The following is a 57,671-nucleotide window of genomic DNA, read 5'->3' on the forward strand; positions in this document are numbered from 1 at the left end:
TCTTCCGGTCGGTCTTGTCCATTTATTTTGACTACACTGGGTTCTACGGTTGCAATTTCGGCCTTGTCTAAAAGCTGCATACCCGCAAAATGGGGCTTAAAGGTTTCGTAGCGCTGCCGTAGGAACTCACACTCCTGAGCACCAACACCCAGCACCATTTTGGGAAAGCGGTAGATAATCTGGTCTCGCTGAGTTGGGGACAACTGTTCAGCATAGCGTACTAACATCTGAGCCGAGCGACGCACCTTCAGCGCCTTCTCGAGGCTGTAGTTGGTTTCAATGTCACCACAGTGAATCGTTTGGCTATTGTTCGTGGCTTTAGAATTAACTGACGCAACTTGGGAATACTTTTCTACTAGCGCCACTCGCTTCAAATCGGTGAAGGTTGCTAGCGCATAAAGCAACGCCGCACCGGCTACCCCACCACCGATAATCACTACGTCATACATGCGATCTGTCATGCGGTCAGTTGTCGTATTAGTCATGCTAAAGCCCTTATGTTTTCCCTGAGCGGAACTAATCCAGTAATAGTATAAGGGTGTCCATGCTTACTGGTCCCCCTCCATTCGGGTTAGTCCCAACGGGAATTGGAGGGCGCTAGCGACCTAAGGCAGGAATTGTGACCGTAAATACCGTTCCCTTTGTCGCTTCACTGCTAACGGCAATTTCTCCTTGGTGTAGCGCTAAACAGGTTTTGACAACCGCCAACCCAAGTCCAGTTCCAACAATATGGTTGACATTTTGGCCGCGATAAAACGGTGCAAATATCTTTTGCTGCTCTTCTAAGGGAATGCCGATTCCTTCATCTTTGACTTGAAAAATCGTTGCGTCTGGTTTGCAGATCAAGCTCAGGTAAATACTACTTCCCTGAGGAGAATACTTCACGGCATTCAAAAGTAAATTACTCAGAATTGAATAGATCAGCTTTTCATCTAAATTGACGCGCGTACAGCGCCCTTGACTGACAAATTGCAGCGAATGCGACATTGCCTGACTCGCCTGAATATCTTCCAGCAAATTCAGACAGAAGGCTTCAATATCCAGAGGAGCAGGTTTAAATTCTAGTTCTCCGGCCTCGGCCCTAGAAAGCGTCAAAATATCGGTCAGCAACTGGTTCATCAGCCGGGCTGAAACCTGGATGCGCTGCAAATTCTTGAGTTTACTTTCATCTACTAGCTCCTGAAGAATCTCCTCTAGGAGTTGAGAAGAGGCAAGAATCACACTCAGCGGCGTGCGAAACTCGTGAGATACCATCGAGAAGAAGCGCAACTTTAACTGATTCAGTTCTTTTTCTTGAGCCAGCGTGCCCTCCAGTAGCTCAACTTTTTGCCGCTGCATCTGCTGATGATAAAGCGCGAAACAGGCCCCAGCAATGGCGGCAATGCTAAGCAGAATGCCGATTAGCTCTAGTAAGGTTTTGCGCCGAATCGTAGCTTCAGATTGGTCAATAGATGCTGCCAACTCTTGTTTTTCTTGAGCTGTGATTTCGGTCAATCTGGTTTGAATTTGGTCGCGCAGGCGAATGCTGTTTTCAGTAATCAAATTTTGGGCTGCAATCGCAGTTGGCTCGGTTTGATGCAGAACAATTGATTGCTGCAGTAGCTCCAGTCGTTGATTAATTAACGCAACTAGGTGCTGATACTGCTTTTGTCGAATACTAGTGTGATGAATTTCTGATTGAACTACCTGCAATTGCTTGTGAATTTTGGCTACCGCCAGTTGATAACGCTCCAGCTCTTGTTGATTGTTGAGAAAAACATAACCCCTTCGGCCTGACTCAGCAATCAATAGCTCTGCGTAAAGGGTAGCAAGCTGATTAAGAACGTCGTAGGTTTGCTGCACGTGATTTGCATTTTCAGTAATGGCAATCGTATTGCGGTAGGAAGCAAAGCTGACGCCCGTCATCAGGAACAAAGCCAGACCAAATCCTCCAGCAATCCATTTTCGTTCCAGCGATCCCTTCATCTAAAGCGAGTCCACCTAGCTACACCTTCACTCTCACCCATCTACCGTTCGGCTGAGCCGCTCACGGCGAAGCCCATCCACCGCGCTAGTAACATGGTAGAGTCAAATGGCATAGCTCTCTTCCTACGACTCAAGCCAAATTCAGGTAATGCGAATTTTAGTGGTTGAAGACGATATCCAGTTAGCAGAGGTGATCAGCGAAGCCTTGAGCCGCCGGCATTATGCAGTAGATGTTGCCAAGGATGGCAATGCAGCCTGGAAATGGGTGGAATTAGTCAAATATAGTCTGATTGTGCTGGATTTAACGCTGCCCAAGCTGGATGGTATTCGCCTTTGCCAACAGCTCCGCCAGGTAGCACCCAATCAACCCGCTCATCAAAATAAAACCAGCCCTGTGCTGATGCTGACGGCCCGCGATACTGTCACCGACAAGATTACCGGACTAGATGCGGGAGCTGATGACTATGTAACCAAGCCCTTTGATTTAGAAGAGCTAATGGCTCGGGTGCGAGCAGCGCTGCGACGCGGTAGTTCAACTACAACGGCGGATTTATGCTGGGGCGCGCTTCACCTCAACCCGGAAACCCATGAAGCTCGATATGACAATCAGCCGCTCCTGTTGACTCCAAAGGAATACGCGCTGCTAGAACTGCTGGTTACTAACGGTAGACGAGTCCTGAGTCGATCGGGGATTATCGAGCGAGTCTGGTCCCACGATGATGCTCCGGTAGAGGAAACGGTGAACTCTCACATGCGGGGGTTACGGCAGAAGCTGCGAGCGCTAGGCGCACCCGACAACTTTATTGAAACCGTACATGGTTTGGGATATCGCTTAAAATAAGCCTTCTGCCTCCAAGTTCTGCACCAAATCTACCCAAAATCTGCACGAAATCTGCACTTCTTCTGCATCCACGGGTGATATTCTGGCAAAGTGATTGTTTGGATGTAAGCCCCAACCAAGCAGCGAGAAGCGGACTATCTCTGGCATTGGTGAATTACTGATTGTGCATGGGGAATAGGGTTCTGATGAAGGTGAAAGAGCAATATCACGGCTGGGTGATTGAACTAGTCTCACACCCAAATGGCTATTCATTTCATTGTTGGACGGCGCAGGAACGGATTGGCATCACCGATCGCCAGCTGTATTCCAGCCTTGATCAAGCATTAACAATTGCCAAAAAGCGAGCCGATCTGGAAACAATGCGGTGGGCCTTGACCCGGTTCCTCGATGACGCCTGCCTGCATTACAAGCTTAATTTGGACGAAATGATTGCCTTGGAGGCTTCGATTTTGGAATTTGTTGCAGCCGCTTTTAGGGAGGATTCAGCTATGCCCAGTTCTACTGAAGTTCACATGCTACAAGCTACCTGCGAGCTTTTTTGCGCCTATAAAAATACCACCTCCAAGCTTCAAGTCGTTCGTATTACTAATATTTCTGGCTGGTATTTTGAAAAAGTGGTTTTTCCGCAGGAGCAGCTCTTGTTTGAAGCGCTACCAGAAGCAGAGCTAGAGATCTATACCGGCACAGCCTGGGGCGCTACGCTGGTTGAAAAAATTCGCTGTTCTCAGTTGAAAGCCTGTATCTTTGAGTAACGTGGACGTTCTCAAAGCCATACAGTTAGTCATAGTTCTGTTTGTTGCGACCTGTCTATTTTGCTGGGTGTTCACCTCCCATTGGATTTTCGGTCCTATAGTCACAGTAGCTGCATTTCTGGGTGGGCTGCTTTTGCTTGGGTTGCTAGGAGTTGTGCTATTAAAGCAGCAGTAACCGACGTTACTTTGCGCCCACCAGTTGCCGAGCCGTATCCTGTTGCCTCTGCCAAACCGAGCGGCCCGTGATTAGTTCCACCACATCCATACCGTTGCCGATCACACCGGGCACACTGGGGTAGCCGGCACTGGCTCCAACCAAGAAAAGATTGGGGATTTCGGTGGTATAGCCGAGGCGATTCAGCCCTACCTGTTGCGGAATTAGCTTGGCACCGTAGATATTGCCTTGGGGTTGCCCCAGATAGTATTCGCTCGTGGTTGGTGTCCCGTAGACCTTCATACGGGCATAGGCATCTACGTCAGGAATCAAATCGCGTACACTGGTCATGATTTGTTTGTAGACTTCCCGTTTCTTCGCCTTATAGGCTTTCGGGTCAGTTTTTTGGAGTTGAGCAAACGGCTCATAGGGGCAGACCGTAGCAATTTCCAAAACGTGGTGGCCCGGAGGAGCCATACCCGGCTCTCGAGATTTTAATGTGGGGCAGGATAAAAAGATCCAGGGATGGCTGAGGTCGCCTTGCAGTTGTTTCTGGTATTCCTGGTTCAGATTACCCGTGGGATAGTACCAGATGTTCCAGTTGCCAATCCCATAGCGTTCAGGCTGGAAGCGGTTATCTAAGCCAAGATAGACATTGAATGCACTGGCTGAATATTGATATCCAGTCAAACGCTGATGCTCACGCGAACTCAATCCGTCGGTCTGATGCATGAGCGCTACCGTGAGTTTGGGATCCAGGTCGCTGATGTAGGCATGTTTTGCATGATAGACAGTGCCGTCGGCGGTCGTGACATGCTGCACCTGACGGCCACAGACTTCGATATGCTCGACTGGAGTTGACAATCGCACCGTTCCTCCTCTAGCGGTAATGGCATCCACAATCGTGTTCACCAAATGGTGAAAGTGATGTTTAGGATAGTAGGCCCCTTCAGAATAGTCCCAAACCAACGATGTGTGGGTCAGGAGGGCAATTTCATTCGGCGGTAGCGCGTAGTCACCGCTTTGCCCTGCCAATAGATTTTGCAGCTTAGGTGAGAGTCCAACATGATCGTACAGATCTTGCAGCGTCCAATTCCGCTTAGCGAACAGGTTCCAGTATTTGGGCAGCTTCAGCCAATCTGACCACTTCTGGTCATACCAGCGCACGTCTCGCACCAAGTTGTGAATGTCTTGATGCAGGTGGCGAATCTCATCGCAGTAGCGGTTGATCGCCGCTCTTTCATCTGGAAATGTTGTCAAAAGGCGCGCCCGTAAGGTTTCCCATCCCAGCGGAATTTTGAAATCCACCTCCGGCGTAATCACCCGATCAATACAGTCCGGATCTAGCGAGTTGAAGGGGATTGGCCGTTCCAGATAGTTGAGGAATTGATCGATGGTTTGTCCGGGGCCGCATTGAGAAATGTAATGCACGTCAGCGCAAAAGCGATACTCACCGTAATCAAAGGTATGGCAGCAGCCACCGGGCAAATAGTGTTTTTCTAAAACCACCACTTCATGACCCTGGCGAGCTAGACACGCCGCTGCAGAAAGCCCACCCAGTCCAGCACCTAGAATCACATAGTCAAAGCTTCTCATCGTCGCCTCCTTAAATTCTGGCGTTGTTTGAGCTTAGATCGCTAATTTAGATCGACAAAAAACAGCTTGACAAGAAACGCTGTTCAATGAGTTCAAGTTCAATAGCTTAAAGCTTATAGCTTATAGCCAATTTTTCGTAACAACTCCTGCCGTGCGCTGACATCTTCTGTACTCTCGACACCCTTGGGCGAAAAGCCATCAACCACCCCCAGAATGCCCCTACCTTGAGCCGTCTCGGCGACAATCACTTCAACCGGATTAGCCGTGGCGCAATAGATCGTACATACTTCCGGACATTGCTTGATCGCGTTGAGGAAATTAATTGGATACGCTTCTTTTAGGACGATAATAAAGCTATGTCCCGCCGCAATCGCTTTCGCATTCTGAATAGCGGCCTCTTGCAGGCTCGGCTCGTTGCCCACGACTCGAATCAAACAGGGGCCGGATGCTTCACAAAACGCAATGCCAAATTTGACATAAGCCGACGCGCCGACCATGATTTCGTAAAGGTCTTCAATGGTTTTAATAAAGTGGGTTTGACCTAAAATCAGGTTACACTCAGCAGGAAGCGTGAGGGCCACTGACTGGAGTTCCATAGCTTTCCCCTCTTGTCGTAGAATTCAGTGCAGAACTCAGGGCAGAACTCAATCCAAGACAACGCTTGTGAGTCTATTGTCGTTGATCTGCCTGCTTCATCTCTAATCTCTACACATTTTTTGACGATTGGCCGCTTGAGCTGTCGCAACCAACGCAGCTTCTAGCCCTTAGCTCAATCGAGGATGAGACGATCGATCAGGCACCTGCTTCTATGCAGGGCTTTGTGATCAAAAAAGACCCTCCTTCAGGATTGAGGGCCTAAATTGAGTTCTATGTATAGATAGGATTATTAGCCGATTAACGAGAGCCTAACGGATCACGTTCATATGCCTTTTGAGTTTCCCGTTCGGGATCGTACCCTTCGGTGAGTTCATCTAGGTTGAGCTTCTCGTTCACTGCTTCACCCAAAGATTGCGGTTTGTCGTTCTGCTCATGTATAGATGAAGCTTTGCTCTGCCATTCACGCCGTTGTGCCTTTAGCTCCTCGATGTTCTGGCCTGCAACTGGCTCTGTAATTCCTGGTACCGCAACGGGGCTTTCAGAACGCTCAGGTATGGCCGAGACGGCAGTGGGAGCTAAACTCAAGAGCATGACTACGCTCAGGCACAGCAGGGTCAACAGTTTAGCAGCCGATTTGAACCAACGAGATAGATTAATTGCCATAATCTTTACCTTCAAATGGATTGCAGTGAATGAATCGCATCCTGATTATTCAAAAGATGCCAAGTAAGTTAATTTCTGTATTGCATGTGTGAATTGGGTTTGAACCGATTGAACTAGGCCCTTCCGCTGAGGCTCTTCCGCCGACAACGCAAGCAACCCTAGCCCATAGAATTTGATTTCACCAACCCTACAATTTCAGTAGCCTAAACCAAAGCCACCAATCCCACGTCTTCCGCAGGATAGAAAGAGTTGGGCAACCTGCCGAGCGATTTGCTGCATTACAGCGTTTTTCACTCATGTGAGGGATAGGGGGTGTGGACTTCGCCCCCACGCAGGGGCAATGCCCCTGCACCTCGTTTTTCGTACTTCACTAGCCTGAAACAGGCTGTAACTCAAATTCATGGTAAATGAGGCTTTCTGGCTTGAAGCCGACCGATCTCAAAATTAGATAAAGGCACAAATTCGTCTCGTGAAACTACGGAGATTTTACATTTTCAAGTTCAACCTAGTTCTGAAATAACACGGTTTCTATAAATGGCAGTTGATTTACAACCAATTCTTTTTAACGAAGCTGTTATTTTTTATGCCTGAATTTGGAAACCTAGATCAGTAGGCAATCAGAAGCTTTTCTGGCAAGGAATATCCGTTGGGGTGACTTGTAGCCTTGGCGTTTTGCGGCTGTGGTTGCTTGCACTGGCAATTGCGCTGTCTTTGTTTGGGTGTGTCTACGATGATCCCATTTTTCGAATCAGGTGATATAACCATGTCTTATTTCAAAGCTTCTACCTTAGTTTTTATTGATCCAACGGTTCAGGATTACCAGCATTTAATCAGCGGTCTGGAACATGATGCCGTCGCAATTGTATTAGACCGCAACCAGGATGGCATCGAGCAAATCACGAATGCTATTCGCCAACGAGGGCAGATCGAAAGTATTCATCTTGTTTCGCATGGGGAAGCAGGAACTGTATATCTAGGTTCAGCCTGTTTGAATGGAGAGACGCTCCGTCGCTATGCCCAACGTTTGCAAACCTGGAGCAATCACCTGACTGCCGATGCAGAGATTCTGCTCTATGGCTGTAGGGTGGCCGCTAAGGCCGCCGGGAAAGCCTTGGTGCGGCAATTGAGTCAGCTCACCGGGGCCGCCGTGGCCGCTTCTACGCAACTGACGGGCAGTGCAGCTCTGGGCGGCAACTGGGAGTTTGAGGTCCAAATCGGTAACGTGAAGTCCGGGGCAATCTTCAGCAATGCAGCAAGGGCAAACTACGCCTATACGCTGGCTCCCGATGCCATTCCTAACCTGCTTTACACGATCAACAATGGCAAAATTTTCTTCACGAGTATCGAAACGGGCGGCACCGTAACGCCTACAAGCCTAACCACAGGGAATATTATTCCTAACACATTGGCGTTTAATACTTTTGCCATTGCTAGAGATCCGCTTTCCCCCAACCAGTTAATCTACTACGTATCCAGCAGTTCTAACCGCTTAGGAAGTTGGGATCCGATCACTGGGGATGCTGTTGATCTGGGAGCCATCACAGGCGCAACGCTGCAAGGGACAGCACGGATGGCGTTTCGAAACAATGGGCAACTTTACGTCTTAAGGGGCAATCAGCTTTACACGATTAGCACCGGCACGAATCTAGGCGCGGGTAATTCCGCTTCGGTAGGAACGGCCAGCTTGGTTGCGACGATCAGCGGTCTGCCGGCTGGCAATAGTGGAGACATGGCTTTTGATCCAGCCAACCCAGATATTCTGTATATTACCGGCTCCGAAACATCGGGTCTCTACAAAGTCACCTTTACGGGAGCCACCCCTTCAGCCGCCACGCTAGTTGGCACAATGGTAAGCTCTTCGCCGGGTTTAGCGTTTGGACCCGATGGCAATCTCTATGGCAGCAGCAGCAAAAATCTAATTCGGATCAACACCAGCGATGCCAGTACAACTCTAGTCGCCGCCGTAGGCACTGACATTAGTGATTTTGCCACACTGCCGATCCTATCGCCCGATGTCGATCTGAGTGTCAGCATCACCGACTCGCGAACCACCGCCACAACGGGAGATGCCATTACCTACAGCATTACCGTCACCAACACTAGCGGCTACAACGTCAGGGGCGTCTCGGTCCGCAGCAGCTTTACAAACTCGAATCTCAGCGGTACGCCCAACTGGTCAGCCGCCAATGCGTCAGGTGTTTCGTTCCCAACTGCGGCAGATCAAACGGGTAGCGGGAATCTGAATGCAAAGGTGAATTTAGCAGCAGGTGCGAGTGTTACCTATACGGTGACAGGCCTAACCGTCTCTGGCTCACCGGGCAACATCATTTTGACTACGGTGACTGTGTCTCCGCCCGAAGGTTTGACCGATATCGCCACCAATCCCGGCCCGAATACGGCTACTGACACCACATCCATCCCCGGTGCAGACACAACTCCACCGATTGTAACGGTCAATTCCCGCATCACAGCCGACAATACGCCGGATTTAACGGGAACGGTGGACGATCCCGCCGCCAGGGTATTTGTCACTGTCAACGGCACGACCTATGAAGCGACTAATCAAGGAGACGGCACCTGGTTCCTAGCTGGCTCGAACATTACTTCGCCCCTGCCCAATGCGGTCTATGATGTCACAGCCGAGGCGATCGATGCTGCCGGGAACAAGGGAATCGACAGCACCAATCGGGAACTGACAATCGATACTCAAGCGCCGGTGGTGACGGTCGATGGGCCAAAAGTTACCAGTGACACGACGCCTGATCTGACAGGAAACGTCAATGACCCGACTGCTAAGGTGTTTGTCAGCGTCAATGGCGTTACCTACGAAGCTACCAACAAAGGAGACGGAACTTGGTTTCTGGCTGGCACTGAGCTAACTCCGTTGCCCAACGGGATTTATGACATCAAAGCCGAGGCAGTTGATCCGGCTGGGAATCAGGGGTTTGACGCAACCGCGAATGAACTGATAATCGATACGAAAGCGCCGGTAGTTACCGTCAATCCCAGAATCACTAATGATACGACACCCGAATTAACCGGTACAGTTGATGATCCGACTGCTAGGGTTGAAGTAACGGTGAATAGAAAAACCTATCTGGCTAGAAATAATGGCAATGGCACCTGGACACTAGCTGATAACGAGATCAAAGAGGCATTGGCAGACGGACTTTATGATGTTTCAGTTAGCGCTACGGATCAGGCTAATAATATTGGTCGAGACAGCTCTAAGGATGAGTTGACAATCAAGACGCAAGCGCCGGCAGTGCTATTGACCACCGTTGACCTAACTACAGGTGAGGACGGCAGTACGGGCGAGTTTCAAGTTGTGCTGAGCAGTCAGCCAACGGCTAACGTCATCCTCAGCTTCACGAGTAGCGATACCAGCGAAGGAATTCCGACGATCACGACGATCACCTTTACTCCAGGCAACTGGAATTTGCCGCAAACGGTGACGATCAAAGGTCAAGACGACACCTCGGTGGATGGCAATGTTCCTTACACTATTCAGACTAGCGTTAGCAGCGCTGATAGTAGTTACAATGGAGTGTCTGTGCCTGCGGTCACGCTAACTAATTTTGATAACGATGCACCGGGAATTACGATCACGCCTACCGCTGGCTTGATTACTTCGGAAGCTGGTCAAACGGCTACCTTCACAGCGGTACTCAACAGTCGGCCCACTTCAGATGTGATCATTAACCTGACCAGTTCTGACCCAACCGAAGGAACAGTCCCAACCTCGATCCGCTTCACTCCTGAGAATTGGAACCTGCCGCAGACCGTCACTATTACCGGTGTTGATGATAATTTACTGGACGGTAACATCTCCTATACAATTCTCACCAGCGTACTCAGTGATGATCCAAACTATAGCCAAATTGATCCAGCCGATCTGCTTGTGACCAATCTGGACAACGAGATTCCAAAGAGTGTCACCCCAGACAATCCAATTCCGAATCCGGGAGGTACACCGCTGCCGCCCTCCAGCCTGCCGCCGGTTGCTCGCGATGTCGCCATTCCGCTCGTGCCAGGTAGTAGCACTAACATTTCTGGACTGTTTGCCACCGATCCAGACGGGGAGATTTTCGCCTATGTGATTTCGTCTCTGCCGCCTGCTGACCAAGGCATTCTGTTTCTGGGCGATCCTGCCAACGGCGGTGTGCCAATTACAATCGGGCAGAAACTCACACCGGACCAAATCAATCGGCTGGTGTTTCAGTCTAGCGGCAGTTTTTCAGGAGCTAGCTTCACCTACACGGCAATCGACAGTAGCGGGACCTTGGCACTCATACCGGCTACAGTAGCTTTGTCGGTGAATTTGGCGCAGCTCGTCTGCCAACCGGGCACTAGCCTCAAAGGCACCCGGCGCAAAGATGGTCTGCAAGGCACGGTGGGTAGCGATTGGATGCGGGGGCTGCGTGGCAATGATGTGCTGAATGGCCGGGGTTGCAATGATGTGATTCAGGGCGGACGGGGTCGAGATCGATTATTTGGCGAGGATGGCCATGATTGGCTCAAAGGAGGCGTGCATCAAGACCGGCTGCGAGGCTGGAAAGGCAATGATCGGCTTGATGGCGGACGCGGCAAAGATGGGTTGTTTGGTGGTCCAGACCAGGATAGACTCCGAGGTCGGCAGCATCGCGATCGGCTCAACGGCAACGAAGGCGATGACCAACTCGATGGCGGTTTGGGCTGGGACCGGCTCCGAGGTGGGGTAGGCAATGACATCGCGAGAGGCAAACGAGGCAACGATCGACTGCGGGGCGGCAGTGGCGATGATTCGCTGCTCGGAAATCGAGGCCGGGATCGGCTCTGGGGTGGCCGGGGCGAGGATCGGCTGCATGGAGGACTGCAATCAGACCAGCTCAGCGGTAATCAAGGCAATGACACGCTACGGGGTGGTCGGGGTCAGGATTGGCTACGTGGACGGCAGGGCAATGACCGGCTCTATGGCGGACAACATCGCGATACGCTCAAAGGCCATCAAGGACGCGATATTCTGCATGGCGGGCGAGGTCGCGATCGGTTGCTCGGTGGAGCGAATGACGATGTGCTGGTGGGCGGCGGTGGCCCGGATACCCTGCTCGGTGGATCGGGCCGCGATCGTTTTGTTTACCACTCCCTTGGCCATCGAGGCGATCGAATTGTAGATTTTGACCCAAGCGAGGATGGGATTGACATCAGCCGTCTGGTAGCCAAACAGCCCGATGGCAGTTTGCGCTGGCAGGATATGATTGCACTGACACAAATCGGTCCTCATACCGCAGTCAGGCTGAACTTGCAGGCCAACGGCTCTCAACCACTGCTGGCAATGCTAGAGAATGTCAACGCCAATACGCTAGGAAGGCAAAATTTTCTTTGGTAGTGCATCAGATTAATGTTGGGAAGGTGAGGATGTTCTGCCAACTCCACGGATGGTCAGTCAGCCCTGCTCGTTGAGCCGCCATCGTCTTGAAGCGACTGTGCTGCCAAATCCAACCGTGTCAGAGCACCGATTCTGTTTGCACTGTCTCTGATGCGTCGTGATCCATCTACACGTTTTTATGAGTTTGTAGCATTTACTCCCGAAGAAGCTGCAGGTCTTAACTAGGGATTGCGGCAAACTATACCATCTGATGTAGCTCTTAGGTTATGGGGTGGTCTTGGTGGTGGCGTATGGTTACATCTTGCCAAACATTCAATTAAAACCAAATTTTCAATCTTAAGCCCTAGGAGTCATCCCTATGGAACTGCATAGACACGACCTAACCCTCAATATGCAAAGTGTCTGTATCAGGATTTTCAGGATTGGAGAATTTTCAGGATTGAGGGATTAGGGAATTACCGAAATTTGAGGAGTGGCAGGACTAGAAACATGAGCGGTAAAAGAATTAAAAGATTGATGACCCAAAAGACATGTCAGTAAGCTCCGAAATTCTGGGAATTCTAAAATCCCGTAAATTCTGATACTGACAGTGATAAAAAACGACCTCACCTACAAGATCATCGGATGCGCTATGAAAGTACACAACAAAATGGGACCCGGCTTTCAAGAAGTCATCTATCAACGATGCCTTGCGATCGAACTTGAACGGGCAGACCTCTCATTTGTTCGAGAACAGGAGCAACCCGTATTTTATGACGGCATTCAAGTAGGAATTCGACGAGCTGATTTTGTCGTAGAAAATCAAGTCATAGTTGAACTAAAAGCCGTAGTGAAACTAGAGGATGCCCATATTGCACAAGCCAAAAACTATACCGTCGCTTATCGTTTCCCCCTGGGGCTACTCATTAATTTTGGAGGTAAGAGCTTAGAATATAAACTAATGTTCAATCCCCACCAGGGGTAGGATTCACGGGATTAGAAGATGAGCCGGCTCAGGAGCAAGCCCTGCAAACCGTATCTACTATTGCTAAGCCTAAAGGAGCGCCCATGATTGCCCATCCCCAACCTCAATTCATGACTCCTCAGGAGTATCTTGATTGGGAGGAACAACAGCCCCTCAAGTACGAATACATCAATGGTGAAGTCCTTGCCATGACCGGAGGGACGATTCCCCACAACGATATTGCCCTTAATCTTGCCTCAGCCCTCAAAAATCATCTGCGAGGCAAAGGCTGCAAAGTCCAAATGGCAGATGTCAAAGTTGGCGTCTCACAAAACGGTCCTTTTTACTATCCAGATGTAATGGTCAGTTGTGATCCGCGTGATCAGAGAGCACAACGGGTCATGTATCACCCCTGCCTGATTGTAGAAGTGCTTTCACCCAGTACAGAAGCCTTCGATCGCGGTAAAAAATTCAGACATTATCGTCAAATTGAAACCTTGAAGGAGTATGTTTTGATTGATGCGGATCGAATGAACGTAGAGTGTTATCGCATCAATGAAAAAGGTAAATGGGAACTTACGGCTTATTCACCAGAAGCATCAGAAGTTGAACTCACCAGTATTGACTTTGCCTGCCCGATTACTTTGCTCTATGAAGACGTTGTTTTTCCGGAAGATAATTCAGACGAAATTTCTGACAATTAATCAAGTGTTTGCTTAAGCATTAACCAATTTCTTGTAACGATGGGTGTGATCAGATTATCTGCAACTCATATCCCAAAGAAATCCTCATCCAGAATCTGTTCGATCGAAAATGGGCAAGTCACAGGATACTCCTCTTCCTCCGGCACCCGCACCCCAAACTGAGCCAGCCTCCCTTCTTTTATTGCCAGCTTTCGTCCATCCATATACGCTTTGTCTACTGCCTCTACCAAATAGCCCTTAAGCAAAGGAGTATCTGCCAAATTATTCAGCACCCGCTGACGATGTTCTAACACCGAGCTATACCAGCTTCTCTTCATATTATCGGGGGCATCATGCTGAACCTTTAATTTGAGCAAATGCGCTAACAAAATCATTAAATTTCCCTTTAGCACATTCTTTTCTGCCCTGCCCAAATCAACCAGTTCCTCTACCAAATGCTCAATGTCCAATGACTCAAACTCATGATTCTGTAACTGACGAATCGTCTTTTCAATCCACAAATTAAAGTCCTGCTCATATAAGGCATCAGACATAGCTCAACCCCTCCAAACCCAGATTTGCCTTTCTCTATTTTAAGCCAGCGGCGGTAGATACCCGACCCGGTAGCGATCGATCCAGTCCCTAACCTTCAAATTTGAGAAGTCACCTCTTCAAACCTAACCCCTTAGGAGAACCCCAATGAAACGGAAAACGCCATCTCACCAGACATGGCGATCGCCTCCATCCAGCAACAAACCCACAACACCGCCGACGAACTGAAGGCAAACCTTGAATATCTTAGGAGTTGCTCGTCAACTCCCCCTATTTGAACCACCGATTGATCCAGCACTTCTAGTGAAAGCCACCGCAGCAGGCATTGATATTAGTAGCGCTTTGAACGATATCAACGCGGCTCTACCCCACTACCGCTTCAATGTCATGGTGCAGAAAGCCAGTGAGCTTTGTGCTGAACTCAAGTCTTTAGGAGCAGCTTTGTTGTCCGCCCTGGAAAAACGTGACGCAGAGGCATTGGCATTAATGCGATCGAGTCATGAAATCGAGATGCTGAACCTGATGCGGCAGATATTCGCAAGCAAATCGTTGAGAAAGAGTTGAGAAATCATGGTTTGGGGCAAACGCTAATGCTCAGTTGACTCATCAGTCGGCGACTCGATGACGACCAACCTGGAATCCTCTGGCCCTGAGTGCTGCATGAATTCTAGGAGCACCATAGGGTGGTCGGCTAACTTGCATACTCACAGACTGCATATCTGCTCAAGCTAAAAAGCTAAACTACAGCAAAGCATCGGTAAAGCATCAATGAGGGTGAAATGCTATGCGCCCTGTGGTTTTGCTCAGCCGATGCCTGATGTTTGAGCTTAGACAATCAGTTCTGAATTAATTTAAAGACTATGCAGGACGATTCATTCAGCAATTTTTATTGGCAAGAAGTGCAACGCTACACCCAGCTAGCCGAGCAGTTGAATCAAGCTGGATTCCAGCAATTTCAAGCCAATCAGCTAGAAGCAGCCGTGCAAAGCTGGCAGCAGGTGTTAGAAATCTGTCAGGCAATTGCTGACCAGGCTGGGGAAGGAGCCACCCTCGTCAATCTGGGTTTTGCCTATCAGCATCTAGAACAGTATCCGCAGGCGTTGGTGCATTACCAGCAGGCGTTACCCGTGCTGCAAGCTGTGGGTGATCGGCTGAAGGAAAGTGTGGTACGGCAAAATACGGGGTTGATTTACACTCGGTTGAACCAGTACCTGGAAGCCTTAGCCCAATTTGAGGCGGCCTTGTCCATTGCCCAGGAGACGGGGGACCAGCTGGGAGCAGAACGACTCCTGACCGCCATGAGTCAAATTCGTCAGGTTTTGGGTCGTTCGGTTAGCGGACTGGATGCGGCCTCATTGTTAGCTAGATCTGAATCAGCCGGATCTGAATCAGCCGGATCTGAAGCGGCTAATCGTCGGGCAATGGTGAATCGGCTCAACCACATCGGGCTGGCCTACCAGAGCAACCGGCAGTATTCCCAGGCTTTGGAGCAGTTTCAGCAGGCGCTGGTGATGGCCCAACAGGATGGCAATCAGCCGGGAGAAGCGGCGTCATTACACAATATCGGCCTGGTGTATGACACACTCAACCACTGTTCAACGGCCTTACAGTACTATCAACAGGCGCTGAGTGTGGCCCGTGCCGCGGGTGATGCCATCGGAGAAATTGCAACGCTGAACCACATGGGGCAGGTCTATGTCAAGTTAGGCCAGTATTCCCAAGCGCTAGAGCCGCTACAGCAGGCATTAGCCACCGTTGAGGCAACTGGCGAGCAGGGCAGAGCCGCAGAAGTTCACCTGTCTCTTGGTATTGTTTGCGCCAACCTAAATCGATTCGCGGATGCGATCCCGCACTATCAGCAAGCGTTGAATTGGTACCAACAGTTAGGCGAGCGGCTTCTGCCGGGTCATTTATTCAGCCTGCTTGGGGTAGCTTATCAGAATCTGCAGCAGTATGCGCAGGCAGTGGCGGCCTATGAACAAGCACTCCCCTTGGTGCGAGAGCAGGGAGATCGGGCCAGCGAAGCACAAACGCTCATTCGTCTGGGAGCGGTTTACACAAGTTTGGAGCAGCCTTCAGCGGCACTTGACGCCTACACGCAGGCACTGGGGATGATGCGGGAACTCGGTGCTACTGTTCCAGAATCAGAAAAATCAGCCCAAGAGAGCATCCTGCTTAATAATATTGGCAACCTGCTGAGCAAGTTAGGTCAATACTCCCAGGCGCTAGAGCCGTTCCAGCAGGCCCTGACGCTAACTCACAGCACGGGCGATCGCGCTCAAGCCGGTCTCATCCTTAATAACATGAGCGCTGTGTTCAGCTACTTAGGCCAGTACGCGCAGGCCCTACAGTACGCGCAGCAAGCTTTGGCGATTGCTCAAGCACTGAAGGATGAGGCTCAAACAGCCGTTGTCTTGAATAGTATCGGCAGCATCTATCGAAATTTGGGGCAATATTCCCTAGCCTTGGATCACTTTCAGCAGGCCCTAACCCTACTGCGGCAAATTGGCGACCGCACTCAGGAGGGAACCATCCTCAATAATATGGGTGCCATTTACATCAACTTGAAACAATACCCACAAGCCCTAGCTGCATTGCAAGATGCCTTAGCGGTGCATCGAGAAATAGGAAATCGGGTATTTGCTGGCGTGACGCTCAATAATATTGGAGCTATCTATCTAGATTTGCGAAACCCGGAACAGGCGTTGGAATTTCATCAGCAGGCGGTGGTGGTGGCGCGTGAGGTAGGTGACCGTTCTGGAGAGTGGTTTGCACTCAATAATATCGGCACTGCCTATATGTATTTGGAACAATACCCGCAGGCATTATCTGCTCTTCAAGCAAGCTTGGCAATCGCCCAAACCATTGGTGATCGAGCCGGTCAAGGGGCAACGTTGGTAAATATAGGGAACGTATTGTTCGAGGAAGGGCAAGTTGCCGCCGCTGAAGAGACATTCTATAACGCTTTAGGAATTCTGGAAACGCTGCGGCAATCGGAATTATCGGATACTCAAAAAGTATCTTTGTTTGACACCCAGCTTCAAGTCTATCAGTTCCTGCAACAAGTGTTGGTGAGTCAGGCGCATCCAGAGAAGCAGCTTAAAGCGCTAGAAGTGGCAGAACGAGGCCGAGCCAGAGCCTTTGTCGAACTGCTAGCCAATCAGCTCTCGGACCAACAAGCGAAAGAATTGATTGCCTCAGCTCCCACGCTGCCCTTGGTTCAGCAAATCGCCCAACAGCAGAACGCTGTACTGGTGCAATATTCATTGATCAATGTCGGCGTGTCTCATCCGCAGCTCTATATCTGGGTCGTGCAACCCACCGGGCATATTAGCTTTCACCAAGTTGAACTGGTAAATCTGGAGCAATCGCTGAGCGAACTGGTTCACCTGGGTCGGCAGGCCATTGGTGCAAGGGGACGCAGGATCAGTAGCCCGCCACCCCAACCTGATAAACCAAACGTAGAGGCAGCATATCCACAACCGCTGATTGATCCATTACAGCAGCTTTATGACCTGTTGATTCGACCAATTCGAGATCAATTTCCGTCTGATTCTGCAACGCGGATTATTTTTATTCCCCAAGCTGAGCTGTTTCTCGTTCCGTTTGCTACTCTCCAAGATGAACAGGGCACCTATCTGATCCAGCAGCATACGGTCTTGATTGCCCCTTCGATTCAAGTTCTGGCGATGACCCACCAGCGACGGCAGGAACTGGGTCTGCTGTACAGTCAATCGGCTCTTGATCCAGACACCGTGCTAATTGTGGGCAATCCCGCCATGCCTGCTTCACCAACAATTCCATCCCTACCGCCATTACCAGAAGCTCAGCGTGAAGCTGAATTGATTGCCGCTCTTTTTAATGCCAAAGTATACACTGGAGTAAACGCTACCAAGAAAACAATCGTGCAACAAATGCCCCAGGCTCGATTGATTCATTTGGCTACTCATGGGCTGTTAGAGTATGGCATCACCAATTCTGCTGGAGTACATACCATCCCCGGTGCGCTTGCGCTTGCACCAGAACCCGATTCTAATAACCCAGCAGACGCGGCAACGCTTGAGCAAAATGGCCTACTGACCGCGGCTGAAATTGCCGAATTGTCCTTAAACGCAGAGTTGGTGGTTCTCAGCGCCTGTGATACGGGTCGAGGTACAATTACCGGCGATGGTGTAATTGGCCTATCGCGCTCGTTTGTTGCGGCAGGAGTACCGAGTGTGATTGTTTCGCTTTGGAAAGTGCCAGATGAGAGTACGGCCTATCTGATGACGCAGTTTTATCAGCATCTGCTACACCAGTCCGATAAGGCTCAAGCCCTACGGCAAGCCATGCTCTCAACCCAGCAGCAATACCCCCATCCCCGATGCTGGGCAGCGTTTACCCTGGTGGGGCAGGCGGATTAAATTTAGACCTATCCCAACCGGACTTGATCGAGCACCGGCACCAGGATTTGGTCGATCTGAGCCAACACCGCTTCCGACAGCGTCACGCCCGATGCGCCAGCATTCTCCTCCACCTGCTCTGGGCGGCTGGCCCCAATAATCGCCGAGGAAACCCGCTGATCTCGCAGCACCCAAGCTAGCGCCAACTGGGACATGGTTAAACCTAAATCGGCTGCAATTGGTTGCAACTCTTGGACAGCAGAGAGCACCCGATCATTGGCGATGTCGTCCTTCAAGAAGGCGTTCATCTTGTCGTTGGCAGCCCGCGAATCGGATGGAGGCGGTTGACCGGGCTGATACTTGCCGGTGAGAATGCCTTGGGCTAAAGGCGACCAGACGATTTGGCCGATGCCATTGGCAGCACAGAGGGGAAACACCTCCGCTTCGGGTTTGCGCCACAGCATCGAGTATTGGGGTTGGCTGGAGACAAACCGCTCTACGCCTGTCATCGATAGCGCGGCTTTGATTTGGTCAGGCTTCCATTCGCTGAAGCCAATGTAGCGCGCCTTGCCCTGCCGCACCACTTCTGTCAAGGCGGTCATGGTTTCTTCTAGGGGCGTATTCACGTCGTAGCGATGGCATTGGTAGAGATCGACATAGTCGGTTTGCAGCCGTTGCAGCGAAGCGTCCATTTGCTTGCGAATCTGGGCTGCCGACAGCCCCCGATCCGTATCGGACATGGGAAAGAACACCTTCGTTGCCAGAACATAGGACGAGCGGTCAATCCCACGCAGCACCTCTCCCAATAATTGCTCCGCCGCACCTCGTCCGTAGACATTGGCCGTATCAATGAAGTTAATCCCGACTTCAAAGGCTTTGTGGATGCAGGATTCGGCCTTCTGCCGCTCTACCCCACCCGAATAGGTCAACCACGAGCCAAGGCTGATCTCAGACACGGTTAATTCGCTATTGCCCAACTGTCGATATTTCATCTTGCTTGCCTCAGCAGTAGGATTCTTTCAGTTTTCTTTCAGTTTAAAGGGTGCTTGATAAAGCATCAGATCGTCCAACTTGCCGCTTCTAGGTCTTCGACCCATAGCCCTACGAACCTCTAGAAAACAAGACTTCCAAGCAAAGTTCCCCCCAGAATTGGCTACGGTGTATACCGATGGCGATCGCGACTCAAGGCAAGGGTTTGCTCCCCTTTTCTGAGATGCCCGCAGGGCTATATTGGGGGCTAGGGGGTAATTTAGACAACCTATTTAGAGACTGTTTGTAAATGAATTTTAAGAGGCTAGAATCGGCTTCCCATCTGATCCTCCCCCTCCTACCCTAACGGGAAGGCAACGCCTATAAATCAGGAGGGAACCGTAGGCGAAGCCTGTGCGTAGCACCTACCAAATCTCTGAAATCCCCCTTTTTTTTTTAAGGGGGATTTAGAGGGATCTCAATCTTGGTTTACAAACAAGCTCTTAACCATTGACGACTTCACCACCATTGGGATGCAGAATCTGACCCGACATGTAGGAGGAATCGTCAGAGGCTAAAAACACATAGCTGGGCGCAATTTCTTCTGGCTGACCGGCTCGCTGCATCGGCACCTGCGCGCCAAAGCTTTCGACTTTCTCTTCGGGGAAGGTAGACGGAATCAGCGGCGTCCAAATCGGGCCAGGTGCCACGCCATTGACGCGAATTCCCTTGCCGACCAACGCCTGCGACAGCGAACGAGTAAAGGCCACAATCGCGCCTTTGGTGGTGGAATAATCCAGGAGCTGCGGATTGCCTTTGTAGGCTGTCACCGATGTCGAATTAATGATGGCACTACCTTCCTTCAGGTGAGGCAGCGCTGCTTTGGTCAGGTAAAACATCGAGAAGATATTGGTGCGGAAGGTCCGCTCTAGCTGTTCAGCGCTAATGTTTTCAATGCTTTCCTGGGGATGCTGTTCAGCCGCGTTATTGACCAGAATATCCAGCTTGCCTAATTCCTGCACCGTCTTTTGCACAGCCTGTTGGCAGAAAGATTCAACGCCAATGTCACCGGCAATCGCTACACATTTGCGGCCTTCCTGTTCCACCAACCGCTGAGTTTCTTTCGCATCTTCGTGTTCGTTCAAGTAAACAATCGCAACATCAGCGCCTTCTTTGGCATAGGCAATCGCCACGGCTCGCCCAATTCCACTATCGCCGCCGGTAATCAGCGCAACCTTGTTCCGCAGTTTATCACTGCCTTTGTACTGCTTGTCCTGCGATTTAGGCCGGGGCGTCATTTCGGCTTCAACCCCAGGCCGTTGTTCCTGGTGTTGCTTGGGCTGTAGTTGTTGTGTTGACTGGGACATAGGAACCTCCTTTTTTATGAGAGTTGGGGTTTATCTAGATAAGATCAGGAGACAAGAGCCAGAATGCAGCAGTCAATGGGAGTGGAGCGTGCAGTCAAGGAATGAATTTGTTGTGATTACTGAACTTGAGTTTGTTTACGCAGCATGTGCATGGCATAATCCTCCTTTTCTGGGATGCCCGAAGGGCTATAATTCCTCTAAACCCCTGCAGGGATGCGCCTTCAGCGTAGATGAAGGGGGAATTCAATCCCTGATTAGTAGGTGCTGCGCACAGGCTTCGCCTACGGTTCCCCCTTTCACAAGGGGGCTAGGGGGATCCCAACATGAGTTGCGATCTACTGATTCTGGTTTCTGACTTAACTCCTATCTCCTACCCTCACCTACTAACCGATCAAAATTGCTCAAAATTGCTCAAATAGAGCCTGCTCAACAGTGGCACTGCCGCGCAGCAAGACTTTGCCGGTTTGGAGATCAAAATCCTTCAGCTGCATGGCAAACCCATCCATATCAAAATTGCGCAAATCGAGTAGCTCGACGATTTTTTCTAGCAATGCGGTAACGACCTCAACCGAAAGTCCAGGCACTTCTGCCGAAATAATTTCTAGCCCAATCCGCTGTCCCTCATCGGCTAAAAAAGGCTTCACTACTGCCGACAGGTGCTTAGCTTGATCAAAACTTGGCGAATTCAGAGCTGTGTCAATCACCATTTTGCCATCCCCAGGCAATTGCAGCTTTGTATCTTCAAGGGTAATCACTAAAGGTTCTCCCTCAACATTCACCTCTAGTGACTGCATTTTTTGCTGTAAATAATCAGAGTTGAGGGCACGGTTTAGATCGGCTTCAGTCAAAAGCACTTGGACTTGGGCATTTGTTGACTCCGTTAGCTCAATTTGACCTACCATCGCCTTAAGGGGATTAACGGCCACCGAGTCAGTACTAACACCCATGGCCTCCACTCGCAGGTCCTGCTTCATCGTCAGTCCTTCACCGCTGATGGCTACCGAATCTAGCTTACCCTGCACTAGTTTGAGGGGATCGGTTTGAATGTCTACATCAATTTGGTCTACTTGATCAAGTTGGCTGGTAATGGCAACCTCAGCGACCTTATCGAGTGCTTGCTCTCCTAAATTCTGCTCACCGCTCATTCAGTTCTATCCTTCAGTATCAAATAGATGGGCACTTCTTAGACCAGTGTGGCGGACCCCGCCACGGTCGCCATCGTTCCAAAAGGATAGAAGTAGCCATGTATTGATCAAGACAGCTCATTCTGGAGACAGAATAGTGGGCATTAAAACACCATCAATCACATGAATTACACCGTTATCAGCCAAAATATCGGTTTGTACAACTGGAATATCATTGACTTTGATGCCATTCTGCTGTTCTACAATCACCACCGAGCCTTCTACGGTCGGGGCTTCATGAATCTCGGCTAGATCATCAGAACGGACATCGCCGTAAAGGACATGGTAGAACAATACCTGCTTTAGCTTAGATGGATCTTGTTTTAGATCGTCCAGGGTGCTGTCTGCAAGTTGGGCAAATGCCTCGTCCGAGGGAGCGAGTACCGTAAATGGACCTGGGCTTTTGAGGATGTCAGCTAGTTCAGCAGTTTCAATTGCACTGAGCAAGGTTTTGAACGAACCGGCTTGGGCAGCAGTTTCTAAAAGATCAGGCATAGTAGATCTGACAAAGTTGAAAAGGTGCTTTTTCAAGAATTACGGTGTTTTGGGCTGTGACACATCCCTCATAAGACAGGCTCTTTGTTAAGATTACTAAGAGATTAGATGATTAAGAAATAATAGAAGCACAGTGGAAGAACTACAGAGGCACAGAGAACACCGCAGAGAACACCGCAATAGTTTTCACGAACCTGCTTTTGGTTTGAGATAATGCAGGCCGACCTGTGCATCTATTAAAAAATCAGGTAAGAGAGCTTAGGAACTCTTCCTTTCGAGGGATTTAGGTTTTACTGTATTCTGATATAGCTGGCAATTAGAATATAGAAGTTAAGTTTAAGTGCACCATTTAAATACACCATTTAATTAATAAGACGGTTTAACAATTTTTAATTATTTTTAATCATTTATCGAATCGTTAACGAACACGATGATGCGGAGCTGAAAACATTAAGCTGAAATCTATAGGCTCCGCTTCTTCTATTATGTTGACGTTATCTAAAGAAAATATAAGGTTGCAGGCATCAGCACAGAACAAGGAAGATGCTATTCAACAGGTAGGGACACTGCTGGTGCAATCGGGCCATATGCAGGCTGATTATGTTGCTAGCATGCTCAGACGGGAACAGGTTGCTAATACCTATCTCGGTAACGGCATCGCAATTCCCCACGGTTTGCCAGACGATCGGACTTTGATTCACCAGACTGGAATTGCCGTGCTGCAGCTTCCTGCTGGCGTGGAGTGGAATGCCGGTGAGGTGGTTCGTCTAGTGGTTGGTATTGCCGCCAAGTCCGATGAGCACCTGGAAATACTGGCCAACTTGACCCATGTGCTGGGCGACGAAGCCGCAATTCAACAGATGGCTACCACCACCGAACCGTTTGAGATTATTCGGCGGTTGACGCAGCCATCGGCTTCTAGCTCAGGGCCAGAATCAGAGCCAGATTTGGCTCATGCGGTTGAGGTTGAACTGCCTCCTGGGGCGGGACTGCACGCCCGTCCGGCTACGGTACTGGTGAATCTGGCTAAAGAATTCCAGTCCGAGATTCGAGTTCGCTACGGCCAGCAGACCGCCAATGCCAAAAGTTTGATTTCCTTGCTGAAGCTGGGGGTCGAAGGGGGGCAAACGATTCGCCTGATGGCTGACGGTGAGGATGCTACAGCAGCCCTGACAGCGCTAAAATCTGCCGTTGCCGCTGGTTTAGAAGATGAAGCCGAAGCCCCGCCTGCCTTTAGCTCGAACCGTAACCTCCAGTTTACAACCCCGGCAATTGCGGGAATTGCGGCTTCCCCTGGACTGGTGATTGGCCCGGTTTATCAACTCCAGCGACGTCAGATTCAATTTGTCGAAACGGCAGCAGATCCAGAAGCCGAAAAACTGCGTCTAGGGCAGGCGATCGAAACCGCCAGGGCCGAACTGCAAGATCTGTATGACAGCGTCAAAGCCAAAGCTGGAGCAGCCCAGGCCGCCATCTTTCAAGCCCATCAGGAATTTCTGGCCGATCCGGAACTGCACGATGCGGCTGTGGCCTTGTTAGCCAATCAGCGCAGTGCCGCATGGGCGTGGCGGCAGGCCTACGAACAGCGAGCTGCTGCCTTGGAGCAACTGAGCGACCCCCTCTTAGCCCAACGAGCCACCGATTTGCGAGATGTGGGCGAACGGGTCTTGCGCCAACTAGGCGAAACTGTGACGGCAGAAGCTGAATCGCCAAGCGAACCGGTGATTTTGATAGCCGAAGACCTGACGCCTTCAGATACGGCGGGCTTAGATCCAGCTCTGACGCTGGGCTTTTGTACAGCCTATGGCGGTCCCACGTCCCACTCGGCCATCATTGCCCGCTCGCTCGATATTCCGGCAATTGTGGGGGCAGGTCCGGCGGTGTTGAATTTGGTCAACGGCACTCGCTGCATTCTAGATGGCGAAACCGGCAATCTGTATCCCAATCCCAGCGAAGCCGATCTAGCCACGGCTAGCCAAGCCCAGGCCGATTTGCAAGCGATGCGCCAAGCCGAGAAATTGGCCTGCTACCAGCCCGCCCTGATGACCGACGGACACCGGGTGGAAGTGGTGGCCAATATCGGAGCAGTGGCCGAAGCAGAGCAGGCGGTGAATGCCGGAGCCGAAGGCGTAGGGTTACTGCGGACAGAATTTCTCTTCCTGAATCGCACCCAGCCCCCATCTGAAGCCGAACAGGTCACTGCCTACACGCAAATGATTCAGGCTTTAAACGGTTTACCCTTGATTATCCGCACCCTCGACATTGGTGGCGACAAGGCGCTGCCCTACCTCAGTCTGCCCAAGGAAGAAAACCCGTTCCTGGGCGTGCGGGGAATTCGCCTCTGCTTCCAGCGGCAGGATCTGTTCAAAACCCAGCTACGAGCCATCTTCCGGGCAGCCCCAACCGGACCGATCAAGATCATGTTTCCGATGATTGCCACCCTGGAAGACTTCCGCCAAGCGCGGCAGATTGCTGAAACGATCCGGGCGGAAGTGGGCGCGGATCCGGTCGATTACGGCATGATGATCGAAGTGCCCTCAGCCGTATTGATGGCAGCAGAATTTGCTCAAGAGGTGGCCTTCTTCTCGATCGGCACCAATGACCTGACCCAGTACACGCTGGCGATGGATCGGGGCCATCCGGTGTTGGCAAAACAGGCCGACGGTCTGCATCCAGCCGTGCTGCGTTTAATTCACCAAACCGTTCAGGCAGCCCAAACCCAAGGCAAATGGGTGGGCGTCTGCGGCGGCGTGGCCGGAGAACCCCTAGGAGCGGCAATTCTAGTTGGCCTAGGCGTCACCGAGCTAAGCGTCAGCATTCCCAGCGTAGCAGCAGTAAAAGCCAAATTGCGCAGTCTCTCCCTCACCCAGACCCAAGACCTCGCCAAACATGCCCTCGCCTGCCAATCTGCCGCAGAAGTCCGCGCCTTACGCTAATCAGACTGCTAATCAAACTACCCCTAGACACAAACCAACCCAATCTGCTACACCCCCCACTCCCCACTCCCCACTCCCCACTCCCCACTCCCCACTCCCTTATGCCTCCCCCCATTGTCACCCTCACGCTCAATCCCGCCATCGATCAAACCGCCGCAATTCCGAACTTCCAGGCTGGAGCAGTGAACCGAGTCGCTTGGGAGCAGGCTGATCCGGGCGGCAAAGGGGTCAACGTGGCCTCGTTTCTCAGCGATTTTGGCTTTGCAGTCACGGTCTCAGGATTTTTGGGGAAGGAAACCTCTGAGGCCTTCCAAACCCTTTTCGAGCACAAAGGCATCAGCAATCGATTTGTGCTGATTCCGGGCCGCACTCGCACCAATATCAAAATTATCGATGAGGTGCAAAATCAAGTCACGGATATTAATTTTCCCGGTCAATCACCCGTGGCTGAACATCTGACTTTGCTGCGGCGGCTGATCGAGGAATTAGCCATCAACCACGATTGGTTTATTCTTTCTGGCAGCCTCCCGACTGGGGTTCCCGCTCCGATCTATGCCGAATTGACTCAGTATCTGAAGGCTCAGAGTAAAACGGTGGTGCTCGATGCCAGCGGCGAAAGTTTACGACAGGCAATTCCAGCCGCTCCCTATGCCATCAAACCCAACTTGGATGAACTGCAAGAGGTGTTGGGGCATTCCCTCAGTGATTCAGAAGCTATTGTGCAGGCAGCTCGCGCATTGGTGCAGGGCGGCATTACCTGTGTGGTGATTTCGATGGGGGCAGAGGGGGCCATTTTTGTCGAGGCAGACACGGCCCTATGGGCACATCCGCCCCAGGTTGAGGTAGTTAGCACGGTGGGAGCGGGCGATGCAATGGTAGCCGGTCTGGTAACGGGCAAGCTGCGCGGGTTGCCGCTGGCAGACTGTGCCCAATTAGCAACCGCCTTTTCGGTTGGGGCCTTGAGTCAGGTCGGACCGCGCCTGCCTCCTCCAGCGGAAGTGGAAGCGTTTTGCAAGCAAGTGCGAATCGAAAGATTATCAATGTAGCAGTAAATAGGAACATGACAATGACATCGATTAAAACCATTGCTGCTGTCACGGCCTGCCCGACCGGAATTGCCCATACGGTTATGGCTGCGGAAGCGCTAAAGCAAACGGCTCAGCATATGGGATATACCATACAAGTAGAAACGCAAGGAGCGGATGGCATCAAGCATGCTCTATCTGATGCGGATATTGCTGCTGCCGACTTAGTGATTGTGGCTGCCGATATTCACGTCGATCTAGAGCGGTTTCGCGGCAAGCCGGTGTATGCCGTTTCTACCAGTCAGGCAATTCGCAACACCAGAGACGTAATTGAGGCCGCTGTAGCCGAAGCCGAAGCTATCCCGCTCCCGACTGAGCCACAGACCGCCACTCCATCCCTCTCACCTGAACCGACCCCGATACCACCGCCGCCCGATGCTGTCAGCCCTGCGGCCAACGGCTCGAAGTATCTGGTTGGCATTACCTCCTGCCCGACTGGGATTGCCCACACCTTCATGGCTGCCGAAGCGCTACGCAAAGCCGCCAACGAACTGGGACACACGATCAAGGTCGAAACCCAGGGGTCGGTGGGAGCCAAAAACCAGCTCACGCCTGAAGATATTGCCCAAGCCGACGCGGTTGTAATTGCTGCCGATACCCATGTAGACACCTCCCGCTTTGGCGGCAAACGGCTCTACCAAACCTCGACCAAACAAGCCCTCAAAGATGGAACGGGCGTGATTCAGTCGGCGCTGGCCCTACCGGAACCCGTGGCCGGATCGAGTGGTGCGGCTAGCGATCCCAACTACCTCCAGTCGGTACAGCAGGCCAAGGCAGATCAATCCGCTCGCCGCAGCGGACCCTACAAGCATTTGCTGACGGGGGTTTCCTACATGCTGCCGCTGATTGTGGCCGGGGGTTTGATCATTGCGCTGTCGTTTGTATTTGGACTCAATCCACCGGCTGGCACCTTTGGCGATGCTCTGATGCAGATTGGCGGCAAGTCGGCCTTTGCCCTGATCGTGCCGGTGCTGTCCGGCTTCATTGCCTTTTCGATTGCCGATCGGCCTGGATTGGCTCCCGGCCTAATTGGCGGCATGTTGGCCTCGAATTTGGGTATGGGTTTTTTGGGTGGGATCTTATCCGGCTTTTTAGCTGGTTATATTGCCCTATTCCTGCGCGAGAAAATTAAACTGCCCGCCAACTTTGAGGGACTGAAGCCAGTTCTGGTGATTCCGTTACTATCTACGCTGGCGGTGGGCCTGCTGCTGATCTATGTGTTCGGCGTGCCGGTGAAGGCGATTCTGGATGGCCTAACGGCATTCCTGCAAAACATGGGCCAAACCAACGCCGTGATTCTGGGTTTGATTCTGGGTGGCATGATGGCGGTAGATATGGGTGGTCCGGTGAACAAAGCTGCCTATACCTTCGCGGTGGGACTGTTGACCAGCAATGTATTCGAACCAATGGCCGCTGTGATGGCGGCTGGCATGACGCCCCCCTTAGGCTTGGCCCTAGCCACCCTATTAGCCAAACGCTTCTTTACCCAGGAAGAACGCGAAGCGGGTAAAGTTGCCACTGTGCTAGGCATCTCGTTCATTACCGAAGGTGCAATTCCCTTCGCGGCCAAAGACCCACTGCGAGTTCTGCCTGCCTGTATTGTCGGTTCAGCCGTAGCAGGCGCATTGTCGATGCTATTTGGCTGTACGCTCCGCGCTCCTCACGGAGGTGCGTTCGTGCTGGCGATTCCCAATGCCGTCGGTCAAGGCGGATTGTATGTGGTCGCCATCGCCGCCGGGACTCTAGTGACGGCTGTGCTGGCGTCGCAACTCAAACGCTGGCAGCCTAAAGCCAAAGCAGAAACAAGACCAGAAATGGTATCGCCAGTGCAGTAGAGTTACATGGTCAGGCTGCATCTGGATTAAGCTTAATCATGCGCTTGGTGGTGTAGGTGCCAAGCGGACTCCAGAGCAAATAGGGCACGAGCAGCAGGGCGGCCCACCCGGAAGTCGGCCAGACCAGCAGCGTCAAGATTAACCCCAGAATCAGTCCAGATGCGCCCAAAACCGTTCCCACCGTCAAGCTACGGAGACGGAGTGTAGCGGGAATGTAGGCCACAGTCACGAGTTCAACCAGTAGATAAACTGCCATCAACAGCCAGGTTTTGAGACTGTTGGGTTCCTGCTGCCAAACTAAAGTAGCCGAGGTAGCACCGCAAACAAAAATGACCATCCAGATTAGCGGAATTGCTGGTTCAAAAAACAGCCATTTGGGGCGATCCAGATGGGTCGCCCAGGGAATATCGCGCGGACGAATCAAAAAGCTACCCAGCGCTACTAATAGTGTGACGGCGTTGATAATTAACCAATTTTGCAGCATAGTTTTGCCTCCAATCGCATTGAGGACGGGTTGTGAATCCGATCGGTTGATCAATTTCGCTGATCGCTTGATCGATTGTGTTGATGAATAGTGTGATTGTGACAATTAGATGCAAAACTCGGCTCGATCTAGAGAGCGAACCTGGACCCTGTTCGCAACATACAAACGATTGGATCAGAAGCATTCAGCAAATCTGTCTTAGGACAAAGGCTGAAATCAACCAGCCGCCCTAAGCTAAAGAAGCTTGTAGGGGTCTGTATAAAACTTTGTGGTAACTTTTCTGGCTCGTCACGTCCTGGGCGCGACTGACTCGCGGATGGATTTGGGAGCAAGATAGCACAAAGGAAGTTACGGACCCCTGTAGCCATTTCACCAATAACCGTTACAAGCGAAATCCTGGAAACGGGTATGAATGCTGGATGCCGAAATTACAAGAAATTACAAATTGACATCATTTCGATTCAGCTGTTCATCGGATCATTCATTTCAATTGGAGGTTATCATGACCGACTTAACGAATTTGCGCGTAGCCGTATTGGCAACTGACGGATTCGAAGAAACGGAATTGACAGAGCCTATGCGGGCACTTAGAGACGCAAAAGCACAGGTTGATGTAATTTCAAACAAACCTGGACAAATTCAGGCTTTCCGCCATCACGACAAGAGTATTACAGTTAATGTAGATCGTTCGCTTGATCAGGTGCAGCCGAACGAATATGACGCGGTATTGCTGCCGGGCGGTGCTTTGAATACCGACACACTGAGAGCTGAACCTCAGGTGAAAAGTTTTCTCCAGCAAATGCAGCAGGCTGGCAAACCTTTTGCCGTAATTTGCCATGCGCCTTGGCTGCTGGTTTCGGCTGATTTAGTAAAGGGCCGTACCCTAACCAGCTATTACACGATTCAAGACGACATTCGCAATGCAGGCGGCAACTGGATTGATCGGGATGTGATTGTTGACCGAAATTGGGTTACGAGCCGTCAACCGGATGACATTCCGGCGTTTAATCAAGAGATGCTGAATCTGTTTGCCCAGATGGCACCGGCGGCATCAGGTTCAAGATCAGCAGTCAAACGGTAGGTTCTTCGCTATCGGTGCTGCACCAAATAAACTGAATGGCTCCCTACTCTACTTGAGCCAAATTGGTTTTAGTGGGGTAGGGACCCGTGTTTATAGGTCAGTAATGGCAGCCGCACGGTGAAGCTGCTTCCCTTACCCACTTCGCTCTGTACCTGGATCATCCCCTGATGAGCGTTGGTAATCGCTTGAGCAATCGATAAACCTAGCCCTGAGCCACCCGTTGCCCGCGAGCGATCGCTGTGGACGCGATAAAACCGATCGAAGATGCGAGCTTGATCGGCAGTTGAGATGCCAATCCCCGTATCCTGAACCGTAATCACAGCAAAAGCTTCCTCACGCTTCAGCTTAATCTTTACGACTCCACCCGGACCAGTATATTGGATGGCATTGTTGACCAAGTTGGCAAGCAGACGATAAAGCTGTTCTTCGTCGCCTGATACATAGAGTTCTGGTAGTGATCCTGTCTGGTTAATCTCAGCTTCTAGCGAAACCGCTTCGGCTATAGCCAAGGCAGCGAATTCCTCGATTACATCACTAATCAAATCATTGATACAGCAGGGCTGATGTTTGCAGCGAAACTTCTGCATATCCATGCGTGAAAGCAGCAGCAGATCCTGCACGAGTTGGGAAAGACGGTGATTTTGCCGTTCTACAATTTGTAGCGTTGTGCGGGCTTCTGGTTCTGTTAACTCTGGGGTTTGCAGCACCGATTCTACAGTAGCTCGAATGGCTGCCAAGGGTGTTCGCAGTTCATGGGCAGCATCCGCGGTGAATTGCTGAATTTGGTTATAGGACTGATAAACCGGCTGCATCGCCAGTCCAGCCAACCACCAGCTTGCTAGCGCCACTAAAAATAAGGCAAACGGCAAGCCCACCAGAAGTAACCACTTCAATGTATACAAGTGATCATCAAACTCCTTGAGCGAGCGTCCCACTTCCATGTAGCCCCAAAAGCGGCTGTCTTTGGTTTTCAAAGGAATCGAGACTTGATGATAGCGATTGCCATCCGTATCTTCCAAAGTCTGCCAGGTTTGCTGAGACGAGAATTGAGATGATGTATAAGTTGGCTGATTGCCAATGATTGCCACCACTTCACCAGCCGGATTGAGAAATCGTAGATAATAAGCTTCTTGTCCAACTACACCCAGAATATGGCGCTGCTTATTCGTTTGCGTTAATTCTTCTGCCTGTAAGCCCGTACAGTCGGTATTCACAACACACAGGCTAGGCAAGAGCGCTTGTACCGCCGGATTAATTGCGCCGGGCTGACTCAGGTTGGGTTCCAGAGCATCATGCAGAGTACCCGACACCACCTCCAACTCCTGATCTAACCCGTACCAATGCGCCCGCGCCATCACCTGATAGATGGCAAACCCAAACAAACAGAGAATAAATCCCATGACGCCCGAATACCAGCCAGCCAGCTTTAGGCGAGTCCAGTTAAACAGTTGATTCTGGTGCATGGGTGAAATTAACTCAAATTAAAACGATATCCCAGACCATAGACAGTTTCAATCATATCGTCACAATTGTAGTCGGCTAATTTTCGCCGCAGCAATCGAATCTGGGCAGAGACTACATTGCTAATCGGTTCCGCCTGCACTTCCCAGAGTGCATTCATCAACTGATCGCGATTGACAATCTGCTGGGGATGTTTCATGAAATATTCTAAGAGCTGGAATTCTTTGGCCGTGAGTTGAATGATTTGTGCCTGACTGCTCTGCTGTACCGAAACCGTAAGTGTGGCATAGTCGAGCGTGAGGCGACCGACTTGCAGAAAGGGGCTGTAGGTTTGGGGTGAGCGACGCTGCAAGGCCCGCAGCCGTGCCAGTAGCTCGATCATACCGAAGGGTTTGACCAAGTAATCGTCAGCTCCCGCATCTAGCCCAGCCACCTTATCCTCCAACCGATCTCTGGCGGTCAACATCAGGACAGGCAGTGAATTCTGCTGCTGACGCAAGCGTTGACATAGCTCAATCCCCGATAGCCCAGGTAAAAGCCAATCGAAAACCGCCACCGTGTAGGTTGCCCAGCCGTTGTCTAGATAGTTCCAAGCTTCGCTACCATCCTGAACCCAATCGACGATGTATTTTTCCCGAGTGAGCGCCCGTTGAATGGCTCGCCCCAAGTCTGGTTCATCCTCGACTAGAAGAATTCTCATTTTCGTTAGCTAATGCTGTATCAATTTGAATCAGTCCTATTATACTCAGTTACCTACTTCAAACTACTTTATAAACGTATATCGACCATTCACCTTCTCGCCGTTGATGTCAGACAGCACCACAAGTTTGTATGCTCCAGTGGCCGTTGCCGGTAGGAAAACCGTGTAGTGTTCCCCGGCTGCGTCGTAGGTCAAATCCAATTTTTGCTGAGTGCCATTGGGTAGCTGGACTTGGGCCACCACCTTTGCATCGGGAATTGGTTCGTGATCGTCGCCCTTTTGCAGAAAGAAATCGAGATGGGTGCCGTTAGCTTCGGGTTTAGCCAATAGTTCCAGATGATAGTCGCCGGTTTCAATCACCTGTCCGCCTTGACCACCATGGGAATGATCCTTGGCGCTCGTCGTTTCCGGTGTCGGAGCAGCGGTTGGAGTGGGTGAGTTCTCGGCTGTGGCGCTAGGGGATTCAGCGGCTGACTGCGGCTGACTGGCACAACTTGATAAACCTAAAACGGTTAAACCCATAAATAGAGCTGCGAGTGAACGAAACAATCTCATAGACTATCTCCACGTTGAGAAATGATTAATTTGCAGTGTATTAGCCGTTGGTTATTGGCATTTATCAATAATTGATAACAGGTAAGTAATGGCTAATGGCTATCAGTCAACACGGCATTTGCTAGCCGATTGCCATCAGAACTCACCGCAGTTGGATCAACAATCGCCTGCCCTTTGGGAACCACAAATCGACCAAACCGAGCGTAGAGGGCTGGTAGAACCAGCAGCGTCAGGGCCGTTGAGGTAAATAAGCCTCCTAACACCACCACCGCTAACGGCTGGAGAATTTCTTGACCCGCACCACCCCCCAGCACCAGCGGGACCATCCCCAGAGCCGAAGTCAACGCGGTCATGAGAATCGCAACTAAGCGCTCCATAGAACCATCGACAATGACTTGCTGTAAGGGCAATCCTTCAGCCAATTTGCGGTTGTAATTATCAACCAGGAGTAGGCCATTGCGAGTTGCCACCCCAAACAGCGTAATAAAACCGACCAGCGATGCCACCGAGACAACACCGCCACCAACGGCGATCGAAACAATACCTCCCACTAGGGCCAGCGGTAGGTTAATCATAATCATCACCATTCCAGCCACCGATTTAACGGCAAAGTACATCAAAATTGAAATCACCACGATTGCCAATCCGCCGAAGATCAAGAGATTGCGGCTGGCCTGCTGTTCGGATTCAAACTGTCCGCCGTATTGAATAAAGTAGCCGGCTGGCAGTTGTACCGCCGACTTGACGCGAGCTTGAACATCCTGCACCACAGAACCCAGATCGCGTCCGGCTACATTTGCCGATACAACAATCAAACGCGACACGTTTTCTCGGTTAATTGTGTTTGGTCCAGTGCCGTAGTTGATCTGGGCCAGCTGGGCTAGGGGGATTTTTTGCCCGGTAGGTGTGTCCACCAGCAGGTTGCGAATCGTCTCGATGTCGTTGCGCGCGTCATGCTTGAGCCAGACCACCAGGTCAAATAATTGCTGTTGTTCTAGCACCTGAGAAACCACCCGTCCGTTCAGGGCAATTTCCACCATCTCCGAAAGTTGCCCGACCGTTAAACCATAGCGAGCAGCAGCAGCCCGATCAAACTGAATTTGCACCTGACGGATCGGCACTTGCGGTTCTAACTGCAGATCGACCAGACCATCCACCTCTCGGACTGCCGCTTCAACTTGGCTACCGATTGTCCGCAGTTGGTCCAGATCGGGACCGAAGATCTTAATCGCAATCGCGCTTCTTACCCCCGATAGCACCTCATCCATGCGGTGACTGATGAATCCGCCGACGCTGGGCGCAACACCAGGAATGCGGGCAAACTCGGACCGGACCTGCTCAACAGCAGCTTTCCGGTCCTGCATCCCCTCCGCACTCAATTCCACATCCAGGTGGCCCAGATTGACGCCTCCCGCATCCGCATCTCCCGGTGCCCGACCTGAACGCAATTGCACCGAAGAAAAGCGCGGATCATCTTTGAGTGCGTCCTGCATCGCTAAACCAGCCTGATTAGTGGCTTCTAATGACGCGCCCGGATACAAAACCATTGCATTCACCAAGGATGGCTCCTGAAATTCTGGTAAAAACACCCGACCCAAATTGGTGAATATCACTAGGGATGCAATCAGAGATGCTATAGCAACAAGCAGAATCACCTTAGCGTGACGGATAGCAAAATTCAGCGCGGGCCGATACAGTCGCTGCGAGAAAGCCGTCACCCAGGTTTCATCGCTTGGTAAGGTACGATTGGCTAGCAAAATAGCACATAGGGCGGGCGATAGCGTCATTGCCACAAACGTAGAAGCAAAAATCGAAACCAAATAGGCAATGCCCATTGGTGCAAAAATTCGGCCTTCTACGCCTGTGAGGCTAAAAATGGGCGCGAATACTACCGCAATGATCACCGTCGAGAAAATCACGCTAACGCGCACTTCTACCGAGGTGTCGTAGACAACTTTAAAGGGATGCTCCGGTGTGCCGGCCAACTGATTTTTGCGCAAGCCCCGATAGGCATTTTCCATATCGACAATCGAGTCATCCACAACCGAACCAATTGCTACCGCCAAACCACCCAACGTCATCGTGTTAATGCCCTGACCAAAGGCATTGAGGATCAGCATGCCGATCAAAAGCGACAGCGGAATAGCGCTGAGGGTAATCACCGCCGTGCGCCAGTTCATCAGAAACAATAACAGGATAACCGAGACGATGATCGTCCCATCTCGCAGTGAACCCAGTACATTCTCAATCGAGGCATCAATAAAGTTATTCTGCCGGAAGGTTTCAATCACCTGAATGTCTTTGGGGAATCCCTGCTTAATCTCCGCCATTGCTTGTTCCACGGCCCGCGTCACCGTTGGTGTATCATTCATCGGCTGTTTGTTTACCACCACGACCACCGCCGGTTGACCATTAACGCTGCCGTCTCCCCGTTTCAACGCCGCCCCGATCTGCACCTCGGCCACATCCCGCAGCAGCACAGGGTTGCCGTTCCGAGCCGTCACCACCGAATCGCCAAGTTGCTCAATTGATTCCAGCCGACCCACCCCGCGAATAATCAGTTCTTGATCGGGCGTAGACAAGAATCCACCGGCTGCGTTAGCATTTGCGGCTGCTGCCGCTTCGGTCACATCTTGCAACGAGACGTTATAGGCCGTCAGGCGGGCCGGGTCTACCAACACCTGATACTGCTGTACATCGCCGCCATAGGCAATTACCTGAGAAACCCCAGGAATCGCCAATAACCGATTCGTCACATCCCGATCTACTAACCGTCGCAGCTGCATCAGCGGCGTTGTTTCTGCCGTAAAGGCATACATCACCACGGTGCCAACCGGCGAAGTAACCGGCGAAATTTGCGGCGTTCCGCTTCCCTCTGGCAGCTTTTCTTGCACCTGTTGCAGCCGTTCGGTCACGAGCTGTCGCGCTCGATAAACATCTGTACCCCAGTTAAAGATCACCTTAACAACGGAAATTCCTACCGCTGAGGAAGAGCGCACGGTTTCTACACCCGGTGTGCCGTTCACGGCGCTTTCAATCGGCAGCGTAATCAAGGCTTCGACTTCTTCGGGGGCTAAACCAGCCGCTTCTGTTTGAATCTCTACCTGGGGCGGGGCAAAGTCGGGAAATACATCCAAAGGCATTCGCGTTAAGTTGTAGGCCCCTAAAATCGTCACCAGAATGGCCCCAATCACGACTAGCCAGCGTTGAACGATTGACCATTTGAGAATGGCATTGAGCATGGATATTTGCGGGTATTATGAATAATAAAGAATATTTATGGATGATTAATCGGTTGCGATTGATGTTGCTCTATAGGATCTGCCACAGGATCTGCCGCGCTGTTGTAGCTGGAAGATTGCATGGCTAGGAGACGCTTGAACCGACGGTTGGCCCACCAAGCCCCCGCTGCAAAAGTGCTGGCTGCAATGGCACTGCCGCCTAAGGCAATTATCCACCCGTAAGTTGCGACTAGGCTAGCTTCTGCGGTCTCTGGTGCTGCTGGCGCTGCTGGTTCCGTGGATTCGGGCTTTGGAGGGCCGCCTCGCAACGACTGAGCATAGAGTTGGGTCGCTCGCTGAGTCACAACTCGATCGCCTTCAAATAAACCATCGCGTATCTCAAGCCATTCACCTGAAGTTTGACCCACTGTTACTTCAACCGGCTGATAGGCATTGCCATTTTGGACATACACAATCGATTTGCCATTCATCTCGACCAAAGCCGAACTGGGAATCGCCACAACTGGGGCTGAACTGCGGTCAGTGAGTACCTCCATCTCGGCAAACATCCCTGGCTTCAAAACAGATTCCGAGTTGGCAATTTCTGCTTTGACCGGCACCACACGATTTTCCCCTTCCACTACGGCCCCCATCACCGTCACCCGTCCCTGAAAACTGCGACTCGGCATTCCGGCTACCGTAATTCGCACTGGTTGCCCAATGGCAACTTGCTTCAGATCTTTCTCGTAGATGTTTGCCGAGGCTAACACGGTGCGGTCATCTACGATGGTCATCAAGGCGGCCCCTGCGTCTTCAGCCGATTGACCGAGGGTGGCTGGGCGGTCAGCAATCTGTCCAGCGATGGGGGCGGTGATAGTAATTGTCCCGTCTGGGTCGGCCTGCGTCTGCAACTGCTTCAGGCGCGTGCTGTAGGTGCCGGTACTCAGTTTGGCTCGGTCCTGCGCTACCTCAACTGCCGTTTGGGCACGCTTCAGATCAGCGGCGGCATCCAATACCGCTAAGCGGCTCTCGGCTTCTGTGAGGGCATTGCGAGCAGTGGCCAAGTGGGCTTCCGATTCCAGATACTCGCGTCTGGGAATTGCCCCCTGCTCCATCAATTCTCGGTCTCGCTCAAACTGCTCCTGCGCTACTCCTAATTCGGTTTGGGCCTGCTGAATTTGGGTATGAGCAATCTGCTGCTGCTGCTGGTAGGTTTGTTGTGCCAACAGCAAATCAGCCTTGGCTTTTTCCACTTCACCGCTCATCTCGACCTGGCGATCAAGGGCATCGACTCGCAGTTCGGCTAATTCAGCGCTGGTAATCACGGCCACTGGCTGTCCCTGTTTAACCCGATCACCAGGCTGCACAAACAACCGTACAATCGTGCCTCCCACCGGATAGGTCACTTCTACTCGACGGCTTGGCAAGGCTTCAATTTGCCCTGTCGCTTTGATGCCAAACGCTAGGCGTCGCAGCATCACTGGCTCTACCTTTAATCCAATTCGCTGGGCGGTTTTTGCATCCACCTGAATGCTATCGGCAGATTGGGCTTCATGACTATGAAATTCATCGCCATGACCACCATGGGCAACAACCGCAACAGGTGTGGCAAGCAAAAGAAAGCTGAGTACGGCTCCAGAAAATCGATGCACTGTCCTGGGGGAAGATGGGGCAATTAATCTCATCGTAGGGGAATCGGTAGGAGACACGAGACACGAAGCAAGAACTATTTGAGCGGCGCATGCCTCTCACGCCTGTGGTTCAGATTCCCACAAAAAAATGAAATCAGGATGAAATGCCTACCTGTCGGGAGATGTAGGTGCAAATGATGGCTGAATGCATTAAACGTTGCCGCGACTGTGCCGACATCTGCACGATTTGTGCTCGGTTTATGGCTCGCAATTCCGATCTGCATGCCCAGCTTTATAGCGTGTGTGCTGAGGCTTCGCGTAGCGAGTTTAGGTCATATCTACCCAGATCAACACCGAAAGCTAACTGATGATCAATTGAACCCGTTGAAAATCTACCAGTCAGATTGACATTTAGGTCATAGTTAGCTTTCTTCTGTCTTTCCTGAATTAAACCTGATAGCAGAAGCCGTACTAAGAACTGGGCGGTAGCTCATCAAACACGGGCGGCCACAGCTCCGACACCTGCAATTCCCATCCCGGCAACAAATCCGGCAGCGTCAACACATCGCCATCCTTGAGCAACACTGGCTCCTGATTCGATCGCCGCACTTCCAGCCAATGCTGCTCCGGGTGAATCAAAATTCCTATCTGCGTCCCCTGCTGCAAAAACTGGTCAATCTTCGATCGCAGCCCCACTAGGCTATCCGAAGGCGACTTCACTTCTACCATCAAATCCGGTGCAAGTTCAGCAAAACTGCGGGGACTGCGGCGAAGCTTCGCCGCCTGCACAAACGACACATCGGGAGCGCGAGCATCTGAGTTGGGCAGAATGAATCCGGCACTCGATCCAGTCACTCGCCCCAACTGGCGCGGTTTTACCCAGTTACGAAGCTGACTACCAAACTCAAACGCCACCTCATCAGACTCGTAACCAGACGGACTCATAATGATGATTTCTCCATTCACCAGCTCAATCCGGTAGTCTCCATCAAGCTGAGCCTGCACCCGCTCCAGATCTTTTACAGTCAGACCCATCACGACCTCCTGAAACAAGACAAGCGATCTTCTTTTCAATCCCCTCAGTTCACTATTTTATACCCCGCCAAACACTGGCTCGGCGTAATCCCAAATTGCCGCTTAAACGCTGCCGCAAAGTGTCCCAGATGTCCGTAGCCTACGAGATTCGCCGCCTCCGCCACAGTGTAATTCCCCTGGCGCAACAGCCTTTCTGCTTGCTTGAGCCACTGCTGTTTGAGATGGCCCTGCACCGTGGTTTGAAAGACAGCCCGGAACCCTCGCTGAAGCGCCCTTTCGCTGATTCCTACCTGTTGCGCTAACTCCAGCAACGATGGCGGATTCTCAAGTCAAAGATGTCGTGCAAGGGGAAGATGCCTCGTTGATTGGTGCTGCAAATCCTGCCACGCTAATAGCATTACTGAGTGGTATAGCCGCGTAGATGCTGCTCGACTCACTTACCTCTAGAGAATCCGGCCCGTCGCACAACCGCATCCGCAGTCACAGCTAACACCAAAACCGCGCCCTGAACGATGTTTTTCACGCCCTGATCCTGGTTCAGCAAATCCAAGCCATTATCGAGGCTGCCGATTACTAGAGCACCCAGCACCACGGCCCAAACCGAGCCACGGCCTCCAAACAAGCTCACTCCGCCAATCACCGCCGCCGCGATCGCATTGAGCAGCAGCGTCGAGCTAATCTGAGTGGCAACGGCTGTGCTGCGAGAAGTCATCATAATGCCAGCAAAAGCGGCCAGAGTAGACGCCAAAATGAATACTGTCAGCTTCATGCGAACAACATTAATTCCAGCCCGACGAGCCGCTTCCGCATTGCCGCCCACCGCATACAAATGCCGGCCAAAGGGCGTTTTGCGCAACACGAGCCAGAAAATTACCACCAGCCCCAAAGCAATCATTACCGCCTGCGGCACACCCTGGTAGCTATGAAATAGGAACATCAGGATCAGCACCACTACCGTTGCGGCCAGGAGTTGCAAGACTAACTGAGTCGGATGTTTGATCGGCAAGCCAACCTGAGAGCGCCGCCGTTGGTTATACCAAACACCTGCGGCATAGAGCGCCAAACAAACCAGCGGAATGCCCCAACCTAGCGCTGGCGGTAGATAGGTCGGGGCCAGGGCACGAATCGTTGGATCTCGCACAACCAGAGTTGTCTGCGGCCCCATTACTACCAACAGCAACCCGGCATAGGCGATTGAACCAGCCAAGGTGACAATAAACGACGGTACCCGCAGCACTGCAATGAAAAGGCCGTTGAGCAAGCCAATCACCGCTCCCGACAGCAGCGCCACTAACATAGCCAGCCAGGGATTCCAGTTTTGATACACCGAAACGGTTGCCATAATCGCCGCGCAAGCTTGCGCCACCGCCGCCAAACTTAAATCAATTTCCCCCAGCAGCAACACCAGCACCGCCGCGATACTGAGAATGCCGATCGCGACAATCTGTTGAGTTAAGTTAGAGAGGTTGCGAGCCTGGAGAAATACACCGCTGGTGGTGAGCTGAAAATAGATCGTGATTAGGGCGAGGGTCAGCAAAACTGGAATAAAGCCCAAGTCGCCCTGCATCAACGAACGTAAACTAAATCGGGCACGTTGGGATGCTGCGGCTGGAGATTGCTGCACCAACGCACTGCTTTGAGCAGCATCTCGGTTATTATCCGGTGAATTTTGGGGCGTATCCTGTGGCTTAGGATCTAAACTTTTCATAGGTTTTTCATCGTTGATCAACTATCGAAATCGCAAGTGCATTCAGGAAACTTACACTCCAGTGACATCGGTTTCGGTCAAAACGGCAGTATCCGCACCGGTAATAGCTCCTACTACAGCTTCACGGGTGGTATCGCGTGTTTCAAACGTCCGGACGCGCTCACCTAGCCGCATCACCACAATCCGGTCAGTGACTTCAAACACATCCTGGAGATTATGGGAAATCACGACTACCGCCTGACCTCGTTCCTTCAGCCGCAAAATCAAATTCAGCACCTGACGGGTTTGGGCCACACCCAAGGCTGCCGTAGGTTCATCGAGCAGCACCACTTTGGGTTCCCGCAGAATCGTCTTCGCTACCGCAACACACTGCCGCTGACCGCCCGAAAGTCCAGCCACGGTTGAACGCACCGACGGAATTTTGACATCCAATGTCCGCAGCACTTCAATCGTTTTGCGCTCCATCTCAGTTTCGTCTAAGACCCGCAAAACACCGGGAATCAGATCGCGGTAAGCTTCCCGTCCTAACCACAGATTTGCCACCACGTCCAGGTTGTCACAAAGGGCTAAGTCTTGATAGACCGTTTCAATGCCGAGTCGAGTCGAGTCTTGGGGACCTTGGATACTCACCGGCTGTCCGTCGATCAAAATCTCGCCCGTGTCGGGAGTATAGGCCCCCGAAATCGTTTTAATTAACGTTGATTTTCCAGCTCCGTTATCGCCAACCAGCCCCACGACCTCGCCGTCATAGACTTCAAAATCCACATGCTTGAGGGCCTGAACTCCACCAAAAGACTTGCAGATATTCCTCATCTGGAGTCGAGGCAGTGGCCCATTAGTCGAGTCGCGATCGGAGGCGACTGAAAGAGAACTGTTTATCATGGTCGGTTCTAATTTGGGGTTCTAATTTGGGGTTCTAATTTGGGTAAATGACTCCTAGCCTGGGTCCAGTCATCCAGGACAGCCGCCTAGCTAGGAAAGTCTCTGAACGTCCCCCAGCCAAGTCGGATAGGGGACTGTCAGAATCAACCAATCAAGATCAACCAATCAAGCAATAGGCAAAACCAGATTTGCTAGTTTAGGGGCAAACGCCGCCTGCACCTGATGGTAAACCGCTACAAATTTGCTCCCTGGTTAGGAAGCCATCGGCAATTACGGTTTCTTCAACGTTGCTTTTATCGACCACAATCGGTGTTTCTAGAACCGAGGGAATGGTACCGCCGCCTTTGATCTCGGTTTCACCATTGACGATATCGCTGGTGTCTTCACCGTTGCTGAGGGCGGCCACAAGTCGGGCTGTGGCTTTAGCTTCTTGAGCAATCGGCTTATAAATAGTCATGGCCTGATCGCCCGTTAGGATGTTTTGGATGCCGGTCGGGGTAGCGTCTTGCCCGGTCACCAGCACTTTCCCATTCAGTTTTTGAGTACGCAGAGCTGCAATCACCGTGTTTGCCATACCGTCATTCGCCACATAGGCAATTTGGACATCGTTGCCTTGTTTGGTCAGCACCCCTTCCATCAGAGATTGAGCCCTGCTGTTGTCCCAGTTGGGCGTGTACTGATCGAAAACTAGATTCAGATCGCCACTATCCACTAGAGGTTGCAGCGCTTTTAGGGCACCTTTGCGGAAGAGCAGGGCGTTATTGTCGGTTTGTGCCCCGTTGATCATAGCCAAATTCGCCCCTTTGGTCAGGCCAAAATTCCCAGCCCGATACTGCTCAGCGATATACTGGCCTTGCAGTTCTCCAACGCGCTCGTTGTCAAACGACACATAAAACGCTGTATCCGGGTCTTGAATTAAACGGTCGTAGGCAATCACCGGCACACCGCTAGCTTTGGCCTGCTGCACAATCACCGATGCCTGATCGCTATCGTTGGGATCGACCACCAGAATGCAGGCTCCTTTCGTCAGGGCGGCTTCGGCTTGGTTTTGTTGCGTGGTAGCGTTGTTGTTAGCGTTTGCGTACTGAATCGTCACTCCTGGCAAGGCAGCTTTGATTTCCTTCTCTAGCAGAGGACGGTCATAGGCTTCGTAACGAGCAGAGGAATCGGATTCTGGCAGCAAAATTCCCACGTTCTTACAGCCCTTAGCAGCAGGAAATTCTGTGTTTTGAGCCGTTTCGGTTGGGGCTGTTCCGGTCGAATTATTGGATGAGTTATTGGGAGCCGAATTATTGGTTGTGCAGGCTGCCAGTACGAGTATCCCTAAAACGGGCAGGCAACGATGCACAACACGCTTCAACTGACGCATTGTATTCACTTCCTCGTGATTTAATTGACGTGCCATCTTGGGTTATCTTTTGCGATGTCTAGGCGATTTCTTTTGTCAGCCAGAGCTTGCCAGCGGAAAAATTGACTGCCACTTTCACTGCAATACGACAAGTAAACTCAGCCTATGTTTCTCTGCAAATTGTTAAATGATGCAGAAAAACAGCAGACAGTTACTGACACCATGACTGCCCTCAGTTCCTAGGCTAATTACATACAGTGTTTTTCACTCGTGTGAGGTATGGGAGGTATGGGGGCAGTGCCCCTGCGCCCCGTTTTTTGTACTTCACTAGCCTGAAAAAGGCTGTAGGCTAATTAGATGATTTAAATCAATACGTTCTGAGGTGAAAATGAGAATTTTTGCTTAACTCAGCTCTGATAATGCTGTTTTCTCCAGTTTTTTCCAGTTGTTTGCTCTATCGGAATTCGATAAACTTCAGCCTCCTTGATAAATTTCTATCGAATTAACTGACGAATCTGTTGCGCAATCCACTATCTAGATCCACTACCTAGAAGTAGGGACTGGGAAAGGCTAAGTAAGCCAATCTGTTGGGTTTTCAGATTCCACAGCGCAAGTTCTGCAGTGCAGACATCTCACTAGTGGCGGCCCAGATATCTACATTGCATCTGCTGCGGAATTGATTGAATTACTTAGTTGTTCATTATTACTTTTACAGATCTGAAATTTGAATGTGAGCCAGATGCAATAAAACGTAATAGCTTGCCCAATAAATAGTAGTCCTTAAGACAGACAAATCTTGCAACTAAATGTAAAGACAATTCTATATCTAATTAGGCATCTAATTAGCAATTGAAGCCAGACCTTAGAGCTTGTTTGTAAACAAAGATTGAGATCCCCCTAAATCCCCCTTAAAAAGGGGGACTTCAGAGATTTGACTCGGTTCCCTCCTTATTTAAGGAGGGTTAGGGAGGATCAGATGGGAAGTCGATTCTAGCCTCTTAAAATTCATTTACAAACAGTCTCCTCTTAAAAGCTGTTTGAAAAGGATTTTGTCGTCTGGCGTCCCCTTTTCTGGGATGCCCGCAGAGCTATAATCCCGCACCAGTGGCTACGGTATACACACAAGTCGAAGATCCCCCCTGCCCCCCCTTAAATAAAGGGGGGAACCGGAGGCGCAGCACCTACCAACCAGGGATTGAAGTCCCCCTTATCAGGGGGATTATAGCCCTGCGGGCATCTCAGAAAAGGGGGATCAAACCCTTACATTGCGTCGCGATCGAGATCGGTATACACGGTAGGTACCAATGGAAGACTTTGAACAGCAACGACTCGGGAAAGCCCCCCAGAATGGGGAATGTAGGGGCTTTTCAAACAGTTTCTTAAATCGAGATGCAGTACTTATCCTGAGTGAAAATGCATCTATCCAAAGATAGATTGAAAGCGGCAGACAAAATTTATTTGCTCTTTGAAGCGATGCTGGTACCGATTTACATGGCTGGAAAAAAGTAGTCATCTGTCTCCCATTTTCACAACCAATGTTTTCATAACCAATGTTTTCACAACCAATATAGGATTGCTATCAGCATCAATCATGTGACCAACTAAGCGAACTAGCGCAACATGATCTCTCACTTGGGAAGTGTCTGTTTCATAATGCACTATTTCCAACGATTGAAGTAAGAAAAATAACAAGTGGATAGGTTGAAGGCAATTGCAATTTCAAACCACACTTTGAGGCCAGTTCAATATGTTAAAACGAGTTGGAACAGTGCTGATCGCCATGTTCATGGGTTTGGTCATCACAATCGGGCTGCCTAGCTTAGCCCAAACAAACCGCCCCACTTCTCCGACCGCTCCTTCGATACCCAACCGCAATCAATTATCTCAAGTCGATAACCAATTTATGATCGATGCTAATCGCAACGCCTTGGCAGGAATTGCCCTTGGGCAACTCGCCTTAACCCAGTCAGCCAACAACGAGGTGAAACGCTTTGCCCAAGCCGAAGTGGATGAACAGGTGGGCGTGAGAAATAATTTGGTCCGTTTGGCACCCAGTCTCGGCGTTAACTTACCTTCAGAACCTACGCCTAGAGATCAGGAAGTAATGCAGCGCTTGATGTCCCTCTCGGGTGAGCAGTTTGATGTCGCTTTTATGAACGAAACTGGTATCAATGCCCATCTGGAAAATGCCGCAATCTATCAGCGGGAAGCGGGGTTGGGACAAAATCAGGACTTAGTCAGATTGGCATCTCAAGGTTTGACAATTATCACCCAGCACTACAACACCGCTAGCACCCTGACGGGTTACGAAGTGGCTCAAGTTCCTCCTCGGATTGATACATCACCTCAAGGCAGCCAGTCCACGCCTAGTTCTTTTGTTCGTTAGATGGAGTTTGAATGGAAGTTAGGAGTCAGGAGTTAGGAGTCAGGAGTTAGGAGTCAGGAGTTAGGAGTCAGGAGTCAGGAGTCAGAATATTTTTTAGCTGAGCGACAGGCGAAGGTATAGGTGCTTTATCTAGAGGGAATCCAACATCAACCTGACTGCAAACCCTGCCCTGGTCCCCTGCTCCTGACTCTTAGCTCTTAAATGAATTTCCCAACTCATTTAAGACTGTTATGTTAAAAATAGCTGGCTCTATAGCTGAAGAGAGAATAGAATTACAAAATTTAGATGAAAGAATTCACTAAAAAAGATTCAGCATAAGCAATAATTCGGTTAGGATTAGTTAAGATTAAACTAAACGATTAGTTTATTAGGCAATGATTTCAACTACCAGACGTTCTCCCAACGCAACTCTCGTCTCGAAGGATGCGGTGAATCAAGCATCCCAGATTTTGCAGGAACTGCCAGAAAAGCCAAAAGAACAGCTCTCGTTGCGAGAAGTTGTGGATGCTCTGCGTGGGCATATTACGGCTGCCTTAGATAAGGGCTATTCCTACGAAGACATTACAGCCATGCTAGCGGCGCAAGGCGTTGTAATTGCTCCTTCTTCCCTCAAGCATTACCTAGCTCGCAGCAACCGCCAAGCCAAAGCAAAAGGTTCTGTTTCTTCAGGGCGGCGGTCTACAGAAACTACAGGGAAGGCGGAAGCACTGGAAACCTTGGAAGCTGAGGTAGGCTCAGAACTAGATGCAATGGCGGCAGAGGCTGAACCGACCCAGAACGGACAATTGAACGGGCAATCGGCTGAAGCAGCCCCCACCGAAGCGCCTGAAGCAGCTCCGAAACGAGGTAGACGGCCATCGAGTCAAAAGCAAGCTGAAACCAAAACAACTCGCTCCAGCTCACGCACCAGTTCGACTCGCAAACGGCGGAGTAGCGCTTCTTGAACCTATTTTCTTGAACCATATCTTGCAGATGCTTGGGCAATCCTAAAGCAGTTAAGTGTTATCAATCACATATTGATTTCACAGACGATTCCTCTTGGGAATGATCACAGGCGTTCTCAGAGTTGATAGGGTTGTTCATCATCTCATTCAAATAAATACTCCTCTATGTTCGACCAGTTTGCCCATCCAGCAGAAGTAGGAAACGGCGATGCAGTGGGAACGGCTGTATCTTTTCGTTTGTCTGCCTGTGCGACTGAAGCGAGAACAGATGAACGCGGTCTGCCCGACTGTGCCTCTCACCTGGCTGGTGACGGTTTGAATTGGGATTCAGATCAATCTGCTGTTCTCAGGCTTTTGCAACTTTTGTTGGACTGTCGCTCGTCTGTTAATGACACCAATTTGATCCAATCGTTTGAGCGAGAAGCCGTTTCGCTGCAATTAGTGGATGCTTTACTAGAAACGCTTGCCAACCAGCGAGTTCCTCATTCGTCGGCCAACCAGTATGAATTGAAAAACCAGCTGATCTATAGTCTGCTGCGGGGTCATGTCAGTAGTGTAGTGTTGAACCAAGCTAAGCACCTAGGCATCGACTTAAACCAGCCTAGAGCCGTGATTTTAATTGACGCGACTGACTATATCTTCAACAGCAAGACAGAACAATCCCATGCAAGCGCGAGTAAACAGCGGGTACAGACGGTTATCAATAGTATTGTCAGCTTTTTTCATTTGCCAAACGACACTATCTGCGCCGATCTGGGCAACGGTAAAGTTTGCGTTTTGAAGGCAAGCAATACCAAAAATCTCGATCCTTGGGCAACGCATACAGACGCTTCGGATGAGTTGGGAGCCTCTTGGGCCAATTTGAGCGCTCTGAAGCGGGCCGCAGATGCGTTATTGACTCGCCTACGCAGCGATACGAGCACTGCCATTAATATTGGCATCGGTCGTTATCATCCTGGTTTTCAAGGTTTAGCCCGTTCCTATGAGGATGCTCGCGTGGCGCTGTCTCTAGGCAGACGATTTCAGGGATGCAATCGGGTGCATTGTCTGGGCGAGTTGGGCATCGCGGCCTTTATTGGTATTGCCGACGAGGAAACGAAAATTGACCTGGCCAAATATTTGCTCAGTCCTCTCGATGAAGAAACCGAGCTATTGGCGACCCTCGACACTTTCTTCGCAGAAAACTGTTGCCCGTCGTCTACGGCTAAACGGCTTTCGATTCACCGCAATACTCTCAGCTACCGGCTAGATAAAATCGCTTCGCTGACGGGTTTGGAGCCGCGCAAATTTGACGATGCGGTGCAAATGCGGCTGTCGTTATTGCTGCGTTCGTTGCAGTTACAGTCTGTACCACAGTCAGCACCACAATTGGCATCACAGTCGGCATCACAGTCGGCATCACAGTCGGCACCACAATCTGCCCTCTTGAGCGAACCGCAAACGCCAGCCAAACCAGCGCATAGCAGAACCAAGCTATCTGCAAATAAATAGCTGCAATTGGCTCGATGGCCAAACACTCGATCACCAGACCCAATTCATCCCCTAATCCTTGGGGCGCGGCACTCGTAAACGCGGTTGGCGTGGTGTTGTCAGCAGTTTATCCCAGAGTTTTTCGTAGCTGGTCACCATTGCTTCCACCGTAAAGTGTGCTTTAGCGAGTATGCGGGCCTGTTGGCCGAGCTGGTATCGGCGTTCGGGCTGATCGCGGAGATAGGTCAAGGCTTGAGCCAATCCAGCCACATCATCTTTCTCGATCAGGATTCCAGTTTGCTGATCGATCACCGCTTCCGGCATACTGCCTACCCGGGTTGCAATCACCGGACGGGCCGCTAGCATGGCCTCCACCATTGCTAAGGGAAACCCTTCCGAGCGCGAGGGCAACGCAACAGCATCAAATTTTGGCAAATAGGCTCGCGGGTCCATAACCCAGCCAGGTAGCTCCACTCGATCCTGAATGCCCAACTCGTTTGCCAACTGTTCCAGAGCAAATCGTTGCTCTCCCTCCCCCAAAATCACAGCCTGTACCCCTTCGACTTGAGCCACAGCTCGCAGCAAAATATCGTGTCCTTTCATCGCATCTAATCGGCCCACGCTGCCAACAATTAGCTTCTGCGCTGACGGGTTCCCTGACGCTATCGGCAAGTTCACATCGGGAACCCCATTGGGAATTGCAATTACCGACTGGCGGCCTAAGGCATAGAAGTCTTCCATCCGGCGAGCGCTGGTTTCTCCGACGGCGACATGGGCATCGACCCGCAGGCAAAGGGCACGAGTGCGCCAGAGCGTGAGGGCATCGGTCGTGCGGAGCGGCAGTTGATCTACTCGGACGACCCGCACATCAGGCAATGTCAAGGCAGCACTCAAACCGATTGCCCCTGCCCAAGGTGTACAGAGGTTAAAGTGAATGATATCAGGACGCCAATGTTGAAATAGCTGACGATGCCCCAACCATGCGCCTACACCCTGTTGCGGCAAAATATGCTGAGTCGGCTGAGCCGTAGGAGAACAACGAGCTGCAATTGCCTGGACAACGGATTGATCGACTCCGGCAACAGCTACCTGAATATCTGAGGATAAATTGCTTACCAAATGTCTCAGACTAATTTCAGCACCGCCAATTCCCAACGAATCGGTATAAACCAATAAACGCCATTTGCGGGCGGCTAGATCAAATGAGTCGTTCATCAATTTATCACAGTATTGTAAACTCGTAGATGAGCGTCAGCAATGTGGTTCCAGCTAAATTGCTGGCTATAGCACCAAGCAGCTTGACTTAACCGATGCTGTTGGGCTGGATCGGTCAGAAGTTCCAGCAAAGCCGTTGCCAACGCTGAGGCATCACGGGGACTAACCAGCTTCAGCAGCGACTCATCGGTCAGATCTGGGTCAGGTGGATTGGAACGGGTAGCTACAATTGGCAAACGATGGGCCATCATCGCTAAAAGAGAACCACTTTTGAGGGTAATGCCCGCATGAAATGGTAAAACGCCCAGATCGGCAGCCCTGAGATAGGTAGAAACCTGATCTGAATATCCTGTCATTTGCACAACTTCAGTGAGGCCCAATTCCGCCACCAGTGCCTTTAGTTGCTCCCAATAGCAACTGGCCTGTGCTCCTGGCAATGCCAAGCTTTCGACGCCTCCGATCAGCAACAGTCGGGCTTGAGGATAGACGGCCACAACTTGCTGAAAGGCAGGTAATAAAGTTTCCAAACCCTTGACCGGATGCAAAAAGCTGAAAAAGGCAATAATTGCTACTTCACCAGACCAGCCATAGGCTTGCTGCACCATCTGACGTGCTGTACTGCGATCTAGCAGTGCGGTTTCCACATTCGCAGCAATTGGAATTCGGTGAGTGACAGACTTGAGGTGAGGCAAGCGTTGATAGATAATCTGCTCGGCTTGCTGATTTGTCGTAATAATTGCATCGCTGTAGGTGAGCAGAAAACCATCTTCCCGGTCCCACCAGCCGCGCCGTTGTCCCCAGGTTTGGAGCCACTCCAGCAACGGGGACGGTAAATAGGCCGGTCGCCACTCCCACCAGCCGTATTCATGCACAGTGGTCACAATCGGCAGCCGCCAGCCCAGCAGCCGCAGCAGCAACGGCAGCAAAAAAATGGCTCGATCAAAGCCGTAGGTGCCAGCCGCATGTTGAATATGCAAACAGTCAACCTTTGACTCAATAATCGCCTGCGCCAGTGCCAGCAGCTCAGACAGACGCCAGCGATTCACTGCACCCTGTACCGTCGGATCCTTGAGTTGATTCGCAGCCTCATGGGTCGTGAGAATCAGCGATTCTATGCCTCGTGCAGATAACGCCTGACGTAAATGAGCAGTGTAGTGGGCAACACCACAGTGCTGCGGTTGATAGGTGCCAGCAACAAAGGCAACACGAACCATGACAAAAGAAATGAATAGTTTAAGAAATAGCGCACCGATGCTCGATTCTCAGTGCGCTATCTAGATAGTTGACTTATTTCATCCGCTTTTCTTTGGCTTTCTCTTCGTTGAATGCCTGCAAGCGAGCAAAGACATTATAGGCATCGGGGCCAGGATCATCCATAGAATCCACGCCCTCTAGCGGACCATCAATCTCGCGCCAAGCCTCCAGGCCACCCTTCAGTTCAGCAACTCGACGGAAACCGGCTTCCCGCAGCATCTGGACTGCCTGCGAGGTGTCTCCAGAGTTAGCACCATACACATAGATGTCCCGATCTTTTTGCAGACTGAATTCCGCACCGCCAGGTAGCCGATCCATCGGCATGTTCATTGCACCGCGAATTCGGCACTGGTTGTAAGCATCGTGGTCGCGCACATCGATAATCGACAGTCCCGGCTCGCCCCAGAGCAACCGCGACTTCAGCTCATGCACGCTGGCCTCAGGATGAAATCCAGGAGGAGTTGGGGTTACATTAGGCAGTTTATCTTTGGCATTTACAATGGCATCTTGGACGTTCGACATAATTATTGTCCTCCATACTTGCACTTCAACTATAGGGAAGCAACCAACCTTTAATCCTCACCCCCAAGAACGAGACAATGATCTGCCTTAACTCAGAAATCAACTAATGCCGGAGAAATGATTCGTCATGACAACGACATGTATTCGAGATCAACAGGTTGCAAAAGTTCCAATCCGGCAGTAATTACTGTCTCAGGGAGGATGTCTAAACATTGCAATTGGTAAGGACATTTAAACTGGTAACAAGGACTACAAACTGTTGAATATCGTAATACACGATTTAGGCTATATCGAGGTTTCCACTGTGATTCCAATTCAGTGCCAGCGAATAAAATTACGCTAGGTGTGTTAGTGGCATCAGCAATGTGCATAGTAGAGGTGTTATTGGTTAATACTAACCGGGCCTGGGCAATCAAAGCTGCCAGTTCGGCTAAGCTAGTAGCACCGACCAGATCCAGCACACTACTGCCTAGTTGGGTCAACAGCGATGGCACCTGTGGACGGTCTTTTTCCACGCCAGTCACAACCACAGGCCAGCCAGTTTGCCGACTCAGCTCACGGGCCGCTAGCGCAAATCGCTCAGTCTCATAATTGCGAGATTGGCAGCTTGTCCAGGGGTTCAGCAACAAGTAGGGTGGAAATTGGGCGCTAGAAGCCATCTCCTCTAGAGGTGAAGAATCTAGAGACTGCACTAATTGCCGAGCGGTTTGAGTCGCCTGATGCGGAATCGACAGTTTGAGCCGCCGATCAGGAATCTCAAACCCAACTGAGGCAATCAAGCGTAAATTACGGTCTACCTGGTGAATCGCATCCGGCGCGGCAGTCACCGCGTGGGTCAACCAGCTATCCTGTTCTTTCGATTCGCCTAAGCGCAGTGGAATTCCTGCCAAGGCTGCCACTAACGCAGCTGGATGGGGACTTTGACTAAAGCTAGTGAAGATAATCACCGCATCAAACTGATGACGCCGCAGGGTATGGATCAATTCCCACTCGCGCTCTGGATCAAACGCAAGTCGGCCTAGATCCTGCCACAACACTCGCCACGGCAGAACCGCATCCACCCAGGGCAGGAGTGGAGCTGTCAGAGCACCCCCCGGACTCGCCATCAGCGTAAGCTTCGCCGTCGGTAAAGCTTGCCGCAGCGCATACAGGGCAGGGCTAGTCATGATCACATCCCCGATGTTGTCCAGGCGCATCACCAATAGATTCCGAACTGCTTGCCAAGCCGAATGATTGACAAACTGAAAGGACAAATCTGGTTCAGTTGATGATTCAGTTGATGATTCAGTTGATAATTCAGTTAATGATGAAGCTGATGAAATCAGCTGCTGCTCAAGCAGAGGCTGAGCTGCCTTCATCACCTGGTCGGGCGTAATGTCTTCTAGACAGGTTCGCCATTCATAGGGACAGTGGCCGCTATACCAACAGCGCTGTTCCGTAAAGTTGGAAATTTTGCGCTCAGGACAGGCTGAAAATCCCTGCAAATTGACGTGCGGCGGTAGTTGACCATAACGTGCATGCCAGGAAGGGCCAAACAAAGTAATGGTTGGTACGTTGAGGGCAGCGGCAATTTGAGCCAATCCAGTATCAGCTGCAATGATTAAATCAGCTTGGGCAATCACGGCTGCCACCTGCCGCAGAGAACTACGTGGCCATACTCGCACCGCTTCCCCTGATTTCTCCGAGATGTTGTTAGCACGAAGCTCTGTTGCTAATCCCTCTGCGGCCTCCGGTTCCGAGCCAACGAGAATCAAAATCGTAGCTCCATACTGCTGCTGCAGAGCATTGCCTAGCGCCACAAAGTTAGCAAGTGGCCAGCGTTTAATCACCATGCCTGCATCAGGACAGAAGACGACTAGAGGCCGATAGGCAGCACCAAGGGCCTGTTGCGCCTCTCGATATTCGCTAGCTGTCAGATGTAGCTGGGCTTGGGCATCAGCATAGTCTTGAGTAATTACCCCTTCAGAGCAGAGAATACGCAGGAATCGATCGCTCACTCGTTGATCGTCAGGAGGCGAACGCCATAGATTGGTGATAGTGATTGGAGAGTGGGCGGTCTGCCGTTGATGGTTGGTAATCAGATCGGCAATCTGGTCGTAGTTAGTATCGGAAACAATTAAATCAAATTGATCAGATTGGAGAATTTGCGCGACGGCTTGCTTCGCCTGTCCGTTGGGAGCAATCACGATCTGCTGAACCAACGGGTCGGTTTGCAGTAGCTCTGCGGCAGGCGCAAAGGTTAGCACTGTCAGTCTGGCTGCTGGATGGGTGCAGGCCAGGGCATGAATTGCAGGCAAGGCAATTACCAAATCGCCAATACCGCCTAATAGTTCGATAAATAAAATTTGGCGAATCTGCATATCTCAAATCTGCATATCTCAAGTCTGCATATCTCAAGTGCATACCTGTTTTAAGTAATCCCAATACCTAGTAACTGAGGCGCGTCAACACTGCGATCCGGAATAGTGGTGGGTAGTTCCTGATGATAAACTCCCGATGGAATCAACCCACAGCCGCCATATTTTGCCATGACTCGCAGTTGGGCCAACACATCTTCACCGCAATGATTGGTTGGCAATTCACGCCAAAATTCAAATCCGCCAATGCTACGCAGTTTAGCGGTATCGTACAAAACGCAGCCTGCCACCCAGGCTACTCGATATTTACGAGCCGTTGTGGGTGTCAGGCCCAGCTGCTGCTGCACGTGATACAAATTCGCCGCATTGTGCAGTTGATAGCGCTGCCATTGGGGTGTTCCTGGCTGAACGGTTTCGGGATGCACTGGTCCCTGCCAAAACTCAATCTGCTGCTGCTGGGGCCGCATATCTTGCCAAAAACTTAGACCAATCAGAGCTGAGCCAACAAAGCCGCAGCGTTCTGTTTCGATTGCTTGCAGCAACTTTTCTATCACCCACGGCTCCAAAATTACATCATCATCGAGACACAGCACATAGGGGGCCGTCGCCTGCTCCAGCAAAAATTGGCGCTGTTCTCCAATACCTCGTCGCGGTAAGTGTTTGTGCGTTACAACCGAATTGCCATGCGCTCGCAGCACTCGCATAGCCGCTGCGACTTCTCCCGCCTCTAACGACGCTAAGGCTGGATCGGGCTGATCGGATTGGTCAGAAATAATCACGCGAAAGTTACGGTACGTTTGGCTACAAAGGCTCGTTAATGTCACAGCTAACGCCGCAGGCCGACAGTAGGTAGGGATGAGGATATCAATGGTAGCGGGCATGGTGTGGATGGGTAGATGAGTGGATGGGGAGAGGGGGAGAGGGGATTTTGGCTGGCAAGTAAATTAGGGAGTTAGACAGAGTGGGAATAGAGTCGGGTTAGTTGCTAACGGTTGCGCTAATAGTTCTAGTGCGGCTTGGACTACGGTTTCAGGAGCAACTAAGCGCAAGCAGTGGTGATGACCTTCTGGACAGATGCTTTTATAGCAAAGGCGACAGGGAACATCATGGAACAACACTCGGTTGGCCACTCCCCAGGGTGTATGCTGGAGATTAGTGAGGGCATAGAGGTCAACTACCGGTGTGCCCAGTGCCGAAGCCAGATGCACTGGCGCTGTGTTGTTAGAAATCAGCAGCGGCGTTAATTTCAGCAGAGCGGCTAGTTGGCTCAAATCCAAGCACCCCACCAGCGAATGAGCCGAAGCCTGCATCTGCTGCTGAATCGACTCAACTAGTTCGGCTTCGGGACTTGTGCCGGTAAACACAACTGGAATACCTTGGTTGACGAGCTGGCAAGCCACTTGGGCAAAACTTTCTGGCGGGTAACGACGCGACGCAGCCGTAGCACCTGGATGGATCACGACCCAAGGCTGATTCAAATCAATGCCCAATTCCAGCAATCGCACCTGCATCTGTTGCAGCGCTTCAGCCGAAACTGATAAAAGCTGTCCGCCAAAGCTGGGATCAGCCGGCGTTTGAGCACCAATCTGAGCAACTAAATCTAACTGGCGGCGAACTTCGTGACGCAACTGTTCCGGCTCCAGATCCTTAATCCAATCACTGAGCAGCTGGTACGGATTTTCGCGGCAATGGGCTAACCGCAACGGAATATCAGCTAGATAACACAGAAACGCTGCCGGTAACGGATTTTGACTATAGACAGTAAAAATCACGGCGGCATCAAAATTAGCCTGCCGCAGTTGTTCAATCATGGCATATTCGGGGCGACTATCTCCTCGTGGTTCGGTTGCTTTTAACCAGGGAGCATCATAGACGATTACCGCATCCACTGCGGGGATTAACGGTACAGCCGTTGCTCCTGCCTCTGAGGTCATTAGCGTCAAGCGTCGCCGCGGCTGGGCTGCCTTGAGAGCCGTCAGAGCGGGCGCGGTCATGATCACATCACCGATCGTATCCAGACGAATGCAAAGAATATGCTCAGCGGTATCCCAGGAATCCATAATTCACCATTCAACAGCGCAGGGCTTGAATTTGAGCAATCAAACGAGTGGTAGACCGATTGTCCACATAGGGCAGAATCCGCACCACACCACCCAGCGATTCGACCAGATCGGCCTCTGGTAGGGTTTCTCGCGTGTAGTCACCGCCTTTGACATAGATATGTGGACAAACAATCCGGATTAGGTTTTTGGGCGTCAGTTCGGCAAATGGCACTACATAGTCAACACAGTTCAGAGCCGCCAGTACCGTCAGGCGATCGCTGAGCGGATTGATCGGGCGGTCGTTGCCTTTTAACTGCTGCACGCTTTCGTCCGTATTGACGCCTACAATCAGCACATCGCCCAGGGCTTTGGCCTGGGTCAGATACGCTACGTGGCCGGGATGCAAAATATCAAAACAACCGTTTGTAAACACGATTTGTCGCTCAGCGGCCCGATACTGCTGCACCAAACTGGCTAAATCTGACTGATCCAAAATCAGCTTACCGCTGGGTTGGCTACTGGAATCACTGAGCAACAACTGCTGCAACTCCTCGACTCGGCACACCGTGGTTCCTGGCTGACGCACGACAATCGTCGTGGCAGTAGCGGCTAACAGAGCAGCCGTGGTTGGGGTTGCGCCTGCTGCTAAAGCCAATGTCAGAGCGCTGATGTAAGTATCGCCCGCTCCAGAGGTTTGATTGGGCGGCACGGGACGGGCATCGGTGCGAATCGGCAGTTGTCCTGGTTCAAATACAACGGCTCCTTCTCGGTCTAGGGTAACGGCAACCATCGCGGCTCCGGTCACATCCAGTAGACGATCGCCGTAGGCCGTAATCTGGTTAGCTCGTGCAGTTGACTGCCGCGCCAATCCCAGTAGCTGGAGCGCTTCCTCATAGTTGGGCTTCACTGCCGTTGCTCCCACCGAGCGAAACTGCTCCAGCCGTCTCGAATCAATCACCAGAATGCGCGGCTGCGCGGCCTGAAGGTCTGCCAGGGTTTGAATCAAACGCGGAGTCACAATACCGTAATCGTAATCCGAGATCACGACGGCATCGCAATTGCGAAACTGCTCCACCAACCGATCGATCAGAGCTTGTTCCAGAGCAGGCGAAATTGGGCCGGTGCTGCCTTGGTCTAACCGCACCAGAATCTGCGAGTCCGCCATCACCCGCTGCTTTGCCAAGGTCTGCCGCTCCTCACTGCTAACCAATAGCGCTGTTGAAACCCCTCGATGCTCCAACGCCTGCCGCAACCGTTCCCCTTCCAGGTCGGCCCCAATCACCGAAAGTAGTTGCGTGCGTGCGCCCAAGCTATCTAGATTGGCCGCTGTATTGGCCGCACCTCCAGGAACATCCTGGCGTTGGTTGACTGCCACTACAGGGGCTGGGGCTTCTCGACACAGCCGATTGGCATCGCCGCTCAGATAACCATCCAGAATCGCGTCACCGATCACCAGCAGCCTCAGCGACTTCCAGGCATCGATGAGTTGAAACAAATCGAGTTGAAACAAATCAGCACTCATGGCTGGCCTCCAAGGGGGAATAGGCAAGTGGAATGAGCAGCAGTAGAACAAGCAGAATTAGCAAGAGAATGGGCCACATCCAGCGCCAGAATAATAGCTGCCGCTTCTCGCAAATCAGTGACAACATGGTGCGGCAAACGGTTTTGGGAAAGTTGCCATTCGGTTTCGTTGCCGTTATCGAGCAAAATCGTGCGGCAGCCAGCGGCTCGCCCAGCTGCCACATCGTGCAAAATATCACCAATAAACCAGGACTGTGTCAGATCAATCCCCTGTTCTGCTGCCGCTTGGTGCAGCAAACCCGGCTGGGGCTTGCGGCAAGTACAGGCAACATTGTAGGGAGGAATAACGCCATCCGGATGGTGAGGACAGTAATAAAACCCTCGCAGCGGTATACCAACCTGTGCCAACTGACGACACAAATGCTGCTCTACTTCAATCAAAGCCGTTTCTGGGAAATAGCCACGAGCAACGCCAGATTGATTGGTGATTACGATTAACACATAGTTAGCTTGATGCAGCAGTTGCAGAGCCGTGAGCGCCCCTTTAGTGAATCGCATCTGATTGGGACTAACATTATAGGGAACGTTTTCGAGTAAGGTACCATCTTTATCGAGAAATACAGCCCGCACCGAGGCAGAAATTCCTGGCTCGGCGGGAGAAACCTGTAACGAAGAAAGGATATTCATGGCTTGCTGTTCCACTAGGGCCAGGAGGTTTCGCGCATTGGAATCACCATGATTTCAGGAATCACGGTTTCAGCGGGCTGCATCAGCACATAGCGAATCGTGTCCGCCACATTTTTCGGATCTTGCAACAGGTCGGGATCAATATCGGGAAATCGATCGAGCAAAAAGGGAGTTCTCATACCACCAGCCACTACTGCCGTCACTTTAACACCGTAGGGCCGCGCCTCAACATGCAGCGCATGGCTCAATCCCATCAATCCCCATTTGCTAGCATGATACACCGATGCATTCGCCCAAGCCCGTTTGGCAGCCGTTGACGCCACGTTGACAATATGACCACGGCCCTGTTGCTTCATGATCGGCAGAATCAGTTTCGACAGCACAAACGGCGCACGCAAATTGACGCTGATCACCCGGTCCCAATCCGCAATTGATAATTCTTCTACCGGCAAGGTGACATCTGTACCCGCATTGTTGATCAAACTATCAATTTTGCCGTACTGATCGATCAACTTCTGTACCGCAGTTTCCACCTGAGCTGCGTCAGTAATATCCAGCGGTAACGCCATCGCCTCCAGGCCCCGATCCCGCAATTCCCGCGCCACCTGCTCCGCCAGATCCAACCGAATATCCGCCGCCACTACCGTTGCTCCAGCTTCGGCTAGCGTCTGGCAAATCGCCGCTCCCAAACCACGTCCACCACCCGTAACTAAGGCAATGTTTCCACCCAGATTTTCCATATAGAACACCGTTTTACGTTCAACAAATTCATGTTCAAAAAATCACGTAACCTAATTCAT

Annotated in this window: 45 protein-coding genes and 1 pseudogene (1 of these 46 cut by a window edge); 14 read left to right on the top strand and 32 right to left on the bottom strand. The window is 51.2% G+C overall.

The genetic code is table 11. The features are described from left to right. Together HJG54_RS30990 and HJG54_RS30995 are read right to left on the bottom strand one after the other, a co-directional pair. A protein-coding gene (locus HJG54_RS30990; RefSeq protein ID WP_316436982.1) for an FAD-dependent oxidoreductase crosses the window boundary here: on the bottom strand, positions 1 to 485 show its start. 880 nt of this gene lie to the left of the window's left edge; 485 of the gene's 1,365 nt are visible here — the first part of the coding sequence; its start codon is at positions 483 to 485; its stop codon lies off the left edge, out of view. A gap of 112 nt (positions 486 to 597) precedes the next feature. Continuing rightward, positions 598 to 1,965: an ATP-binding protein gene (locus HJG54_RS30995; protein WP_316436983.1), complete on the bottom strand. Its 1,368-nt coding sequence runs from the start codon at positions 1,963 to 1,965 to the stop codon at positions 598 to 600. A gap of 148 nt (positions 1,966 to 2,113) precedes the next feature. Here HJG54_RS30995 and HJG54_RS31000 point away from each other — a divergent pair, with 148 nt between their 5' ends. After that, positions 2,114 to 2,806, top strand: a complete 693-nt coding sequence (locus HJG54_RS31000) for a response regulator transcription factor (protein WP_036010881.1) — start codon at positions 2,114 to 2,116, stop codon at positions 2,804 to 2,806. 185 nt (positions 2,807 to 2,991) lie between these two features. Further along, positions 2,992 to 3,558, top strand: a complete 567-nt coding sequence (locus HJG54_RS31005) for a DUF1830 domain-containing protein (RefSeq protein WP_036010882.1) — start codon at positions 2,992 to 2,994, stop codon at positions 3,556 to 3,558. 181 nt (positions 3,559 to 3,739) lie between these two features. Here HJG54_RS31005 and HJG54_RS31010 read toward each other — a convergent pair whose 3' ends face one another. The 3 genes from HJG54_RS31010 to HJG54_RS31020 form a co-directional block, all read right to left on the bottom strand. Further along, on the bottom strand, positions 3,740 to 5,308 hold the full coding sequence (locus tag HJG54_RS31010; protein ID WP_316436986.1) for a phytoene desaturase family protein: 1,569 nt from the start codon (positions 5,306 to 5,308) through the stop codon (positions 3,740 to 3,742). Between the two features lie 113 nt (positions 5,309 to 5,421). Further along, positions 5,422 to 5,904 carry an adenosine-specific kinase gene (locus HJG54_RS31015; RefSeq protein ID WP_316436987.1) on the bottom strand — a complete coding sequence of 161 codons (483 nt, stop codon included), beginning with the start codon at positions 5,902 to 5,904 and terminating at the stop codon, positions 5,422 to 5,424. Positions 5,905 to 6,202: 298 nt separating this feature from the next. Further along, complete coding sequence (locus HJG54_RS31020) at positions 6,203 to 6,568, bottom strand: hypothetical protein (RefSeq protein ID WP_036010890.1); 366 nt, start codon at positions 6,566 to 6,568, stop codon at positions 6,203 to 6,205. 763 nt (positions 6,569 to 7,331) lie between these two features. Here HJG54_RS31020 and HJG54_RS31025 point away from each other — a divergent pair. After that, positions 7,332 to 11,936: a DUF4347 domain-containing protein gene (locus HJG54_RS31025; protein ID WP_316436989.1), complete on the top strand. Its 4,605-nt coding sequence runs from the start codon at positions 7,332 to 7,334 to the stop codon at positions 11,934 to 11,936. 4 nt (positions 11,937 to 11,940) lie between these two features. Here the strand turns inward: HJG54_RS31025 and HJG54_RS31030 are convergent. Then, positions 11,941 to 12,048, bottom strand: a pseudogene (locus HJG54_RS31030) (IS1 family transposase); the annotation flags it as partial. 477 nt (positions 12,049 to 12,525) lie between these two features. Here HJG54_RS31030 and HJG54_RS31035 point away from each other — a divergent pair. Further along, complete coding sequence (locus HJG54_RS31035) at positions 12,526 to 12,900, top strand: GxxExxY protein (protein ID WP_316436990.1); 375 nt, start codon at positions 12,526 to 12,528, stop codon at positions 12,898 to 12,900. 83 nt (positions 12,901 to 12,983) lie between these two features. After that, on the top strand, positions 12,984 to 13,583 hold the full coding sequence (locus HJG54_RS31040) for a Uma2 family endonuclease (protein ID WP_316436991.1): 600 nt from the start codon (positions 12,984 to 12,986) through the stop codon (positions 13,581 to 13,583). A 65-nt stretch (positions 13,584 to 13,648) separates the two neighbouring features. On the opposite strand, the gene HJG54_RS31045 is transcribed toward HJG54_RS31040, so the two are convergent. Continuing rightward, positions 13,649 to 14,116, bottom strand: coding sequence for a DUF29 domain-containing protein (locus HJG54_RS31045; RefSeq protein ID WP_316436993.1), 468 nt, complete (start codon positions 14,114 to 14,116; stop codon positions 13,649 to 13,651). 235 nt (positions 14,117 to 14,351) lie between these two features. Here HJG54_RS31045 and HJG54_RS31050 point away from each other — a divergent pair, with 235 nt between their 5' ends. Beyond that, positions 14,352 to 14,678: a hypothetical protein gene (locus HJG54_RS31050; RefSeq protein ID WP_316436994.1), complete on the top strand. Its 327-nt coding sequence runs from the start codon at positions 14,352 to 14,354 to the stop codon at positions 14,676 to 14,678. A 42-nt stretch (positions 14,679 to 14,720) separates the two neighbouring features. On the opposite strand, the gene HJG54_RS35660 is transcribed toward HJG54_RS31050, so the two are convergent. Further along, a complete protein-coding gene (locus tag HJG54_RS35660) occupies positions 14,721 to 14,831 on the bottom strand; it encodes an IS3 family transposase (RefSeq protein ID WP_420717435.1) in 111 nt (36 codons plus the stop codon). A 143-nt stretch (positions 14,832 to 14,974) separates the two neighbouring features. Between HJG54_RS35660 and HJG54_RS31055 the strand changes: the two genes are divergently transcribed. Beyond that, a complete protein-coding gene (locus tag HJG54_RS31055; RefSeq protein ID WP_316436995.1) occupies positions 14,975 to 18,517 on the top strand; it encodes a CHAT domain-containing protein in 3,543 nt (1,180 codons plus the stop codon). Positions 18,518 to 18,525: 8 nt separating this feature from the next. Here HJG54_RS31055 and HJG54_RS31060 read toward each other — a convergent pair whose 3' ends face one another. The 4 genes from HJG54_RS31060 to HJG54_RS31075 form a co-directional block, all read right to left on the bottom strand. Further along, positions 18,526 to 19,488: an aldo/keto reductase family protein gene (locus tag HJG54_RS31060; protein WP_316436996.1), complete on the bottom strand. Its 963-nt coding sequence runs from the start codon at positions 19,486 to 19,488 to the stop codon at positions 18,526 to 18,528. 480 nt (positions 19,489 to 19,968) lie between these two features. Beyond that, a complete protein-coding gene (locus HJG54_RS31065) occupies positions 19,969 to 20,832 on the bottom strand; it encodes an SDR family oxidoreductase (RefSeq protein ID WP_036011125.1) in 864 nt (287 codons plus the stop codon). A gap of 401 nt (positions 20,833 to 21,233) precedes the next feature. Beyond that, positions 21,234 to 21,977: a DUF2993 domain-containing protein gene (locus tag HJG54_RS31070; protein ID WP_316436997.1), complete on the bottom strand. Its 744-nt coding sequence runs from the start codon at positions 21,975 to 21,977 to the stop codon at positions 21,234 to 21,236. Between the two features lie 117 nt (positions 21,978 to 22,094). Beyond that, positions 22,095 to 22,511, bottom strand: coding sequence for a fasciclin domain-containing protein (locus tag HJG54_RS31075; protein ID WP_316436998.1), 417 nt, complete (start codon positions 22,509 to 22,511; stop codon positions 22,095 to 22,097). 485 nt (positions 22,512 to 22,996) lie between these two features. On the opposite strand from HJG54_RS31075, the gene ptsP reads away from it, so the two are divergent. From ptsP to HJG54_RS31090, 3 genes are all read left to right on the top strand, one after another. Next, complete coding sequence (gene ptsP, locus HJG54_RS31080) at positions 22,997 to 25,447, top strand: phosphoenolpyruvate--protein phosphotransferase (protein ID WP_316436999.1); 2,451 nt, start codon at positions 22,997 to 22,999, stop codon at positions 25,445 to 25,447. A gap of 101 nt (positions 25,448 to 25,548) precedes the next feature. Beyond that, positions 25,549 to 26,493 carry a 1-phosphofructokinase gene (gene pfkB, locus HJG54_RS31085; RefSeq protein WP_316437000.1) on the top strand — a complete coding sequence of 315 codons (945 nt, stop codon included), beginning with the start codon at positions 25,549 to 25,551 and terminating at the stop codon, positions 26,491 to 26,493. Between the two features lie 20 nt (positions 26,494 to 26,513). Further along, a complete protein-coding gene (locus HJG54_RS31090; RefSeq protein WP_316437001.1) occupies positions 26,514 to 28,367 on the top strand; it encodes a PTS fructose-like transporter subunit IIB in 1,854 nt (617 codons plus the stop codon). Positions 28,368 to 28,377: 10 nt separating this feature from the next. Here the strand turns inward: HJG54_RS31090 and HJG54_RS31095 are convergent, their stop codons facing one another. Next, entirely contained in the window at positions 28,378 to 28,851 is a 474-nt protein-coding gene (locus HJG54_RS31095; protein WP_316437002.1) for a TspO/MBR family protein, read from the bottom strand. Positions 28,852 to 29,353: 502 nt separating this feature from the next. Between HJG54_RS31095 and HJG54_RS31100 the strand changes: the two genes are divergently transcribed. Next, a complete protein-coding gene (locus HJG54_RS31100; RefSeq protein ID WP_316437003.1) occupies positions 29,354 to 29,932 on the top strand; it encodes a type 1 glutamine amidotransferase domain-containing protein in 579 nt (192 codons plus the stop codon). A 68-nt stretch (positions 29,933 to 30,000) separates the two neighbouring features. Here the strand turns inward: HJG54_RS31100 and rppB are convergent, their stop codons facing one another. The 10 genes from rppB to HJG54_RS31150 all read right to left on the bottom strand — a co-directional run bounded on the left by rppB (position 30,001) and on the right by HJG54_RS31150 (position 42,530). Beyond that, the gene (gene rppB, locus HJG54_RS31105) at positions 30,001 to 31,395 is read right to left on the bottom strand and encodes a two-component system sensor histidine kinase RppB (RefSeq protein ID WP_316437004.1); all 1,395 of its coding nucleotides are present in this window, start codon (positions 31,393 to 31,395) and stop codon (positions 30,001 to 30,003) included. An 8-nt stretch (positions 31,396 to 31,403) separates the two neighbouring features. Continuing rightward, positions 31,404 to 32,093 carry a two-component system response regulator RppA gene (gene rppA, locus HJG54_RS31110; RefSeq protein ID WP_316437006.1) on the bottom strand — a complete coding sequence of 230 codons (690 nt, stop codon included), beginning with the start codon at positions 32,091 to 32,093 and terminating at the stop codon, positions 31,404 to 31,406. 63 nt (positions 32,094 to 32,156) lie between these two features. Further along, positions 32,157 to 32,648, bottom strand: coding sequence for a hypothetical protein (locus tag HJG54_RS31115; RefSeq protein WP_316437007.1), 492 nt, complete (start codon positions 32,646 to 32,648; stop codon positions 32,157 to 32,159). A gap of 92 nt (positions 32,649 to 32,740) precedes the next feature. Next, positions 32,741 to 35,890, bottom strand: a complete 3,150-nt coding sequence (locus HJG54_RS31120) for an efflux RND transporter permease subunit (RefSeq protein ID WP_316437008.1) — start codon at positions 35,888 to 35,890, stop codon at positions 32,741 to 32,743. Between the two features lie 35 nt (positions 35,891 to 35,925). Next, the gene (locus HJG54_RS31125; protein ID WP_316437009.1) at positions 35,926 to 37,554 is read right to left on the bottom strand and encodes an efflux RND transporter periplasmic adaptor subunit; all 1,629 of its coding nucleotides are present in this window, start codon (positions 37,552 to 37,554) and stop codon (positions 35,926 to 35,928) included. 417 nt (positions 37,555 to 37,971) lie between these two features. Continuing rightward, a complete protein-coding gene (locus tag HJG54_RS31130; protein WP_316437011.1) occupies positions 37,972 to 38,535 on the bottom strand; it encodes a Uma2 family endonuclease in 564 nt (187 codons plus the stop codon). 44 nt (positions 38,536 to 38,579) lie between these two features. Next, entirely contained in the window at positions 38,580 to 38,846 is a 267-nt protein-coding gene (locus tag HJG54_RS31135; protein ID WP_316437012.1) for a helix-turn-helix transcriptional regulator, read from the bottom strand. Between the two features lie 122 nt (positions 38,847 to 38,968). Next, on the bottom strand, positions 38,969 to 40,243 hold the full coding sequence (locus HJG54_RS31140) for a sugar ABC transporter permease (RefSeq protein WP_316437014.1): 1,275 nt from the start codon (positions 40,241 to 40,243) through the stop codon (positions 38,969 to 38,971). A 51-nt stretch (positions 40,244 to 40,294) separates the two neighbouring features. After that, positions 40,295 to 41,125 carry an ATP-binding cassette domain-containing protein gene (locus HJG54_RS31145; protein ID WP_316437015.1) on the bottom strand — a complete coding sequence of 277 codons (831 nt, stop codon included), beginning with the start codon at positions 41,123 to 41,125 and terminating at the stop codon, positions 40,295 to 40,297. Between the two features lie 196 nt (positions 41,126 to 41,321). Beyond that, positions 41,322 to 42,530, bottom strand: a complete 1,209-nt coding sequence (locus HJG54_RS31150) for a sugar ABC transporter substrate-binding protein (RefSeq protein WP_316437016.1) — start codon at positions 42,528 to 42,530, stop codon at positions 41,322 to 41,324. 1,690 nt (positions 42,531 to 44,220) lie between these two features. Here HJG54_RS31150 and HJG54_RS31155 point away from each other — a divergent pair. The 3 genes from HJG54_RS31155 (at position 44,221) to HJG54_RS31165 (ending at position 47,294) form a co-directional block, all read left to right on the top strand. Further along, complete coding sequence (locus HJG54_RS31155; RefSeq protein ID WP_316437017.1) at positions 44,221 to 44,859, top strand: DUF4142 domain-containing protein; 639 nt, start codon at positions 44,221 to 44,223, stop codon at positions 44,857 to 44,859. A gap of 374 nt (positions 44,860 to 45,233) precedes the next feature. Continuing rightward, positions 45,234 to 45,803 carry a hypothetical protein gene (locus HJG54_RS31160; protein WP_316437018.1) on the top strand — a complete coding sequence of 190 codons (570 nt, stop codon included), beginning with the start codon at positions 45,234 to 45,236 and terminating at the stop codon, positions 45,801 to 45,803. Between the two features lie 165 nt (positions 45,804 to 45,968). Continuing rightward, positions 45,969 to 47,294 (top strand): PucR family transcriptional regulator, encoded by a 1,326-nt coding sequence (locus HJG54_RS31165; protein WP_316437019.1) that lies wholly within the window; start codon positions 45,969 to 45,971, stop codon positions 47,292 to 47,294. Between the two features lie 51 nt (positions 47,295 to 47,345). Here the strand turns inward: HJG54_RS31165 and HJG54_RS31170 are convergent, their stop codons facing one another. The 9 genes from HJG54_RS31170 to HJG54_RS31210 all read right to left on the bottom strand — a co-directional run bounded on the left by HJG54_RS31170 (position 47,346) and on the right by HJG54_RS31210 (position 57,611). Continuing rightward, on the bottom strand, positions 47,346 to 48,488 hold the full coding sequence (locus tag HJG54_RS31170) for a glycosyltransferase family 4 protein (protein ID WP_316437020.1): 1,143 nt from the start codon (positions 48,486 to 48,488) through the stop codon (positions 47,346 to 47,348). Beyond that, positions 48,488 to 49,702, bottom strand: a complete 1,215-nt coding sequence (locus HJG54_RS31175; RefSeq protein ID WP_316437021.1) for a glycosyltransferase — start codon at positions 49,700 to 49,702, stop codon at positions 48,488 to 48,490. The genes HJG54_RS31170 and HJG54_RS31175 overlap by 1 nt, the downstream gene beginning before the upstream one ends. Positions 49,703 to 49,775: 73 nt before the next feature. Then, positions 49,776 to 50,264 (bottom strand): rhodanese-like domain-containing protein, encoded by a 489-nt coding sequence (locus HJG54_RS31180; protein WP_316437022.1) that lies wholly within the window; start codon positions 50,262 to 50,264, stop codon positions 49,776 to 49,778. Positions 50,265 to 50,389: 125 nt separating this feature from the next. Continuing rightward, positions 50,390 to 52,624, bottom strand: a complete 2,235-nt coding sequence (locus HJG54_RS31185) for a glycosyltransferase family 9 protein (RefSeq protein WP_316437023.1) — start codon at positions 52,622 to 52,624, stop codon at positions 50,390 to 50,392. A gap of 50 nt (positions 52,625 to 52,674) precedes the next feature. Further along, positions 52,675 to 53,502, bottom strand: coding sequence for a glycosyltransferase family 2 protein (locus HJG54_RS31190; protein WP_316437024.1), 828 nt, complete (start codon positions 53,500 to 53,502; stop codon positions 52,675 to 52,677). Positions 53,503 to 53,565: 63 nt separating this feature from the next. Then, a complete protein-coding gene (waaF, locus tag HJG54_RS31195; protein ID WP_316437025.1) occupies positions 53,566 to 54,681 on the bottom strand; it encodes a lipopolysaccharide heptosyltransferase II in 1,116 nt (371 codons plus the stop codon). A 10-nt stretch (positions 54,682 to 54,691) separates the two neighbouring features. Beyond that, positions 54,692 to 56,185, bottom strand: coding sequence for a D-glycero-beta-D-manno-heptose 1-phosphate adenylyltransferase (gene rfaE2, locus HJG54_RS31200; RefSeq protein ID WP_316437026.1), 1,494 nt, complete (start codon positions 56,183 to 56,185; stop codon positions 54,692 to 54,694). Continuing rightward, positions 56,182 to 56,871 (bottom strand): D-glycero-alpha-D-manno-heptose-1,7-bisphosphate 7-phosphatase, encoded by a 690-nt coding sequence (locus HJG54_RS31205; RefSeq protein ID WP_316437027.1) that lies wholly within the window; start codon positions 56,869 to 56,871, stop codon positions 56,182 to 56,184. Before HJG54_RS31205 ends, rfaE2 begins: the two co-directional genes overlap by 4 nt. A 14-nt stretch (positions 56,872 to 56,885) precedes the next feature. Continuing rightward, positions 56,886 to 57,611 carry an SDR family oxidoreductase gene (locus HJG54_RS31210; protein ID WP_316437028.1) on the bottom strand — a complete coding sequence of 242 codons (726 nt, stop codon included), beginning with the start codon at positions 57,609 to 57,611 and terminating at the stop codon, positions 56,886 to 56,888. Between the last annotated feature and the right edge of the window lie 60 nt (positions 57,612 to 57,671).

Origin of the sequence: Leptolyngbya sp. NK1-12 (assembly GCF_032598965.1) — a bacterium.
Lineage (GTDB): Bacteria > Cyanobacteriota > Cyanobacteriia > Elainellales > Elainellaceae > Elainella.

Coding starts and splice junctions, on each gene's coding strand:
- HJG54_RS30995 (WP_316436983.1), bottom strand. CDS start 1,965: ATGAAGGGATCGCTGGAACGAAAATGGATTGCTGGAGGATTTGGTCTG.
- HJG54_RS31000 (WP_036010881.1), top strand. CDS start 2,114: ATGCGAATTTTAGTGGTTGAAGACGATATCCAGTTAGCAGAGGTGATC.
- HJG54_RS31005 (WP_036010882.1), top strand. CDS start 2,992: ATGAAGGTGAAAGAGCAATATCACGGCTGGGTGATTGAACTAGTCTCA.
- HJG54_RS31010 (WP_316436986.1), bottom strand. CDS start 5,308: ATGAGAAGCTTTGACTATGTGATTCTAGGTGCTGGACTGGGTGGGCTT.
- HJG54_RS31015 (WP_316436987.1), bottom strand. CDS start 5,904: ATGGAACTCCAGTCAGTGGCCCTCACGCTTCCTGCTGAGTGTAACCTG.
- HJG54_RS31020 (WP_036010890.1), bottom strand. CDS start 6,568: ATGGCAATTAATCTATCTCGTTGGTTCAAATCGGCTGCTAAACTGTTG.
- HJG54_RS31025 (WP_316436989.1), top strand. CDS start 7,332: ATGTCTTATTTCAAAGCTTCTACCTTAGTTTTTATTGATCCAACGGTT.
- HJG54_RS31040 (WP_316436991.1), top strand. CDS start 12,984: ATGATTGCCCATCCCCAACCTCAATTCATGACTCCTCAGGAGTATCTT.
- HJG54_RS31045 (WP_316436993.1), bottom strand. CDS start 14,116: ATGTCTGATGCCTTATATGAGCAGGACTTTAATTTGTGGATTGAAAAG.
- HJG54_RS35660 (WP_420717435.1), bottom strand. CDS start 14,831: ATGCAGTCTGTGAGTATGCAAGTTAGCCGACCACCCTATGGTGCTCCT.
- HJG54_RS31055 (WP_316436995.1), top strand. CDS start 14,975: ATGCAGGACGATTCATTCAGCAATTTTTATTGGCAAGAAGTGCAACGC.
- HJG54_RS31060 (WP_316436996.1), bottom strand. CDS start 19,488: ATGAAATATCGACAGTTGGGCAATAGCGAATTAACCGTGTCTGAGATC.
- HJG54_RS31065 (WP_036011125.1), bottom strand. CDS start 20,832: ATGTCCCAGTCAACACAACAACTACAGCCCAAGCAACACCAGGAACAA.
- HJG54_RS31070 (WP_316436997.1), bottom strand. CDS start 21,977: ATGAGCGGTGAGCAGAATTTAGGAGAGCAAGCACTCGATAAGGTCGCT.
- HJG54_RS31075 (WP_316436998.1), bottom strand. CDS start 22,511: ATGCCTGATCTTTTAGAAACTGCTGCCCAAGCCGGTTCGTTCAAAACC.
- ptsP (WP_316436999.1), top strand. CDS start 22,997: ATGTTGACGTTATCTAAAGAAAATATAAGGTTGCAGGCATCAGCACAG.
- pfkB (WP_316437000.1), top strand. CDS start 25,549: ATGCCTCCCCCCATTGTCACCCTCACGCTCAATCCCGCCATCGATCAA.
- HJG54_RS31090 (WP_316437001.1), top strand. CDS start 26,514: ATGACATCGATTAAAACCATTGCTGCTGTCACGGCCTGCCCGACCGGA.
- HJG54_RS31095 (WP_316437002.1), bottom strand. CDS start 28,851: ATGCTGCAAAATTGGTTAATTATCAACGCCGTCACACTATTAGTAGCG.
- HJG54_RS31100 (WP_316437003.1), top strand. CDS start 29,354: ATGACCGACTTAACGAATTTGCGCGTAGCCGTATTGGCAACTGACGGA.
- rppB (WP_316437004.1), bottom strand. CDS start 31,395: ATGCACCAGAATCAACTGTTTAACTGGACTCGCCTAAAGCTGGCTGGC.
- rppA (WP_316437006.1), bottom strand. CDS start 32,093: ATGAGAATTCTTCTAGTCGAGGATGAACCAGACTTGGGGCGAGCCATT.
- HJG54_RS31115 (WP_316437007.1), bottom strand. CDS start 32,648: ATGAGATTGTTTCGTTCACTCGCAGCTCTATTTATGGGTTTAACCGTT.
- HJG54_RS31120 (WP_316437008.1), bottom strand. CDS start 35,890: ATGCTCAATGCCATTCTCAAATGGTCAATCGTTCAACGCTGGCTAGTC.
- HJG54_RS31125 (WP_316437009.1), bottom strand. CDS start 37,554: ATGAGATTAATTGCCCCATCTTCCCCCAGGACAGTGCATCGATTTTCT.
- HJG54_RS31130 (WP_316437011.1), bottom strand. CDS start 38,535: ATGGGTCTGACTGTAAAAGATCTGGAGCGGGTGCAGGCTCAGCTTGAT.
- HJG54_RS31140 (WP_316437014.1), bottom strand. CDS start 40,243: ATGAAAAGTTTAGATCCTAAGCCACAGGATACGCCCCAAAATTCACCG.
- HJG54_RS31145 (WP_316437015.1), bottom strand. CDS start 41,125: ATGATAAACAGTTCTCTTTCAGTCGCCTCCGATCGCGACTCGACTAAT.
- HJG54_RS31150 (WP_316437016.1), bottom strand. CDS start 42,530: ATGGCACGTCAATTAAATCACGAGGAAGTGAATACAATGCGTCAGTTG.
- HJG54_RS31155 (WP_316437017.1), top strand. CDS start 44,221: ATGTTAAAACGAGTTGGAACAGTGCTGATCGCCATGTTCATGGGTTTG.
- HJG54_RS31160 (WP_316437018.1), top strand. CDS start 45,234: ATGATTTCAACTACCAGACGTTCTCCCAACGCAACTCTCGTCTCGAAG.
- HJG54_RS31165 (WP_316437019.1), top strand. CDS start 45,969: ATGTTCGACCAGTTTGCCCATCCAGCAGAAGTAGGAAACGGCGATGCA.
- HJG54_RS31170 (WP_316437020.1), bottom strand. CDS start 48,488: ATGAACGACTCATTTGATCTAGCCGCCCGCAAATGGCGTTTATTGGTT.
- HJG54_RS31175 (WP_316437021.1), bottom strand. CDS start 49,702: ATGGTTCGTGTTGCCTTTGTTGCTGGCACCTATCAACCGCAGCACTGT.
- HJG54_RS31180 (WP_316437022.1), bottom strand. CDS start 50,264: ATGTCGAACGTCCAAGATGCCATTGTAAATGCCAAAGATAAACTGCCT.
- HJG54_RS31185 (WP_316437023.1), bottom strand. CDS start 52,624: ATGCAGATTCGCCAAATTTTATTTATCGAACTATTAGGCGGTATTGGC.
- HJG54_RS31190 (WP_316437024.1), bottom strand. CDS start 53,502: ATGCCCGCTACCATTGATATCCTCATCCCTACCTACTGTCGGCCTGCG.
- waaF (WP_316437025.1), bottom strand. CDS start 54,681: ATGGATTCCTGGGATACCGCTGAGCATATTCTTTGCATTCGTCTGGAT.
- rfaE2 (WP_316437026.1), bottom strand. CDS start 56,185: ATGAGTGCTGATTTGTTTCAACTCGATTTGTTTCAACTCATCGATGCC.
- HJG54_RS31205 (WP_316437027.1), bottom strand. CDS start 56,871: ATGAATATCCTTTCTTCGTTACAGGTTTCTCCCGCCGAGCCAGGAATT.
- HJG54_RS31210 (WP_316437028.1), bottom strand. CDS start 57,611: ATGGAAAATCTGGGTGGAAACATTGCCTTAGTTACGGGTGGTGGACGT.